Annotated in this window: 37 protein-coding genes; 8 read left to right on the forward strand and 29 right to left on the reverse strand. The window is 47.4% G+C overall.

From position 1 onward, the window contains the following. Positions 1-1,406: Cache 3/Cache 2 fusion domain-containing protein (locus AC4MRN_RS03235; RefSeq protein ID WP_491202506.1), on the reverse strand; the 1,406-nt coding region annotated here is incomplete at its 3' end. A gap of 295 nt (positions 1,407-1,701) precedes the next feature. Continuing rightward, positions 1,702-2,433, reverse strand: coding sequence for a FadR/GntR family transcriptional regulator (locus AC4MRN_RS03240; protein WP_491202507.1), 732 nt, complete (start codon positions 2,431-2,433; stop codon positions 1,702-1,704). A 333-nt stretch (positions 2,434-2,766) separates the two neighbouring features. Here AC4MRN_RS03240 and AC4MRN_RS03245 point away from each other — a divergent pair, with 333 nt between their 5' ends. Beyond that, positions 2,767-3,498 (forward strand): FadR/GntR family transcriptional regulator, encoded by a 732-nt coding sequence (locus AC4MRN_RS03245; protein WP_073323256.1) that lies wholly within the window; start codon positions 2,767-2,769, stop codon positions 3,496-3,498. 125 nt (positions 3,499-3,623) lie between these two features. Here AC4MRN_RS03245 and AC4MRN_RS03250 read toward each other — a convergent pair whose 3' ends face one another. After that, complete coding sequence (locus AC4MRN_RS03250) at positions 3,624-6,635, reverse strand: TonB-dependent receptor (RefSeq protein ID WP_491202508.1); 3,012 nt, start codon at positions 6,633-6,635, stop codon at positions 3,624-3,626. A 423-nt stretch (positions 6,636-7,058) separates the two neighbouring features. Here AC4MRN_RS03250 and AC4MRN_RS03255 point away from each other — a divergent pair, with 423 nt between their 5' ends. The 3 genes from AC4MRN_RS03255 (at position 7,059) to AC4MRN_RS03265 (ending at position 10,904) form a co-directional block, all read left to right on the forward strand. Next, on the forward strand, positions 7,059-8,123 hold the full coding sequence (locus AC4MRN_RS03255; RefSeq protein WP_370240118.1) for a class I mannose-6-phosphate isomerase: 1,065 nt from the start codon (positions 7,059-7,061) through the stop codon (positions 8,121-8,123). Positions 8,124-8,153: 30 nt separating this feature from the next. Continuing rightward, positions 8,154-9,425, forward strand: coding sequence for an Nramp family divalent metal transporter (locus AC4MRN_RS03260; RefSeq protein WP_491202509.1), 1,272 nt, complete (start codon positions 8,154-8,156; stop codon positions 9,423-9,425). Between the two features lie 129 nt (positions 9,426-9,554). Further along, a complete protein-coding gene (locus AC4MRN_RS03265; protein ID WP_491202510.1) occupies positions 9,555-10,904 on the forward strand; it encodes a polysaccharide lyase family 7 protein in 1,350 nt (449 codons plus the stop codon). A gap of 94 nt (positions 10,905-10,998) precedes the next feature. Here AC4MRN_RS03265 and AC4MRN_RS03270 read toward each other — a convergent pair whose 3' ends face one another. The 10 genes from AC4MRN_RS03270 to AC4MRN_RS03315 all read right to left on the reverse strand — a co-directional run bounded on the left by AC4MRN_RS03270 (position 10,999) and on the right by AC4MRN_RS03315 (position 22,993). Beyond that, positions 10,999-11,979, reverse strand: a complete 981-nt coding sequence (locus AC4MRN_RS03270; RefSeq protein ID WP_139241576.1) for a polysaccharide lyase family 7 protein — start codon at positions 11,977-11,979, stop codon at positions 10,999-11,001. Between the two features lie 20 nt (positions 11,980-11,999). Beyond that, complete coding sequence (locus AC4MRN_RS03275) at positions 12,000-12,998, reverse strand: class 1 fructose-bisphosphatase (protein ID WP_491202511.1); 999 nt, start codon at positions 12,996-12,998, stop codon at positions 12,000-12,002. Next, entirely contained in the window at positions 12,995-14,077 is a 1,083-nt protein-coding gene (fbaA, locus tag AC4MRN_RS03280) for a class II fructose-bisphosphate aldolase (protein ID WP_487964774.1), read from the reverse strand. The genes AC4MRN_RS03275 and fbaA overlap by 4 nt, the downstream gene beginning before the upstream one ends. Before the next feature lie 9 nt (positions 14,078-14,086). After that, positions 14,087-14,707, reverse strand: coding sequence for a bifunctional 4-hydroxy-2-oxoglutarate aldolase/2-dehydro-3-deoxy-phosphogluconate aldolase (gene eda, locus AC4MRN_RS03285; protein ID WP_073323241.1), 621 nt, complete (start codon positions 14,705-14,707; stop codon positions 14,087-14,089). Positions 14,708-14,854: 147 nt separating this feature from the next. Continuing rightward, a complete protein-coding gene (locus AC4MRN_RS03290) occupies positions 14,855-15,787 on the reverse strand; it encodes a sugar kinase (RefSeq protein ID WP_491202512.1) in 933 nt (310 codons plus the stop codon). 78 nt (positions 15,788-15,865) lie between these two features. Continuing rightward, positions 15,866-17,170 carry an MFS transporter gene (locus AC4MRN_RS03295; protein WP_487964773.1) on the reverse strand — a complete coding sequence of 435 codons (1,305 nt, stop codon included), beginning with the start codon at positions 17,168-17,170 and terminating at the stop codon, positions 15,866-15,868. A gap of 3 nt (positions 17,171-17,173) precedes the next feature. Next, the gene (locus tag AC4MRN_RS03300) at positions 17,174-17,518 is read right to left on the reverse strand and encodes a cupin domain-containing protein (protein WP_073323235.1); all 345 of its coding nucleotides are present in this window, start codon (positions 17,516-17,518) and stop codon (positions 17,174-17,176) included. A 10-nt stretch (positions 17,519-17,528) separates the two neighbouring features. Next, entirely contained in the window at positions 17,529-19,727 is a 2,199-nt protein-coding gene (locus tag AC4MRN_RS03305; RefSeq protein ID WP_491202513.1) for a heparinase II/III domain-containing protein, read from the reverse strand. A 5-nt stretch (positions 19,728-19,732) separates the two neighbouring features. After that, positions 19,733-22,000, reverse strand: a complete 2,268-nt coding sequence (locus AC4MRN_RS03310; protein ID WP_491202514.1) for a polysaccharide lyase 6 family protein — start codon at positions 21,998-22,000, stop codon at positions 19,733-19,735. 114 nt (positions 22,001-22,114) lie between these two features. Further along, on the reverse strand, positions 22,115-22,993 hold the full coding sequence (locus tag AC4MRN_RS03315; protein WP_155014048.1) for an NAD(P)-dependent oxidoreductase: 879 nt from the start codon (positions 22,991-22,993) through the stop codon (positions 22,115-22,117). A gap of 466 nt (positions 22,994-23,459) precedes the next feature. Here AC4MRN_RS03315 and AC4MRN_RS03320 point away from each other — a divergent pair, with 466 nt between their 5' ends. After that, a complete protein-coding gene (locus tag AC4MRN_RS03320; RefSeq protein WP_487964770.1) occupies positions 23,460-24,215 on the forward strand; it encodes an SDR family NAD(P)-dependent oxidoreductase in 756 nt (251 codons plus the stop codon). Between the two features lie 140 nt (positions 24,216-24,355). Here AC4MRN_RS03320 and AC4MRN_RS03325 read toward each other — a convergent pair whose 3' ends face one another. The 7 genes from AC4MRN_RS03325 to AC4MRN_RS03355 form a co-directional block, all read right to left on the reverse strand. Beyond that, complete coding sequence (locus tag AC4MRN_RS03325; protein ID WP_491202515.1) at positions 24,356-25,132, reverse strand: class I SAM-dependent methyltransferase; 777 nt, start codon at positions 25,130-25,132, stop codon at positions 24,356-24,358. 35 nt (positions 25,133-25,167) lie between these two features. Beyond that, entirely contained in the window at positions 25,168-25,995 is an 828-nt protein-coding gene (locus AC4MRN_RS03330; RefSeq protein WP_491202516.1) for an inositol monophosphatase family protein, read from the reverse strand. Between the two features lie 83 nt (positions 25,996-26,078). Next, positions 26,079-27,170: a nucleotidyltransferase family protein gene (locus AC4MRN_RS03335; protein WP_491202517.1), complete on the reverse strand. Its 1,092-nt coding sequence runs from the start codon at positions 27,168-27,170 to the stop codon at positions 26,079-26,081. Next, complete coding sequence (locus AC4MRN_RS03340) at positions 27,167-28,021, reverse strand: HprK-related kinase A (RefSeq protein ID WP_084526512.1); 855 nt, start codon at positions 28,019-28,021, stop codon at positions 27,167-27,169. Before AC4MRN_RS03340 ends, AC4MRN_RS03335 begins: the two co-directional genes overlap by 4 nt. Beyond that, positions 28,011-28,253: a hypothetical protein gene (locus tag AC4MRN_RS03345; protein ID WP_139241575.1), complete on the reverse strand. Its 243-nt coding sequence runs from the start codon at positions 28,251-28,253 to the stop codon at positions 28,011-28,013. The genes AC4MRN_RS03340 and AC4MRN_RS03345 overlap by 11 nt, the downstream gene beginning before the upstream one ends. A 7-nt stretch (positions 28,254-28,260) precedes the next feature. Continuing rightward, positions 28,261-28,947 (reverse strand): twin-arginine translocation signal domain-containing protein, encoded by a 687-nt coding sequence (locus tag AC4MRN_RS03350; protein WP_073323217.1) that lies wholly within the window; start codon positions 28,945-28,947, stop codon positions 28,261-28,263. Positions 28,948-29,204: 257 nt separating this feature from the next. Further along, positions 29,205-30,071: a LysR substrate-binding domain-containing protein gene (locus AC4MRN_RS03355; RefSeq protein ID WP_491202518.1), complete on the reverse strand. Its 867-nt coding sequence runs from the start codon at positions 30,069-30,071 to the stop codon at positions 29,205-29,207. Between the two features lie 109 nt (positions 30,072-30,180). Between AC4MRN_RS03355 and AC4MRN_RS03360 the strand changes: the two genes are divergently transcribed. After that, on the forward strand, positions 30,181-31,122 hold the full coding sequence (locus tag AC4MRN_RS03360; RefSeq protein ID WP_491202519.1) for a DMT family transporter: 942 nt from the start codon (positions 30,181-30,183) through the stop codon (positions 31,120-31,122). A 17-nt stretch (positions 31,123-31,139) separates the two neighbouring features. Here the strand turns inward: AC4MRN_RS03360 and hemW are convergent, their stop codons facing one another. Genes hemW through AC4MRN_RS03380 form a run of 4 tightly spaced genes read right to left on the reverse strand, consistent with a single transcriptional unit; the run spans position 31,140 to position 35,286 of the window. Continuing rightward, positions 31,140-32,279, reverse strand: coding sequence for a radical SAM family heme chaperone HemW (gene hemW / locus AC4MRN_RS03365; RefSeq protein WP_491202520.1), 1,140 nt, complete (start codon positions 32,277-32,279; stop codon positions 31,140-31,142). Further along, positions 32,272-32,874 carry an RdgB/HAM1 family non-canonical purine NTP pyrophosphatase gene (rdgB, locus tag AC4MRN_RS03370; protein ID WP_155014058.1) on the reverse strand — a complete coding sequence of 201 codons (603 nt, stop codon included), beginning with the start codon at positions 32,872-32,874 and terminating at the stop codon, positions 32,272-32,274. Before rdgB ends, hemW begins: the two co-directional genes overlap by 8 nt. Further along, positions 32,871-34,115 carry an ATP-dependent RNA helicase SrmB gene (gene srmB, locus AC4MRN_RS03375; protein ID WP_491202521.1) on the reverse strand — a complete coding sequence of 415 codons (1,245 nt, stop codon included), beginning with the start codon at positions 34,113-34,115 and terminating at the stop codon, positions 32,871-32,873. Before srmB ends, rdgB begins: the two co-directional genes overlap by 4 nt. A 43-nt stretch (positions 34,116-34,158) precedes the next feature. Next, positions 34,159-35,286: a tRNA nucleotidyltransferase/poly(A) polymerase-related protein gene (locus tag AC4MRN_RS03380; RefSeq protein WP_370240134.1), complete on the reverse strand. Its 1,128-nt coding sequence runs from the start codon at positions 35,284-35,286 to the stop codon at positions 34,159-34,161. Between the two features lie 125 nt (positions 35,287-35,411). On the opposite strand from AC4MRN_RS03380, the gene AC4MRN_RS03385 reads away from it, so the two are divergent. Both AC4MRN_RS03385 and AC4MRN_RS03390 read left to right on the forward strand, forming a co-directional pair. Further along, the gene (locus tag AC4MRN_RS03385) at positions 35,412-36,317 is read left to right on the forward strand and encodes an ExeA family protein (RefSeq protein ID WP_073323203.1); all 906 of its coding nucleotides are present in this window, start codon (positions 35,412-35,414) and stop codon (positions 36,315-36,317) included. Continuing rightward, positions 36,317-37,366 carry a general secretion pathway protein GspB gene (locus tag AC4MRN_RS03390; protein ID WP_491202522.1) on the forward strand — a complete coding sequence of 350 codons (1,050 nt, stop codon included), beginning with the start codon at positions 36,317-36,319 and terminating at the stop codon, positions 37,364-37,366. The genes AC4MRN_RS03385 and AC4MRN_RS03390 overlap by 1 nt, the downstream gene beginning before the upstream one ends. A gap of 37 nt (positions 37,367-37,403) precedes the next feature. On the opposite strand, the gene AC4MRN_RS03395 is transcribed toward AC4MRN_RS03390, so the two are convergent. From AC4MRN_RS03395 to AC4MRN_RS03415, 5 genes are all read right to left on the reverse strand, one after another. Beyond that, entirely contained in the window at positions 37,404-38,624 is a 1,221-nt protein-coding gene (locus AC4MRN_RS03395; RefSeq protein ID WP_491202523.1) for a cyclic di-GMP phosphodiesterase, read from the reverse strand. A gap of 249 nt (positions 38,625-38,873) precedes the next feature. Continuing rightward, positions 38,874-39,485 carry a 3-isopropylmalate dehydratase small subunit gene (gene leuD / locus AC4MRN_RS03400; RefSeq protein ID WP_491202524.1) on the reverse strand — a complete coding sequence of 204 codons (612 nt, stop codon included), beginning with the start codon at positions 39,483-39,485 and terminating at the stop codon, positions 38,874-38,876. 3 nt (positions 39,486-39,488) lie between these two features. Next, entirely contained in the window at positions 39,489-40,889 is a 1,401-nt protein-coding gene (gene leuC, locus AC4MRN_RS03405; RefSeq protein WP_255054126.1) for a 3-isopropylmalate dehydratase large subunit, read from the reverse strand. Between the two features lie 14 nt (positions 40,890-40,903). Then, a complete protein-coding gene (gene leuB / locus AC4MRN_RS03410; RefSeq protein WP_073323194.1) occupies positions 40,904-41,995 on the reverse strand; it encodes a 3-isopropylmalate dehydrogenase in 1,092 nt (363 codons plus the stop codon). Then, positions 41,996-43,086 (reverse strand): 2-isopropylmalate synthase (locus AC4MRN_RS03415; RefSeq protein WP_491202525.1); only part of this gene is annotated, 1,091 nt, incomplete at its 5' end.

The following is a 43,086-nucleotide window of genomic DNA, read 5'->3' on the forward strand; positions in this document are numbered from 1 at the left end:
ATTTCTTCGCTGGCTTTAGCCAGCTCATTTATTACCTGGACGGACGCATCAACATCCTGAGCCTGCGCCTCGATGTCTTTGATGGTTGCAGACAATACACTGACACTGGTGCGCGTATCAGCATCTGCGGCCGACGCTGCTTCTGACGCGCGTTCTATATTTTCACACACCGCCGCGGCGTTTTGCTGAAGCTGAGTAATGGCACTGTCGATGGCCTTCGATTCGTTCGACAAGGCCGATACGCTGTTACTGGAACGCTGTGCCGTGTCGTTAAGTTGTTGAGACTGGCTCAGCATTGCATCTGTAGCGGATGAGACGGATTGCAATGTGTGCTGCAATTGTTCAAGTAGCTTATTGAACCCCCGTGACATCTGGCCAAATTCATCACTTCTGGCAGCATTAAAACGAAACGTGAGGTTACCCTCACCAGATGCAAGATCGTTAACGACGGTGATGAATTCATCCAAAGGCTTGCCAACGATATGGTTAATCAGCACAAATATAGTGGCTAACACAGCGGCACTGGCGAGGATTATCTTAATCAGGACAGTGAATACCGCTGCGCTGACCATGCCGGATTTCTCACTCTCCGAAGCAACCAGAACCAGGTCATAGCCCCATTTTTCAAAGGGGACAACTACAGAAGACCATGCATCCTTGTCTTGCAGCGCTCGCTCAACGTCGGCATCGTTAATATGGCTGGAGTGCATGCGAATATTACCTTTGCCGTCGCGCAAAGCTACAAAGCCTTCTTCCAGCAGGCGGCTTTGGCTAATGGCTTGTTCGAGGACCTTCAGATCAGCAGAATAACCCACATACCAGATGCCGATGACTTGTCCTGCGGCGTTTTTCATTGGTTCATAGCCGGTCAGATAAGGGCTGCCGAGGATATCGACGGCACCATAGTAGGCTGTGCCCTTAACGATGTTTGCCATCGCTTTGCCTTGTGGTGCTAACTTAGTGCCTATTGCGCGCTGTCCGTCTTTGATAACGTTGGTGCTAACCCGTATGTAATCTTCACCCGTTTTACTGAAAAGTGTTGCAGTACCGCCCATGACGGCGGTCAGGTTGTCAACCAGCGTAAAGTCATTGGCCTGGGGCTGATTACCAAGGTATAACTGTCTGGCTGAGGTCGTTTTTACCATCACATTGTCGCCCTGTGATGGCATGCCAATGTCAAGGCCGCGTTGCTTCAACAAGGTCATACTGCTCTTAACCCGTTCCTGTATAAGGCTATCAGTAACAGTAAGAATGTTGAGTAAACGATCGGCAACCTGCTGTTTCTGTTTTGCAACCTGTTCGTCGACAGATGACGCTGTGGTAAACACCGTAATGCCCGCAATGACAAGAGCAAATACGGCAATCACGATGGAAATAGCAGCTAAAAACTTACGCTGAATAGACATAGGGGCTCCCACTAAAACTTCCTGAGGCAACGCATCCCTGTGCCAATGGTTAGATTGTTATTCAGCAATAAATGTAGTTTATCTTGCGTAAAAGGGGAATTGGAATCAGGGAAAAACGATAAAACCAGAACAAGTATTAAAATCAGCAGTATGTACAACGCTTATACAAACGTAATTAAAGTGATGGGGTAGTTGATTTTGGTCAACAAATTGGTAATAATTAAAGGGCTGAAAAATAAACTCATTAGAGTACCCTAAGTATGAAAGTAAAGGGCGTTACGCCCTTTTTTCGTATCTATTGCCGTAAGTGAGATAGTGAATATAAATCCCGCGTTTTATCTGTCTTACGCTTAATTTCCTCAAGTGCCTTCGCCTCGCTGGCATCGAATAACGCATTGATTAATCTGTTGAAATGGTCATGCATGGCGCGGCGTGCAGCACATGCATCGCGGTTAGATATGGCATTGTAAATTTTGGTGTGTTCCTGAAGGCGCTGTTCGCAGCTTTGCGAGCAAACATCACTGTAAGCATCTATTATCCGTGGTGACGTCCGTCGAATGTGCCAAAGGTTCTCCACGCAATTTACGACAGCCGTGTTTCTGGTGGCCTCAGCAATAATGGCATGGAATCGTTGATCAGCCTGATCGGCATTGTCTGCCGTTTTCATATCAGACAGAGTTTGCTGAATAGCCTGCAGTTCAGCATCAGTGATTGAGTGTGCAGCGAGCGCGGCCGCTTCACCTTCTACCAGGGCTCTGGCTTGAGTCAATTCAAAAGCACTAATGATTCTTTCCGCTAAAGCAGTGGTATGTTGAGCCGTTACATAGACGCCTGAACCGGTCTTAACTTCTACCCGCTCGCGAACTTCTAACGCAATAATGGCTTCGCGAATAGTAGGTCTACTGACGTCGTACATCTCTGCCAATTCTCGCTCCGGGGGAAGCCGACTACCGGCAGAGTAGACCCCACTGTCGATTAATGCTTCGACATTATTCACTATATTCCAAAATAAACGCCGTGTTTTCATCGCGATTTCTCTTTTAGTCACATTTGTTGGTCATACCATTTTGTAATCTGCTATAAAAATGTCATACAATTACGGTGTGTCACGATATATATGGGTCATGTTAAGTGTTACAAAACCACTATGTACTCATAAATGGGTGTGTATTCGTTAGTAACGTATTGGTTTTGATTAAAATGGTTGACCAATAGTATTTTATTGGTTTGAATTTGTTTTATCAACTGATTAACGAGTGTTTAACAATTTAGTCTGTGCTTTGCATGAGATAAATAATTCAGGCTACAATCGCACAGAGCACTTCTTATAATAAGTACAGAGTTTTAGGGGATCGGTACCATGAAAAAGCGTCGTCGCTTTTGGACAGTTGTAGAAAAACTAGAAGATTTGATTGACCAAGGTGTCTATCCGCCCGGCAGCCGGCTTCCCCCGGAGCGAGAATTGGCAGAGATGTACGACGTCAGTAGACCTACTATTCGCGAAGCCATTATTGCGTTAGAAGTTCGCGAGCGGGTAGAAGTTAAGACCAGTTCAGGGGTATATGTCACGCAATCTACACGGGAAGAAAAACAGTCCAAACCGATTAGCGCTTTTGAATTGACTCAAGCCAGAGCCCTGGTAGAAGGTGAAGCGGCCGCGCTTGCTGCTGCTACGATTCAGCCAGATGAACTCGAGGCGCTAAAGCAGACTCTCATCGATATGAAAAACCCAAAGTTGGCTGAAGAGGCTGATTTACATTTTCATGAGATCATTGCCAAAGCGACGCGTAACAATGCCATTGAAATGTCGATTAATAACTTGTGGGATATTCGCAGAACCGACCCGGAAATCATTGCTGCTTACCAGGATGTTTGTTCGCAGAGTATAAACGACAGGTTACAGGAACACACCGCTATCTATGAAGCGATAGCAAAAAAGGATTCATCGACAGCCAGAAAAGCCATGCATAGTCACTTCAACCGTTTGATTAATGCGTTGTTTGCTGCCAGTGAGGCACGTGCGCTGGAAGAGATTAAACGCAAAACTGATGAAACCAGAGGCTTGTATTCTATTTCTCATCTCACGCAGTAATCCGTGAGTTGATTCAACGTTGAAAAGCCAGCATTTGTTGCTGGCTTTTTTGTTTGCACATTCTGGATGGCAAAAAAAGTAAGTCCGAAGACTTACTTTTTTACGTTAACTCAATTGGAAGGGAGTTAAAAACGGTAGCTGGCGCCTACTGTAAGACGTCGGTCAGTTAACCCTTGGAAGCACAACAGCGCGCCCTCGTTAACACAAGACTGGGTGACGTCAGACTTGGTCAGGTTAATGGCCTCAACACCCACATTGAGCTTTTCATTTACATCGTAGTTTACACTGGCGTTCAACTGGCCACGGTCATGGGTGACAACCGGGAAGCCCAGCGTACTGTTGCGTGTTGCCCCGCCGGCGGTATCGTCTGTACGGAACGCTTCACGCCAGGTATATCTTACCCGCGCAGAAAGTCCGAACTTCTCATAGAAAACAGTAACGTTGTAAGCGTTCTCTGAGAAATCGAGTAATCCCTGGACTGCCTCGACAGTCACAAACTGACTATCGTCGTATATACCATTAATCGCATTGAAAATGTCGGTACCACGAGTCGCTGACGAATCGGTTGCGTCACCGCCATCAAAATCCTGAATGGTATAATTGGCCAGAATACCAAATCCTGACGCCCAACCGAGCTCGCTTTCAAATTCAGACAGATCGTACTGTACAGCAAATTCCAAACCTTGCTGAGTAGTGCTGCCTGAATCATTGATAGTGGTCTCAATGGGGACACACAAACCATTACCGTCTACGTCTGATAGTACATTACGGTCTGGCAGTGGGTTGAAAATACCGCCGCCCTCACAGGGGGCTGTGATATCCCGGTAGCCATTTTCATCCACTTCTACATCTTCTAACTGAGTAACAAACAGGTTGGTCCGTTTTTTGTGGAAGTAACCCATGCTAACAACGGCCGCAGGTGCAAAGTACCATTCCGCGGCGATATCAAAGGAGACAACCTCTTCAGGTTCTAAGTCTGGGTTACCGATTTGAACAGCATTGTTCGGGCCGGTACCGAACTCTACCGAGGTAGAGAGTGCGTCAAAGTTCGGGCGGCGAATATCTTTGCCCCAGCCTAAACGTACCAATACGTCATCAGCAGGATTTGCCACAATGTTCAGTCTTGGTAAAAAGAAACTGTAGTCACCGCTGGTCGTGACTTGTGTTACCACGTCACTACCTTCTGCAACAGTGTTGCCCAAAGAGTCGATATCGGTTTGCACATATCGCGCACCGAAGTTACCACGGAAAATACCGTATTCGAAATTTGCCTGAGCATACAGAGCATGTGTTTTTTCTTCGATGTCAAAGAAAGCCGTAGTACTGGAAGATGGATCTGACAGGGTGCGGGCTCCGGGTTGAGAGGCAAGTGCATCCTGTAAGCTGCTCAGTACGCGCTCCGGATCATTGAACGACAGATTGGGATCAATAAGCAGAAAGTTTCGAAACGCCAGCTCTCTTCCATCAGCGGAACCGAAATTACTCGGGCCAGGCACAAGTAAGTCTGCAAACAGAGAACCATTAGGACTGTCAGACATGCGGCTTAAACCAATACTTGAACCAACGTCATCGAAAGTACTTGCTGATTTGTTGAATCGGTAACCAAAGTCTACTGACATCAGATAGTCATTATCGAAGAAATACGTAAAGTCTGCGCGAAATGCATCTTCTGAATTTTCAGTGGTATCACGTCCTACAGTAACTGCATCCAAAACAACGTTATTGGGGTTTAGCAGATCATCTACGGTAGGTGCGTATGGTGAGTCGAAGTTTATCCCAAATGTAAGAGCACCGCCGGTAAGGTCATAAATAAAAGGAACGCTGTTATCGTTACTGGTGCCGTCTAATGGCGCATTCGGGTTAATGAAATTAAGCGTAGTGCTTAAATTCGGATTTACCGTGTCAGACGTTGAGCTTGATAATTCGACACTTGCGAATAAGTGATCGCCTTGCCATTCACCACCAATACGGAAAATCTCGCTTTTGGTGACACGGGCACCGGTATCGCTGGAAAAACGTAAATTTGGATCGTCATCATCGACATCCAGGTTAGGCTCGATGACGCCACGAACGGCGACTGGAATGCTGCCGAGGACAACGCCATCAAGTGTACCAAAGTTTACGGTTTCGAATTCACTGGGCACATTGTAGTCCAATACACTGCTAACACCCGAGCCCTGAACCCTTGAGCTATCCTGACGACGTTCCTGATCATTGATGACTGCATCGAAGAAAAATTTGGTGTTGTCATTGGGAGCCCATTCAAATGATGCAGCCAGATTTTTGGTTTCATATTCGTAGTTTTCAAGTTCCTGGTTCAGGAATTGAATACCAACAAAATCAAAGCTTTGAGCTGCAGGGCGTGCAGATGGATCCTGTTCATTGCCGCCGCGAACTACCGTTGCATTAACATTTTCTACCAGGCCACCATCGCGGTCGACACGAGGACGAAATGACGTTGCTTCCTGTTCGGTATAGCTACCACTTAACACGAAACCAAATTTACCTGAGCTGGTTTCCCAGTTCTTACCAAATGCACCCGATATCCGTGGTTGCATACCGTCAGTGGTTAGACTGCTATCCTCACCCTGAACGCGAATATTGCCAAGCGTTTCAGTGAGCTCCAGAGGTCGAATTGTTCTCAGGTTCACTGTGCCACCCACGGAACCTTCAATGGTTTTTGCCTCTGGTGATTTGGTCACTTCTACCGCGGAAATAATAGATGCGTTAACGTCTTCAAAATCAATACCGCCACGACCTGAGCCAGAGCCCACTGTCGATACCCCATTGATTTCGGTGCGGTTCGCATTAGTACCACGGATTTGAACACCTGTACCAATCCCCGCAGTACGAGTAATCTGAATACCCGTGACGTTTTCTAATACTTCAGCCAGGTTCTGATCAGGTAATTTTCCGATATCCACTGCTTGAATAACTTCAATCAGGTTATCTGATGAGCGCTTTTCTGCTAGCGCATTAGTAAGTGATTGTCGAATTCCCGAGACCTGAATGACTTCGACCAGATCTGCATCTGGTGAAGATTCGGTTGCCGATTCCTGAGCGAGCGCAGCCGATGAGACCTGCAGTGCAGTGGCTGAGAGTACCGCCAGGGAAATTTTAGATAGTTTGTGCCCCATAGTGTTTTCCTGTGTCTTTCAGTTTCATAGCGTATTACCAATTTGCTTTGCATGGCCAGTAAAAGTTTCACAAAGCGTTTACGTTATATTTACAGGTAAATGTCAATAGGTCAACCTTTTGGTAATATAATTTGGCTTAATTTGTTTTTGTTTGTTTATTACCAATATAGTTTGTGGTGATAGTGGTGATGTTGTTTCTCTTACGTGTAGGTCAAAATGGTTATAGATATCAGTTGCTTAGTATTTTGTCCGTAATTGTTGATTTGAGTTTTTACGTGACGATGTGCAGCGCGTTCATGCCGCCACTAGTTAGCTGGTTGTTTCTTTTTTCTATTGTTTACTGTGAATCTGATTGAAATATTGGTTGACCAATAATTGTCATTTGGTTAATTTGTTGTGAATGTTAAGCGATAAGGAATGACCATGTCTGGCATTATTAAATTTGCAGCAAACCGAGTCTGGCGCACATACCAGGGAGGTAAGTTGTTGGACGAAATGCAGAAAAAGGCATGTCCAGCAGACAGCAGTTTTCCTGAAGATTGGATCGGCTCGATGGTTCAGGCGACAAATGCGGGCAGAGAAGCCCTATCGGAAGGTCTGAGTATGATTACAAGTGAAAGCGGCGAGTTAACGCCGTTTAAATCACTGGTTTTGAGTGAACCTGATTTTTATCTTGGCCAGGATTGTGAAGTAGAGGATGTGCCACTGGTTAAGTATCTGGACAGTGCGACTCGTTTGCATTTTCAGGTTCACCCCAGCCGAGAATTTGCTAAGCAGCGATTAGGCTCTTCTCGCGGTAAAACAGAAGCTTATGTCATATTAGCCATAAGAGATGACATACAACAACCTTATATTTACGCGGGGTTCCAACGCCCTCCTTCCCGCAAACAGTTAAAGAGCTGGATTGAACAACAGAATATCGACGAGATAGAAGGTTGCTTTGACAAAATCCCGGTAAAACCCGGGGACGTCTTTCTTATTCCAGGGGGAAGGCCCCATGCTTTAGGAGAAGGGATTTTGATGCTGGAAATAATGGAGCCGTCAGATCTAGCCGTGCGATTTGAGTTCGAGCGATGCGGATACGTTATTCCGGAAGCCGCACGTTTTATGAATCGCGATATTGAAACCGCGCTTGACGTGTTTGACTTTTCACCTGTAACAGGCGAAAGCATTGATTCGACATTTCGTTGTTCGCCTGAATTAATACTAGATGAAAACGGCGGAAATAGGCTGGAAAGTCTAATAGATTCCCATCACACGCCATGTTTTCGTGTAAGGCGCGCGACAACAAAAGGCATCTTCTCTCGCCGTGAGACTTCTTGCTTTTACGGTATTGTCGCAGAAGGCTGCGGGATGATTAAAACGGAAAACCAGTCATTAATGCTGAATCAATGGGATCGTTTTTTTTGCCCGGCCGGCGTAGAGGCATTTAGCTACCACAGTGATCAAAACATGACGGTACTGGAATGTTATCCAGGCGGACTGTAGACGTTATTAACAGCATCACCCGGAGACCTTATGGCCAGCCGTCCTTTTAGTTCAAGCAAACGCGCCCGACAACTACTTTCCATGGTACTGCCGGGAATATTTCTTCTAGGCTTTAATATTGGCACTGGCAGCGTTACGACTATGGCCAAAGCCGGTGCCGACTATGGTATGTCATTGCTGTGGGCATTGTTATTATCGTGCTGTTGTACTTTCTTTATGATTAACCTGTACGGCCGTTTTACCCTCGTCACCGGCCAAACGGCATTACAGGCATTTAAACAACATATTCATCCCTGGGTCAGTCTATTTTTTATTTTTGCTTTAGGGGTAGGTGTATGCGGGAGTGTTATGGGGGTAATGGGCATTGTGGCCGATATTTGTTACCGCTGGTCTCTGGTGTGGACCGATAAAGGCATTCACCCTGTTTGGTTTGCTCTGTTTTTTATCACTCTCGTGTATGTCATTTTCTGGCGCGGTAATACCCGTTTTTTTGAGCGATTTCTGGCGATAGTAGTGGCCATCATGTCGGCATGTTTTCTATTGAATGCTTTTTTGCTCTTGCCTACACCTGAGTCAATAGTGTCAGGGCTTATTCCAAGATTGCCCTCAATATCTGCATACAGTGCTGAATCGCCGTTTCTAGTCACTGCGTCGCTGATTGGCACGACAGTATTTTCTGGCCTATTTATTATACGCACCACTTTGGTTAAGGAGGCAGGCTGGACACTTGCTCATTACGCTAACCAGCGCAATGACGCTGCGTTCTCAGTAGTACTCATGTTTGTTATCAGCGCATCTATTATGGCGGCGTCAGCTGGCACTCTGCACATAGCAGGCACACCTTTGATAAATGTAGCACAAATGATCGAGTTATTAGAGCCGTTAGCGGGGCAGTTTGCCGTGTCGCTATTTGCTACAGGCCTGGTTGCTGCCGGTGTATCGTCACAATTCCCGAATATCCTTATGTTGCCTTGGCTCATTTGCGATTACTCAGGTATACCTCGCGATATGACGTTGATGAAATTCAGGTTGTTGGTTTTTGGCGTGTCACTTTTGGGCTTAGTCGTCCCCATCTTTAATGCCAGACCCGTCCTTGTCATGATCGTATATCAGGCGCTAAACGCCGTGATCCTGCCGTTAACCGTTGTTTGCATATTGTATCTGTCTAATTGTAAATCACTCATGGGACAGTATCGCCTGAATACTCTGCAGAATCTTATTCTTATCGCCATATTACTTTTTTCAATATTTACGGCATACCTGGGCTTGTCTGGGGTCTGGCAAATGCTAATGCCAACCTGATTCAATTTAGTAGAAAAACTGAGGGTTATTGTTATGTGTGCAGCTACCTATTTTGCGCGAGGGGTACGTTGGTTTTGTTTCTGTGCGGTGGGCGTCTTGCTTGGCTGCGGAGGAGGAGGTGGGAGCACTGTGTTGCCAACATCACCGCCGTTAGTCGCGGAGGAGGAGCCCAAACAATCTGACTGCGATAATGAGCTATATGCTTTTGTCAGTGCTTCTGACGATGAGTCCAGCACCAGTGTATACGACGCAAGCAAAGCCATCGACGGTGATTTCTCGTCAGTTTCCCGCTGGCAAAGTTCTGCAACAAACAATGAAATTACGCTAGATATGGGCCGTGAAGTACAAATAAGTGCGCTTACGGTTAAATGGTTTCGGGGCAGTGAGCTACGTGTTTATTTCGATGTAGAGGTATCGGGCAACGCACAAGAATGGACGCCCGTTATCACAGGGGGAGAGTCCAGTGGCAAACATAGTGGCTTTGAATTGCACTCCTTTGATACCGTCAATGCTAGGTATATTAAAGTACGGCTCAATGGCAGTTCTACCATGGCGGAGTCTGGCATAGTAGAAATCCGCGCTCACCGTTGTGCTGAGGCGACAGGGGAGTTTGCTGATATTTTCCCAAATGAAGTAGGCATTGATTTATTAGACTGGTATTTGAGCATTCCCACTGATGAAGATGGTAATGGCAGATCAGATACGATCTCAGAATCTGAGCTGGCGAATGGTTATACCCATTCTGAATTTTTTTATGCGTCTGAGGATAATGGGATAGTGATGCGCTCGCCTAGCTATGGATATAAAACCTCAACCAATACGAATTATGTGCGGGTTGAATTAAGAGAAATGCTGCGCCGTGGCGATCCTGATATTCGAACGCAGGGAGTGAATAAAAATAATTGGGTATTTGGTAGTGCATCGGCACAACAACAGCAAGACGCAGGGGGCGTTGACGGAGATTTACACGTAAAAATGGCGGTCAATAAGGTCACGACAACGGGTGAAAATTACCAGATAGGCCGGCTGGTTATAGGGCAAATTCATGCCAATGACGACGAGCCTATACGGCTGTATTACCGAAAACTGCCGGAAAATGAGCGAGGCGCAATCTATTTCGCCCACGAGAGCAGGCAGACAGATACGAATGGAGACAATATTGAGACCTATGTCGAGATGCTTGGCACACGAAGCAACAGCGCAGCAGATCCTACTGACGGGATAGCACTCAATGAGGTATTTACTTATCGTATCAGCGTAGAAATGAATCTGCTCACGGTGACTTTGTCACGCGAGGGTAAAGCAGACGTCGTGGCCAACTATGACATGAGTAACAGCCTTTATGATGCAGATGGGCAATACATGTATTTTAAAGTTGGTGTTTATCACCTGAACAATTCCAGCCTCCCGTCTGAGTATGCGCAGGCGACCTTCTATGAAATTCGAAATGCCCACAAAGGCTACGCAGCCAGTGAATGAAGCGATAACGAACAGTTGGGTAGTTGTAGGACTATGAGGTAGTCAGTTTGCAGCACTATACCATCTGCAGGAAACTGCAGATGGTATAAGAGAATCAGTGAATATTGGCCAGGTAATAAAACGTTGCCTGTACGAAATCGCGGGGCTCACCGCTATTGTTCTGGTTGTAAACACCCGCTTTAAAATACATATACTGGTTATTTTTATGATAACCGCTTTCGCTCATGTCTATAGAACGGCTGATATTGGGTTTATTTTGCCGAATTAGCGTGACGTGAAGAATGCTGTTTTCTACCGTAATTTTGTAGCTAAACTTTTCATTAAGTTCGATGCCTTCTTCCGGGTCACTCAACGTGTGAGAGCGTGAACCCACCAGGTTAACCCAGATATCGTCACCGCCATTTATTTCGTGGGCAAAATACACTGAGCCTTTTTTATTGTTGGGGAGTTTTCGGTAATAGAGACGAATGGGTTCATCATCGGTTGCATGTATTTGACCAATGATTACCCTGCCTACCTTTTTTTCGTCACCGCTAACTGAGACTCGATTAACTGCCAATGTTGCTTCCAGGCTCCCTTCTATGGCACCCGCCTCGCGTTTTGCTGAGCCATGTGCGCCACTGAACACCCAGTTGTTTCCTGTAATACCTTGGGTTTTCATGCCGGTATTTCCGCGTCTCAGCATTTCCCGTAATTCGGTGCGAGCATATTTGGTATTGCTGGATGTTTTTGCACCTTCATTGGGGCAGGCGAACACCATCCCGCCATCAGCAGCAGTGTAAAACAAGGGTTTAAGTTCAAAACCGTCAGATAGAGGTTGTTCATATATCATATCGGCTTTGTTGTCCTGATTGAGGTCAGTGGGTAATGTCAGACTCCAGTCCAGAAGATCAAAGTTACCACTGGGAGGAAGGGTTGGGTCTAGCTTATGGGTGCTCCCCAATAGGACTCCCTCTTCGAGTTGCTGGTGTGAAAGTGGTAATGAGATAGTCTGAGCGCGACTGTTATTTGCAGCCATCATGAGAAGTGCAAACAACAAAAACGGGCCGATGATTTTTATTATTGTTGATTTCATTGTATATACCTCAGACGTCCTTAATTCGTTGAATGAGTGATTGATTCATCAAAAGCCCGATCGTGTAGATACTGGTTTAGGACAGCAACTTGCGAAGCTGAACCCATCGCTACAGGTACTCGCTGATGCAGTGAGTCGGGGTGGATTGACAGGATACGCTGACCAGACGCGGTCGCTATTCCGCCTGCGCCTTCTACCAACATGGCTAACGGGTTAGCTTCGTAAAGTAGCCGAATTTTGCCGTTTTCGTTCCCAACACGGCTGTCCTCGGGGTACACAAACATACCTCCGCGGCTTAATACTCTATGGATATCTCCTACCATGGCGGCATTCCATCGCAGGGTACTATTGGCGAAATTCGGATGAGACAGCAGTTGATTGAAGTATCCCCTGACCGGGTCAGCCCAATAACGATAATTCGCCATATTGACGGCAAACTCTTTGCTGTCGGTAGGGATTTGCATTTCGGAACGCGTTAACAGGTAGCCCCCATGTGTTAAATCGAGGGTATAACATCGGGTTGGCCCCCCGGTTGACATGACTAACAAGGAGGATGGGCCATAAAGGACATAGCCCGCACATACCTGCTGATGGCCAGGCTGAGCAAATTGACGCTCACAGTTGAAAGGGACATCCGGTCGAACCGGGTATATCGTGAATATGGTGCCAATCTGCCCATTAACATCAATGTTTGAAGAGCCGTCTAGCGGATCAAAGGCAACAATATATTTACCGTGCTGGTGGCCTGGAACGACGTCGGGTTCTTCTTCTGATGCAATTGCCGCAACATTGTCGTCGTCTAACAGCATATCTTTCAATAGCTGGTTTGCTACTACATCGAGTTTTTTCTGAATTTCCCCCTGTATATTTTCATCAAGCGTTGACCCAAGAATGCCTGCCAATTCGCCCTGGCTGACTCGAAACGCAATTTCCTTACTGGCGGCCAGAATCGTTCTGATTAGCAGGATAAGGTCAGTATCGACCTTATCCTGTTTGAGTATGGGAATTAAACGCTTCATTGCTGATACCGGTTTACGCAGTTTAAATCGGTGAAACACTGGATCAGGCGAGAGACCATATGACGCTCAGCATGTCGCAGCCAAACACGAGGGTCATAGTATTTTTTATTGGGCTTGTCGTCGCCTTCGGGGTTGCCGATCTGTGTCGCTAAATAGGCATGTTTTTGCTGGTAATAGGTGTGCACACCCTGCCAGCTCGCCCACTGTGTATCGGTATCAATGTTCATCTTTACGACACCATATCCTAGTGATTCGGCGATTTTTTCTGGCTCTGAACCACTGCCACCGTGAAACACGAAATTCAGGCTGTTCTCGGGGAGCCCGAATGTATCTGAAACATAAGCCTGAGAGTCTCTGAGTATGGTAGGCGTAAGCACGACATTCCCTGGTTTGTAAACGCCGTGCACGTTGCCAAATGAAGCCGCGATAATAAAGTTTGGACTAATTTTACTCAGGCGATCATAAGCGTATGCGACATCTTCTGGCCGGGTGTAAAGAGCAGCATTATCAAGGTGGGTATTATCTACGCCATCCTCTTCTCCGCCCGTGCAGCCAAGCTCAATTTCCAACGTCATGCCCATCTTGGCCATTCTGGTAAGATACTGCTCACAAAGGGCAATGTTTTCTTCCAAAGGTTCTTCAGACAAATCGATCATGTGTGAGCTGAATAAAGGGCTTCCTGTTGCAGCAAAATGCGCTTCTCCAGCGTCTAATAGCCCATCAATCCAGGGAAGCAGCGACTTAGCTGCATGATCAGTATGTAACATGACTGGCACGCCGTAATGTTCAGCAACAGTATGCACATAACGGGCAGCGGCAACCGCGCCCAGTACCGCGGACTCCTGGCCGGGTAAGGTCAGCCCTTTACCAGCAAAAAACTGCGCACCACCATTAGATAGTTGAATGATAACCGGTGATTGTACGGATTTTGCAGCTTCGAGTGTTGCGTTGACAGATTGTGTACCGACAACATTGACAGCGGGCAGGGCATACTGGTGAGTCCGTGCATGCTTATAAATAGTGCTAACGCTTTCTCCTACTGCTACGCCGGGTGAAACTGAATGTGATAAGAAGGTCATAGCATGCTCCTACGCTTCCAGTGCATCGACACAGGCAGCCGTAATCGCCTCCCAGTTTTCACTGGTTACCCATTCTTTTTTGGCCACCCAGGTACCGCCAACAGCAAAGACATTGTTCAATGAAAGATAGTCCATCTTGTTTTGTGGATTGACTCCACCAGTTGGGCAGAACCGGGCTGTTTGAAATACAGAAGATACGGCTGATAGAAATGGCGCACCACCAGAAAGGGAGGCTGGGAATAGTTTTTGCTCTTCAAAGCCAAACTCAAGAGCCATTAGTATGTCGCCCGTATTCGACACGCCGGGTAAAACCGGTACCTTGCAACGTGTGAGTTCACTCAATAGCGAGGGCGAGACAGCGGGAGTAACAATAAAATCAGAACCGGCATTGATTGCCTCTTGTAAAATATCGACGTTGGTAACGGTACCCGCACCAACGCGTAAACTTGGAACAGCTGCTTTTATTGCCTTCAGCGCTTCAAGTGAGGCGTCAGTTCGAAGCACAACTTCAACCAGTCCTAGTCCTGCATCAGCCATTGCCTGAGCAATACTAACGCCTTGTTGTGGGGTCTCAGCCTGGATAATAGGTAGTAGGGTTTGCCCGGACATTAATTCGGAAAAGCGGTTCATGATGTTCTCTCTCTCAAGTAATTGTAGGAGCCCGGGGGCTGCCTGTATAACGAAATGAAAGCGGCGCGAAGGCTTCGTTTATTGGCGCCGCGTTTGAAAATAGGAGGCTCACATTTATCTGGCCAGTTATGACCTCCGGTTCGTAAACTAAATGCCAGCTGTAGCCATTGCTGCTCGAAAAGCGGCTGCCGGTGTAATGGCTCCGGGGTGCTGGATAACTGTTCCGGCAGCGGTCGCAGCCAGTTGTACAGCATCGCTGATCGAACGGTTCTGAATACGTGCCCCCAGATAGACACCGTTAAATGCATCACCGGCAGAGGTGGTATCCACTACCTTTGTTACTGGTGTTATTGGGTGTTTTTGTAACTGCCCATTGGCATAAGTCAGTACTGATTCGGGTCCGTTTTTAACAACGATCTCTCGTATGCCAAATGACTGACAGTATTCAATAGCAGCTTCTGCGTTTGAAATACCAAAGAGCACTTCGAGGTCTTCCACGCCAGGTAAAGCTATGTCAGCTAGTTGGAATGCGCGTTGAAATGCGGTAATGGCTTCATCAGTGGAAGACCACAGTCTCGCCCGATAATTGGGATCGAAAATGAGAGTAACACCGCGAGACTTGAGCTGTTCAAGTAAACTCCACAATGCTGAACGTGCTGCGGGAGTTATCACGGCCAGAGAAATGCCCGATATAAACAGTGCATCTCCAGTCTTAAATAATCCGGCTACATCGTCGTTCAGGAAGTCCATCAGGTATCTGGCAGCAGCGTCACTTCGCCAGTAGGTGAAACTGCGTTCTCCGACGGCATCTGTTTTTATTAAATATAAGCCTGGGACCTTATCCTTGTGCTGGAATACAAATGTCGTATCGAGTGATTCATGGTGAAACTTCTGAATCATCTTCTCGCTCAATGCGTCGGTACCTACGGCTGTAACCATGCCGGCTTTAATGCCCGGGAAGCAGCGTTGTAAATACACTGCAGAATTGTATACATCACCGGCGAACGACTGTTCCATCGTGTTATCGTCTATGGCGCGCAACTCAACCATACATTCGCCTAAGAAAAATATTTTGTTCATAACGCGTGCGAATTCTCAATAAAAGTGCTGGTAAGTGACGTCCGCAAAAACAGCCAGGACGTCACCGTGGACAACCCGTTACTCAGGTTTTTTTAGTGGCTCGATTTTGGGAATAAGCACCCATATTGCAGCCATAGCAATAATGGCCAGAGAGGCACCGATAACAAAGGCTGGGGTGTAGTTACCATCAGCGGTTAAGTAGGGCACCAGCGAGGTGAGTCCTACCGCTCCAAGCTTAGCTGCCATACCGGAGAATCCCGATAGCGTACCCACAGCTTTCTTACCCAGTAAATCACTGGGCAGGGTTTGCACATTGCCAATGGCGGTCTGAAATCCGAACAGAATAACAGCCATGATCAGAACCGCAATAACCGGTGCGCCAGGATTAGCCATGGCGAGTAGAGCGGGTAGCATAATCAGGCAACCCAGTGTGATCGTCAGCTTACGGGTTTTATCAGTGCTCCAGCCGGCCTTGAGTCTGTTTTGTGCCAGCAGGCCGCCAAACCAGGCTCCAAACATCGCGCCAACATAGGGCACCCACCCATAAATGCCAATCGATTTAACATCCATGGCATAGACCTCATTGAGGTATATCGGGATCCAAAACACGAACAGCCACCAGATAGGATCGATAGCTGCTGAGGCAATAATGACCCCCCAGCTTTGTTTTCGACCCAGTAGTTCTGCTGTAGAAGGGTTGTATTCATCGTCACCGCCATTGGCGTCAGTCTGTTGTGACGAAGCACGTTGACCGGTTAGGATGTATTCGCGTTCTTCTGCAGTGATCCAAGGGTGGCTGCCTGGTGGCGCTTTAACCAGAATTAACCAGGGTACCAACCAGAGAAAACCTGCGAGACCGACCACAACAAATACCATTTGCCAGCTAAAATAAATGGTAAGTAGTGCGATAAGTGGTATTGCTACAATGCCGCCAATTGCTGCGCCTGAGTTGAATATACCTTGGGCGAGAGCACGCTCTTTTGTAGGAAACCATTCTGCGTTCCCTTTTGCCGCACCCGGCCAGTTTCCCGCTTCTGCTATTCCCAGAATGGCACGGAAAAAACTGAAACTGAGTACACCTTGAGCAAAGGCGTGAGCGACGGTAGCCAGCGACCATACACCAATCGACAAGACGAAGCCGATACGTGTACCTACCCAATCGAAAATCTTTCCAAATATGGCCTGGCCAAACGCATAGGCAAATACGAAAACAATAGAGATATTGGCATAAATTTGTTTGCGTTCGAGTGCATCTTTATCAGGGAAAAGATCTTCAACAATATCAGGCCATAAGACGCTTAGTGCCTGGCGATCTATGTAATTGATGATGGTAGCCAATGCAATGAGCGCAATAACCCACCAGCGCAATCCATTTATTTTCATTGTTTACTCCTCAATAAAATCTTCGCGGGGCGGACTAAAGGTATCTATGAGAACGCCGCCTGTTGGACAGATCGCGCCATGTTCTGCGTACGGCGGTATTAAGCAGCTGTCACCAGGCTTAAGAATGTGTACTTCACCATTAATGCTGAAGTGAAATTCACCTTCGACGACGTACGTGACCTGCGAGTGACGGTGTTTGTGAACGTAGCCTTCTGCGCCTTTATCGAACCAGACTTTCACAGCCATAAGTTCTTCGTTGAAACCGAGCATTTGACGTTTCAAGCCACCACCTAGGTCTTCGATTTTGGTGTCGTTGCCAAATGAAAAGAGAGGGCTTTGTTTTTGCATGATGTAACTCCTAGTGGTTCGAAAGTACGTAAACGCCAAGACGGTCGTCTAAGTTGTACTGATGATTCTTGTATGAAAATTCGGTGCTATTAGCCTGTGCGTCCTCTGTACCATTGATAGCCACCAAAAATTGACGACCTTCAACAGTAACTTCAATCAGACTCAGTGAACCTTGTTCTGAATACTCGAGAGATGTGACCTGGCTCACCGCGTTCAGGGTGAACTCTTTAGAGGGGTTGTATTCACCGTGTGGTTCCAGGACTGAAATAAAACGGTGTTGAGAAACGCCCCTTACCCGACGTATGAAGCCGTGTTCATTACGCAGGTTAAAGTTAGGATCATTTGCACCAATTTGAGTAAAAATAAAGGACTCAGTCCCGTCGGTCAGGGTTGTCTGAGTATAAAAACGTCCGTTTTCATTTAGCCATGTGACGCGGGCCAGACCGGCTTCTGGCGTTGCCTGACCTTTTTGCCATAAATGCTGATACCCCTGATTTTTACCGACGGGTTTTAGTAAATCAGTATTAGCCTCGATGGCAAAGTTGGTATCGATTAACTGCCCCTGATAATGCAGCGGTAAGTCCAACTGGTGGGCTTGATCGGCAATGACATTGAAGATATCGATAGCGATGGTTCGTGATAAATCTGGCAGGTTAACCAGTGCCAGTGTGCGAGACAGTTGTACGCCTGCATACGCAGTATCAATACTGCCTGCTGACACAGTACCTTTATCAGTTGTTTCGAAAAAGTCCAGAGTGGGGGCGTTGGCATTACCTTCCGATACATCACCGTTGAAGTGGCTGGTTTCATCTACAACAACGGTGTTGTGCGCTACGGTTTGTTTGGCGTAGGATTCGTTTTCCGGAAGGTAACGTCCACCGTATTTTGCTTCGACATTAAGAAATCGTGCTGCACCATAGTCAGAGACTATTTCGTTTCCACGATCATAAAATTGCCAGGTCAGTTTATCAAAATGACCGTGTCCCAAACCCTGTGATGCAGGCTTGAATAAAAGCGCTTGCTCTCCATCTATGTCACTGCGCATAACCACAAGCGCGCCTTCGTCTCCGTTACTGCCATCCCCGAATGCGGTAGATTGGTATTGGTAAGGCTGCGCAAGATTATTGTCCAGTGCGCGAGCGACTTTTAGTCCATCACCGGTTAACACTATCTGGTTTTGTTGCTTTGCAATGTCCAACAGGCGATTATCGTTGGTAAGAGCATAAGCAGCAGCGACACCGTGAACCAGTTCTATGGTGTCAGTGCCTTTGCTTTTTATCGCATCATTAATAGGAAAGAATAACCCGTTGTAACTGAGGTCAATTGCGGCATAGATTGCCTTTAACAACACGCCATTACGATGTTGAAAAATAGCTCTGTCTGGTTCGTTATTTTCGATAGCGCGAGCAAAAGTGACAAATGGCAATAGCGCGAATCGATGGTAATAGGGACCTTCGTTGTAATAACCTTGTGGGGAAAACAATATATCCAGTTGTTTGAGGAAGCCGCCTTTGCCTGATTTGTCCAGGTCATAAAGCGACTTTTCAACCCATTCAGGTTCATTCATGACATAGCCAGCCATTCCCACGCCGGCAGTTGCCCACGTTCCGTGGTTGTGCACCTTATTGAATGTCGATGGTTGTCCTTCAGATAAAAACAAAGCCACTGGTTTCAGTAAGTTGTCTTCGATAGTCTTGATTTGCGAGCTGTTTAATGCGTCGTAAATAAGATCATAGGCCTGGATGGTATACACCAGCCACATTGCCTCATTCAGGCTTTGCCAGAACAATTTGCCTGGGTTTTGCGCTTTTACTTTGCGTTTGGGGTGCACATCCAGTGTTGGGTACAAATCGGCATAAGCCAGCAGCATATCACGCACATAATCTGCATAACGTTTGTCCTGGGTTAGCTGATACATAACGCCCGTATTGTACATAAGCTGATAGTTTTTCTTGTGTTGCTCATGTGTGTAACCGCCGCCACCGTCTTTTGGTACGGGAACGACGATCGGGTGTTTGATCAGTTCGTCGACCATATGGCGTTGTTTATCAAATGCGTTCTTGAAACGGCCAGGCTCATCGATAGCAGCGCGCATTTGTTCTATGTTATCGGAGGTAATTACCAGGTTCGGGTGTGCCGCCTCTGCGCAGGCTGATAGCATTAACGCCATGAGCAGTATGAAAAAGGGTTTGATTCGGGTTACTTGCATGACAATTACCTCTTGTCGCCGGTCTCGATGGTATTATTTTCAACAATGGCAGTATGTGGGCCGTTAACGCGAAGCTCTTTGATCACAGGGGCCGAAGTTGCTTTGAATACATTGTTTGTAATGGATGAATTGGGTTCACCTACCGTATGCTCCAGTACGATCGGAGCGCTGTCGGAAAACGAATTATTACTGATATCTGTGACCTGCACGCCGTGCAGATAGATACTGGCAGCCTGTTTATTCCGTTTGCCTTTGCCTGTCCCATCTAGCGTATTGTTTGTCATTGAGAAGTGTGGTCCGAACGTACTTTCATCAGTTCCACCCCGATAAAGTTTCACGATGGCACCTTGCACGCGGGAAAAGGTGTTATCAGCCAGCGTGACATATTCAGCGTTGTAGATACCCAAATCTTCAATTTCACTATTGAGTTGCAGGATATCCCCGGTTACATCACGAAAGGTATTGCCGGATAATTCGATACTGTCAGCAAAGGCACCTTTGCCAGTACTAAAGAAATGAAAAGAGTGATTGACGTCAAGCTGCTCAACGATGCAGTTCTGCATTACAAATCGGTAATTGTTAAGCATACCCCATTTTTGGGTTCTTATTACGCTGTTACCAGCGGCATCCGGGCTGTACTGACCTGATAGTGTTAAACCTTCGAGCATCAGATTGCCACCGTCTGTAATTTCGAACAGGGCGGTGCGTTCAAAAGCCAGGGTCACGGTACCTGTCTGTTTCGCTTTTATTGTTAACGTTTTATCAAGCGAAATGAGCTTGGGAACAATAAACGTTCCTGCATCAAGCACCAGAATGTCGCCTGATTTGGCTTTTTCTATTGTTGAAAGCAGCGTTTTTACATCTGCTTGAACCATATGTTCTGCACCCGTGTTAAACGGCGTTTCAGCTAACGTTTTCGGATACCAGTTAACACCTGTTTGAGCTTTGTTTAAAACAGGAGCAGTTCGTTTTGCGCCGGCGGTGACCGGGTCAGGTGTCGAGTAGAGTATGTCCAAATCCGGCTTTCTTAACTCAACATCCTTGATACTGAACCCAGATTTAATGGCTTCCGGAACTGATTGATTACTCACATTGCCCGAAAAGGCGATACCGCTTATGTCGTCGAAAATACTGAAAGGATGAGAGCTTTGCTCGTTAACAATCAGATTATTGCGAAACACGCTGTTGATTGGAACTGCGCTACGCTCTTTGTCACTGCCTGCGGCTAAATGAATATGTTTAACATTGATAAAAGTATTGTGCTCAATAGTTGCATTATCTACCTGATGATAGCGGTTAATGGGCGAGTTTGGCACACCGTTCATAACGGTAAAACCACTGCCAAATCGATATCCTGTCAAGCCTTCAAGGTAATTGTTACGAATAATTTGATCGCGATTGATGACGCGTATACCGCCGGTATGCGGTACGTTATTGCCAATGAATACATTGTCTTCTATGAGGTTGCCATTGCCATGTCGCATAGTGAGTGTGCCTCTGGCCTCGAAGAACACATTGTTTCTGAGTATATTTTTACCCGATTTGATAGAAATGATTTCTACTTCTCCATTGGTATGTTCGAAGTAGTTGTTTTCCACCAAGGTGTGCGAATCAGTCAGAGAGTAATGGCTTGTGCCAATGCGCAGCGTTTCCCCGCCATTGGAGCCAAAGGTAGGTCGATAACCAAAATAATTATGGTCGATACGGTGGTAATTTTGCTGACTGTTCTCACTGTTTAATCTTACTGCAACGGTGACGCCTTTATTGCGTTTACCAACGATATGGTTATGGTCTATTCGATTATGACGGCCGTAAAGTGCGATCCAATAGTCGGATTCCTGCTTGTCCGGGTTGTTGTAGTTATCGATCACGACTTCCGTAACCCTTGAGTGGTAAGCTAATTCATCTTTGTTTCGACGGAATTCGATTACAGCTGAGCTAGGCGTATAACCGTTTTTAAATACTAAACCGGAAACCTCCAGATATTCACCGGCTAATCGAAGATTACTTTTACCACTTAAAATAACCTTACCTTTGGTTTCTGCAGTAAGGGTAATTACTGACTTCTCTGTTCCTTTGGCCTGCAGTAGTATTTCGAAATCCTGCCAGACACCATTTTTTAATTTAACAATGTCGCCAGGTTTTAGTTGATCTGCTATGTCCTGGTAGGCTTGTGGGGTGTCTACCAAATATTCTTTGGCAGCGAGGTTTGATGACATGTGTACCATCAGTAATATGGCAGTGGTCACTAGCAGTAGGTTTAGTATTCGCATTATACACTCGTGTTTTTATGGGCTGGCTTTAGGCATAACCGGCGATTCTGTTAAGTGTCGTTGAAGCCCGCTGCCCAGAATCAAGCGCGGGCTTATTTTGTTTACCTTAGTCGGTTACTTCGATAATTTCAGATAATAGTCAAAGATTTCAGGCACATTACCTTGTCCCATACCTGCGTCGAATGCGGCCTGCAGATTTGCCGAAGAACCTTCAGCAATTTTAGAAGAGGTGCCCAGGTCATCGACCATTTGCAGGAAGTAGCCCAGATCTTTATTTGCGTTTGCAATGGAAAAGCCCAAATCGCTTACATTGTCTACGGCGTAGTTCTTACAAAATTGCATGAAAGGCGAACTGGATGGTCCTGTTGACATGATATCGAACAGTTGCTGACGGTCTACGCCGGCCTTTTCGGCTACGGCAAAGGCTTGCGACATGGCACAGACGGTAGTCATCCCCATAAAATTATTGATCAGTTTTGTTGTATGTCCGGCACCTAATTCACCAAGATAAAAGACATTTTCACCCTGGTCTTCCAGTACAGGTCTGACTTTTTCAAAGGTGTCTTTGTTGCCTGCGGCCATGATATTCAGCAAACCGTCTTTTGCGTGAGCTGGTGTTCTGCCTAAAGGCGCATCCACCATGCCAACACCAATCTTTGCCAGCGCTTCACCAATTTTCCGGGTTGACGCTGGTACAGATGTACCAAAATCAATCAGCGTCGAGCCTTGCTTCATTCCTTCAGCCAGACCGTTTTCCCCAAAAATCACCTTCTCTACAACAGCCGATGTAGTTAAGCACAACATGACGATATCAGCTTGTTCTGCTAGTTCTTTTGGAGTGTTTGCGGCCTTTGCGCCTCTTTCTACACAGACATTTACCGCTTCAGGGTTCAGATCCATAACAACTAATGGGTAACCTTTTTTCTGTAGGTTTTCCACCATATTCCCGCCCATTAGGCCAAGCCCAATAAAACCAATAACCGGTTTAGACATACGTCACTCCTAAAATGTTAATCCACCTGCTTTTTAAGCTAGTGGCACAAAATGTGTAAGATGAATAGTCAACGACATTACTTGTAACCTGTTTTTATCGCTGACCAAAAAATATGTTAAAACAGTATTAATATATGGCCAATTTGTCAACCAATATGTAATTCTGGTTAAGTGCATGACTTGTAATGATTTGCCTATATTTGGGTGTAATTTGGCCTGTAATTATTGTTTCATATATGAAACTTTTTTGTTGTTTTTCCTAACTGTCTATTTTTATATAGAAAAATTTTTCCCTAACGCTGGTCCAGTCATCAAAATTCCTAGCTCTTACACACACACTGTTTGTCTCTATTGCTAATTAATGGTCTTGTTTCATAGTTAATAAAGTGTTATTTCCAAATTTTGGTTGACCAAATTGGGAGTGGTTACTAGTATTGGTAATAATGTTGGTGGGTAAGGAAATAGAATGTCAAAGAAAATAGCGTTGATCACTGGTGCTACAGGTGGTATTGGTTTTGAAGTTGCCAAAAGGTTGGGGAACGATGGTTACCTTGTGGTATTAAATGGTATAGAAGCAGAGAAAGGACAAGCCAGAGTAACAGAGCTAGTTGCTATGGGGATCGAAGCTGAGTATGTCGGATTTGATGTAACAGATGAAGAGGCGGTTACCCGACATGTTCGTAGCATTGGTGAAAAATACGGTAAGATTGATTGTGTTATTAATAATGCGGGTGGCCTCGGCGGCAGAAGTCCCATTGAGGGTATGACCACTGAGTTTTATCGCTCGGTGATGGCGCTGAACCTGGACAGCACGTTTTTTGTATCGAGAGCGGCTATCCCCTTCCTGAAAAACGCGGTGGGCAGCTCTATCGTGAATTATACCTCGAATGCAGCTTGGAACGCAGGTGGCCCGGGAGCAGGTATTTATGGCGTCTCGAAGGCTGCTGTCAATACACTGACCCGTGCCTTGGCTAAGGAACTGGCGCCAGCCGGTATCCGAGTTAATGCTGTTTCGCCTGGTACGATTGATACGCCGTTTCACGCGCAGATTAAAGCGACAAAACCGGATGTATTTGCGTCCTGGAAAAACAGTATTTTACTCGGGCGATTAGGGCAACCAGAAGAAGTCGCGTCAGTCATATCGTTTCTGGTCAGTGAGGACGCATCATTTGTGACAGCGGAAACTGTCCAGATAGGCGGTGGGCAAGCATTGGGAATTTAATGTTTAATTTTAACTGACCATAGCCAGGCTGTGTCATCAGTTGATTACTGATAAGACCCTCAGTAAATCAAGCACATCAATGCTATTTTCAGTTAGACGGCGACATAGGTCGCCGTTTTTTACTGGCCTAAGTTTCAGACTTAATCCGACTTATTTTCTGCATTAATCTTTTCTTTGACGGCAACAATTAACATTTGTGAAGCCAGTCTTTTAGCACCAAACTTCCATACTACCCAGTCATATATCGCAGATAGGAAAAAAACAGGGAAGAAAGCAACGTAGTATGCCGATTGATAGTAACGAAGCCGCTCGTATTCAATGGTGAATCCGTTACGCTCAAATAATCGCTGCAGGGCAGGGGGCGAACAGTGATGATAATAAGCCACAAACCCTAGCTCGCCTTTTCGTTCTGGAAACGCCCACTCCACCAGCTTTTTGGTTACTTTATTGGGTAGTAATCTGTTTAAGATTGAAAACGGCGCATGTTTACCCGGTAGCACGTGAATACAAATTCCTCCTGGCTTGAGTGTTCTGTGCATTTCACTGACAAAGGTATCGTTGTCATAAAGATGCTCCATAACGGAACGACTAAAGACGACGTCGAAAGTGTTATCTTCGAACGGCCAGGGTTTGCAGGCATCGGCAATAACGGCTGCGTCAATATCGGTGTTTTGTTCCAGTGATGAGGGCAGAATATCCATCCCTATCAAGGTAATATTCGGGTTACGTTGATACTTTAATGAGTCAGGTAGCAGATACCCCGCACCAACATCCAGTACCGTGCCAGCGTCGAGCTTTGACACGTATTGTAATATCAACCGTTCGTAGTCCGGGAAAAGTGGTTCGGTTAACGCATTGGGCAAGCGCCAGTGAATACGACGACTGAGTGCCAGGTTAATGCGTTTAAATAGCCCCATTTTCTTGCTGTTTCCCAATGTGTCTAAGTTGGTACTTAATTGGAGTTAAAGAGTGTGGCTAACTCTTGCCAGCGCGCTTCACTTTCTGCAACGATCAGTTTTCCTGCCACCTGAGGCTGGTAATCTTCTCCGTTGAGCATTCGCGTAGCCGCGCCGGCTTCTTTCGCTATCAATTGCCCGGCACCGTGGTCCCATAGGTTCAGCGTGTTTTGAAAGACGACAAAGGAAATCGCCCCCGTCACCAGCAGACGATATTCGGCAGCTGCACAGCGGTAGTCCATTAAACGGCCCAGCTTGCTTGCGACCTGAAGTGCTTGTTCGCGCTCATCTCCCTTAGCAACACCGAATGAATAACAGCCCATGGTGTCAGACAACTTGCGACTCGCGTGGCGGCCCACTCGCAAGGGTTGATCTGTGCCGTTTATTCGGTCGAACGCTCCTTTACCCTCGAGGGCCCAAAGGTAGTGGCCCGTTACCGGTTCAAAAATAATTCCGCCAATCATTTTTCCATAGCTTGCGACGCCAAGCATAACGCCAAAATACACAGAGCCATTGGCGTAATGCCAGGTTCCATCTATTGGGTCCAGAACAAAGCTCAGTTCGGCATCCTGATATTGGTCGAGTGCTGTAGCATCCGCATAAACGCTTTCCTCACCGATTAGCAGGGCATCTGGGTATAGCGTATGCAGTCTCTCCATAATGAATTTCTCTGCTGCCTGGTCGGCAATAGTGACTAAATCATTGTGATTGAGCTTCTGTTTGATGTGCGTGTCTTCAAGCTGCCTGAAACGAGGCATTATTTCAATGTCGGAAGCCTGACGACATAGCTCTGCCAATTGATGTAGCTGTGATTCGGTGATCATACAGTGTCCTTTTAGGCTTGTTCCACGCGCATTATAAGCGGAAAGAGGTTGTCCCTGAGGTTCATGCCCGTTTACGCCAACCGCTACTCTTTGTCAGCTTCGCCAACCAACGCTTTCCGTGCAGCTTTATAGAGTTTAACCGTACTGTGTTTCAATAGCGTTGCCAATGGCATTTTTTGACTGTGCCCCCTGCAATACACAGCGGCTCTTGCAACACCAGCATAACGATTGCAGAGATGAGGGTGATCAGGCATAACCGCTTTACGGTAACACCATAACCAAAATCGGGTTTTCGTATCCGCTGTTATTTGTTGGGCGAGTATTTGCTGCTTAACCGTCTCCCGGCCAAACAGAATGTCTAGCAATAGCAGCAGCAATTGATATTCATAGGTGAAGTCGTTATCTACCACCAGAGTACTTACTTCCAGCCAAAACGAATCACTATTGTGCGTGTCGATAATAGATTGCATGTCCAGACAGTCGCGGAGGCCATAGGTCACCTCCTCGTTCATCAGCAGGTGAATCATACTGTGGACCAACGCAGCAGCAGGTTTCAACGTCGATAAACCGTTGTCGTTAGTCGTTGTCGTTGCCCAAAACTGCTCTATTTTAGGTGCGCGGCCACTAACAGGTAAAAACAAGTTATGGTGTAAATCAAGAACTGTCCCGCGTTCGGCTTGCATCATTGGCGGGATTTCATGGGCATATTCGCGATAATATTTGTCATCGTAATCATCGACGTCCTGAGACAGCCACATATTCATTTTTAGCTGCCGTTCGGCAACATCAAGCTCATCTTGTTTAACCAGGGCATCGATATCAGAACAGATTCTACCTGCACTATTGAATTCTGCGCTGATCACATAGGCAGCGCCTTTTAAAAAAAGCGGGGTTATGCGCTTCTCTGACAGCAGCGAGCTGATGATCTCGCATTCGTATCGTACTTGTTTTTGCTGACGCTCAGCATAAATCATTGCACTGTCGAGTCGTGTTTGTACAGTTGCAGGAAGGCTATCCTTCAGACCGATAGGTTCTAGTTGCGCATTTAGCCATGCTTCAAGGCGAGCAGTATCCAAAACCCACAACAGCATTTCCCAATCCGAAGCACTGAGTTGTTGTACTTGCTTTGGAGCAGCGATGATTGCAATAAACCGTTCCAGTTCCAGTTGTTTCACGACAACAATTCATCCGTTAAAAAGTCACTCATGAAGTCAAGTGAGGCGTAATGCACTTCAAACCCTTGAATTTGGTTTACTACCCTGGCCAGGATATCGAAAGAAGCTTGTCCGAGCACATGGTAATTAAATGCATTGGTATAGAAGTTCTCAAAAGTTTGTAATTTATCGACAGAATAGAGTTGTGGTTCTGTCGCTGAGGCATCGTATTTCGGAAATACCACACCGACAATTCGCGCCGGTGAGAATGTCGAAAATTCCTGCCAGTTGTGTGCTTTTAAATGTGCAACACTGCCCTTGGCTGTATCGTGGCAAACCGGTGTTAAGATCGCATCAGGTGACCATTTTTGAATTAAATCGATAGACAGATTTTTTAAACAGATAGGGCGGTACATTGGCTGTACTGTACCAGTGTGTAAGTCGATAACCGCCATTTCATCAGAGTACACGCTCCAGCCGTTCAGGCCTAACCAGGCAGTTAACGTGCTTTTGCCCGAACCTGGCATGGCCGGAAAAAGAACAGCCTGGCCTTCTTTTACCAGCACCGCGGCGTGAAGTAAAAGGTGGTTGAAATGTCCGGTAGCCAGACACCAGTTTAGCCCCCACTCTAGCAAAGCGTAGCTTTGGCTAGCGGGCAGAGGTTTAAAAGGGATCCGGAAATTACTCTCAAACTCTACTATGGGTTTAATAAAGCGGCGTAATAATGACGCAGGTTTTACTGCCACGCAGAAGCTTGATATGTCCTGTCTCGGCGCGTCACCATAAATAAGTTGTGCACTTTGAGCTGCTGCCGTTGGCAGTGTCAGGCAGTTTGATTGCAACAGTCCAAGGTTTAAGTAATTAATGCTCAAAAGGGATAACCAGCTTTCTGCTCACCAATACATCAAGTGTGCCTGATTCAGCACCAAAAAAAACAGAAAATTCGTCAGATGTAAAAGGGGGAGAGAATGTTGAAGCGTGATTGGCGTCGGAAGTAAAACGCAGTAAATGAGTTTGATTTAAACAACTATCAAACAACACAATACCGGAATTATCAGCAAGCGGCCGCATCTCAACAGATGCGGCAAACATCCACTTTTTCACACTGGCTTTACGACGAACAATTCATACCAGAGAATAAGAAGCTTGAAGACGGCGCTTTTGAATATCCGTTGGTATATCCTAGGTCAGAATCCGTTCCCCAACCGCTATCCAAATACATTCTATTCATAACCATATTGGCAACTTCTTCTGCTGCCATTCTAGACTGCGCAGCACTCCCACTCGAGATTATGCCATTATAAAGTTCGAAATAAGTATTGAGATATGCAGTAGCACCCTGCCTCAATATTCCACTTCCGTTACCGTGATGCTGAAAGGCCTGAGTTAAGGTTATATTGGTACTTACATTTAGTTCCAATGCCAGTGAGCTATTAATACCCAATTTGGTAGTGTCTCTGACAGTAGCGACCATTGTTCTCCAACAATCCTTTGTGGTATTACTTGGGTTGCTTCCCATTTGGGGGAATACATTTTTGATACTATTACCATTACTGCCCGGAAGTGTCTGACCGCCCTGATACCAGAAGCCATGAGAGCGACCTCCAGATAAAATAGGGGTATCGCAAAGTGGCTGTGTATTACCCGATGTTTGAGAAAGGTTGCCAGACAACTGGCCTGACATACTGCAGGAGTTTGTGGCCCAAACTGACTTTACCGGTAATGAAGTAAGCGCTGCACCGACGGCTGCTTTTTTTATAAAACCACGGCGTGATTGTTTTGACTGGTTTGACTCCATTTACCTCTCCTGATCCCTTATAACAGACTTAACGCAACTTATGGAAAAAGTATGCCAAAAATTCAAGCCTCTGATTATATTGTTTTTTATTTTTTTATATTAGTCAATAGTTGAATGTGCTGTAAAGAAAGTTGACAATTTTTTATACAATTCAATAGGAGGTTACCCCTATATTTCGTTGTGCGCAATAGCTTTAGTGCAGGTCTGATCACGAAAAAGCATTAACCAGAATTAACCAGAAAATGATAAAGCGTGCATTATTTTCCTACGGCATCAGGCGAGCTTAACGTGCAGGTAATGAAGGCACTTATCGCACTGGATGGATTGTCTTTCCTGGAGACAAGATAGGTGGGGGCGTTGGCGATGTCATCATCGATAGATTGTACGAAGAGGCCATCCGTTTTATGCAAGCCCAGCAGTGAGCGCGGCACCATACCCAGGCCCATGCCAGCAATAACACAGCCAATCATGGTGAAATGGCTTGGAATCTCGATGACTTTATCGCAAGTATGCCCATGGCGGGTTAACCAGGTTTCGAGTCGGTGGCGATAGGAGCATCCTTTGTTATAACCGACCATTGTTAGTGAGCCCGGTAGTTCAGGTAGTTGTTGCCAATCAGCAGGCATGATCAACACAAGTTCTTCATCGAAGCAGTGCGTTGTGTTGAGCCTTGGATCGCTGGGTGGGTCTGAGGCCATCACCAGATCTAATTCACCTTCCAGTACCTTATCGATTAAAGGCATAGACGCCATCGTCATTAATTCAAGTTGCACCGCGCTGTATTGATGATGGAATTGCGACAGGATGAAAGGAAGCCTGGATGCGGCGCTGCTCTCCATGGAACCGAGTCTGAGCAAGCCCGAAGGTTCAGTTTCAGTTAGCTCGGCTATTGCACTTTTTTGCAACTGAAGAATCTTGTCGGCGTACTCCAGTAATCTGAGCCCAGCGGAGGTGACCGTCAGGCGATTATTCTCGCGAAGAAATAAATTAATACCCAGCTCACTCTCTAATTTTTTGATACGAGCGGTGATGTTTGACGGCACGCGATGCAGTGCTTCTGCTGCACGACTGACGCCGTTATGCTCAACCACGGCTTTTAATACGAGTAAATCTGAAATATCCATAGGGCTTTATTTTTCATATTTAGTGAATAGTTTTTTCTTTATTATTCATTATTAATGAATATGTGGGCATTTTATAATGTGTATCAATGAAAGCAAGCAGGAAATATAAATGCGTAATACGCTGAATACCGGTCAGACTTTTGACAATCAAACTATGCCACTTAAAGGCGTCATGTATGCCCTGGGGGCCGTGATGATCTGGACTGGATTTATTCTGGTTTCCAAAGCTGGCGCGTTAGCCGCACTGGCTATACCGGACATGATTATGGTGCGGTTTGGTACGGCATTTACGTTATTTTCGCCTTTCATCTGGCGCTATAGAAAAACGATTTTTCAGTGGAGAATGGGCGTGCTGGGCGCGATTGGCGGATTGGCTTACGCGTTGTCTGTGTTTAATGGCTTTGCTCATGCCCCCGCCACGCATGCCGCACTGCTGCTACCGGGATTGATGCCTATTATGATTGCAGTATTCGCCTATTTTGTAGCTGGTGAAAGACACACCAAGTCTTCCTGGATAGGCATTATTATTAGTAGTCTGGGCATTGCGGCATTATTAATTGAAACGCTGACATCTGATAACCGCTATTTGCAGGGAGACATAAGTTTTGTGGTTGCGTGCGTATTCTGGGGAGTCTTTACTGTGCTGTTGCGCAGATGGCAGTTTGCCCCCTGGCACGCCACACTGGGCATTATTGCTGTTACCACTGTACTGTTTACTCCAATATACATATTGTTTATGCCGCATCGTCTATTAGATGTGCCGTTGGAGATGGTGGGTTTACAGGCTTTCTATCAGGGGGTAATGGCAACTACGATCCAAATGGTATTATACGGCCGGGCGGTCCATTTGATTGGTGCGACTAAAATGGGCGGTCTGATGGCATTGGTGCCGGTATTCGCCAGTGTCATCGCCGTGCCCTTGTTTGGCGAACAATGGACGCTTGGGCTTACTATCGCATTAACACTAATACTGACTGGTACGTGTGTAAGTAATGTGCCCCTGAAGAATTGGCGGCTACTGGCACGCCGGAAGACCGTTTGTTCGGCCTGAAACCAGCAATCCTAAAATTAAACAAACGCACTTAGCAGGCTGTTCAGATAACGCCTGCCTTGTGCGGTTACCTGCCAATGACGTTCTGATTCCAATAGCAGGCCTTGCTCTACCGCTTTATTTAACTCCATCTGTTGAGCGATGGTGAGCGTTGTGCCGGTAAATGCTTCGAAGTCAGCTTTTGGGCACGGCTCGACGAGACGAAAGCGATTCATAAAAAATTCAAAGGCCACATCATCCGATTCGACGAGTTGGGCTGAATCCAGATATTCCCGTCCCAATGTCATATAACCGCGCGGGTGTTTGACCTTGACTGTGCGAGTGATAGTACCCGAATCTGCATCGGTAATTTTACCGTGTGCGCCGCAGCCAATGCCCAGATAGTCACCAAAGCGCCAGTAATTCAAATTGTGCCGACATTGATAGCCCGGTTTGCTGTAGCCGGATATTTCATATTGTTCATACCCAGCTGCTTGTAAACGGGCATGACCGGCGTTCTGAATATCCCACAGAACGTCGTCGTTCGGTAATTCGGGCGGGCGTGAGTAAAACGGGGTGTTGGGCTCAATAGTCAGCTGATACCAGGACAGGTGCTCAGGTTGTTGGTCAATGGCGTCATTGAGATCCTGTAGAGCGTTGTCCAGAGATTGTTCAGGTAAACCGTGCATTAAATCTATGTTCATGCTGCGAGCACCGCTGTGCTTTGCCTGGCCTAGCGCGAAACGCGCCTGTTTATCATCGTGAATTCGCCCAAGCACTTTCAGGTGATCAGGTTGGAAGCTCTGCACACCAACAGAAAAGCGATTCACGCCAGCTTGTACAAAGCCGTCAAAACGCGCCGCTTCGATGGTTCCCGGATTAGCTTCCATGGTAATTTCAGCATCGTCAGCCAGCGCTACGCGTTCGGCAACGCCATTGAGTAAATGGGCAATGCTGTCAGGTTCAAACAAGCTCGGTGTACCGCCACCAATAAAAATGGTGGTGACCTCCCGATTACCAATGGATTTTGCATCGGTTACCAGATCATCCAACAGGTGCGCGACATACTCCTTTTCAGGAATAACGCCTTTTTGCGCGTGGGAGTTAAAGTCACAATAAGGACACTTTTGTACACACCACGGAATATGGATGTACAGGCTTAACGGTGGATTACGCAAAGGTCTGCTTCATGCTGTTGAGTAACTGTTGCATTGCCTGACCGCGATGACTCGCGGTATTTTTCTGGGCTTTTGTCAGCTCTGCAGCAGTACATTTAAAACTGTTGGCGTAAAACACAGGATCATAACCAAAACCCCCTTCGCCATGTCGCTGGCGGGTAATACTGCCATGCCACTGGCCTTCACTGATTAAGGGGATGGGGTCATCAGCATGACGCATAAACACCAGTACACACTGGAAGTGTGCGTTGCGTTGATTGTCGTCACCCAGCGCTTCGAGCAATTTGGTAATGTTGTCATCATCCGATGCGGATTCACCTGCGAAACGCGATGAGTAAATGCCCGGGGCGCCACCTAACAAATCCACAACCAAGCCGGAATCATCGGCAATGGCGGGTAATCCGGTTTCTTTGGCGGCATGGCGGGCTTTAATAATGGCGTTTTCCACGAAGGTGGTACCGGTTTCAGGCACACTACTCACATTCAGCGAACTTTGCGGGATCACTTCGATAGACAGTGCTTCAAACAGGCTGGCAAACTCTTTCACTTTGCCCGCGTTGCCCGTAGCAAGGACGATTTTTTCAGGGAAGCTCATGATGTTGATTTTCCTTTACCGGTGTTTGCTTTTTTCTTCGCTTTGGCCTTTGCCTGGGCCTTGGTTTTTGCAGGCTTTTTCTTGCCTTTGGTCGACGGCGCTTTGTTTTTGGGACGCAGTTCGCTAATGACGCGAGCTTTAACCGGCTCATTCATATAGCGGCCAACCCGGCCAATCATCTCATAATCATGCGCTTCAACCAGAGCAATGGCGGTGCCTTTAGCTCCAGCTCGACCGGTGCGACCTATACGGTGCACATACACGTCGGCCTTGCGAGGCATGTCGAAGTTAATGACATGGCTCACATTGGGCACGTCAATACCGCGGGCAGCAACATCGGTAGCCGACAAAATGGGAACCGTACCACTTTTAAAACGGCCTAGGGCGGCTATTCGCTTATCCTGAGGCATTTCACCTTGCAGATAGCACACTTCAATGCCTTGTTTTTGTAATTGCTCACGTAACCATTGCAGACGCTCACGTGTTTTTACAAAGACCACGGCGCTGCTAATTTGGGTTTTCAGAATATGGATTAACAGGGCAACTTTGTGATCCAGGTCATCGGCCAGGTGATACCACTGATGGATTTTGGCTTTTTCTCGACGAGGCGGATCGGCTTCTACCACCGCGGGTTCATTGAGCAGGTCATTGGAGAAGTGCTTAACACCAGCCCCTTCAAGCGTCGCTGAGAACAACATGTTTTGTTTACGCCAGCGCGCTTCAGAGGCAATCTGATTCACAATGGCCGAAAAGCCCATGTCCAGCATGCGGTCGGCTTCGTCGAGAATTAAACATTCGATATCGCGGCAGTCGGCACTTTCCTGTTGAATGTGCTCGAACAAGCGGCCCGGTGTAGCGACCAGAATATCCAGATTCTGACTTAATGTTTCTTTGTCTGTGCCATAGTTGATGCCACCGGTGATCACGCCGCACACCAAATTGGTAAATTGCGTCACCGCTTTCGCTTGTTCAAACACCTGCAGCGCGAGTTCCCGGGTAGGTGTGAGTATCAGAATGCGGGTGGCGCCGGGATGCTGGCGTGGGAAGTCCAGCAAAAACTGACAGGCTGGTAACAAAAACGCCAGGGTTTTGCCTGTGCCTGTGGGGGCCGACGCCAGGACGTCTTTACCTTCCATTGCAACAGGAACCACCATCGTCTGAATGGTAGTAGGGCGGGTCAAACCCATTTCTGTCAGGGCACGGCAAAGCTTGTCGTCGAGTTCTAATTCTTCAAATGTCATTAATAGTCAGATATGCACTTCGTTCAATGGCGCTATTGTAGCACTATTTGGGTTGAACACTGCCACATTCAGACAGATATTCAGTGATTGCGTGTAATCGCTGGGCGGTTAATTGCTTTTTGATTTCCGGCCCTTTTGCGCCGCTGGCAATAATGCGCTGCACGTCGATGCGTTTAGCGACATCAAGAGAGCCCGTAAAGCATTCTGCCTGTATGGATGTCGGCTGTTCTGCTGGCCAGTATTTCGCTACCTGCAGTAATTGCGAAAGCCGTTCCGGTCTGCGCCAGGCATCTACCTTGTTTAACACGCTTAGCAGCGCTTCTGCGTTTTGTTGTGCTGCGGCCAAATGATTTAGCAACTGGCAGGCATTCAGTGCAGCATCCTGCTCCAGATTGGGCGCTTTCAGGTGTGTGCCCAAGTTACGAACCTGGCTTTCTGTTAATGCAGAGCACAGTAACGCCCAGCGTGTGGGCAAGTCCGCGTCGTCTGCCGCTGATTTGTTCAATTGAGACAACAGGCAAGGCAACTCGGCCAGATTATCTAGCTCGGGCATCCATATATTGAGGGCTCCCACCTTCTTCAATATCTCGAAATAGACCGCAGGCGTGCCTTCCATCAGGCTTCGACTGGTTTCTTTCCATACCCGCTCCTGACTTAACGCTTTGATGTCCGGCGTACTGCACATTGCTGTCATCAGCGCGACAGTCTCAGGCGCTACTTTAAAACCGAGATAATCGTAACGGGCGGCAAACCGCGCGACCCGAAATACACGTAAAGGGTCTTCACTGAAAGCGTCACTGACATGACGCAGAACTTTGTTGATTAAATCCTGCTGACCGTTAAATGGGTCTATAATGTTGCCATCATCGCTCATGGCCATGGCATTTACGGTTAAATCGCGGCGGCGCAGATCTTCTTCAAGAGTGACATCCGGGCTCGCATGGCATACAAAGCCGGTATAGCCTTCACCTGATTTACGTTCAGTGCGCGCCAGGGCATATTCTTCCCCGGTTTTGGGGTGTAAGAATACCGGGAAGTCTTTGCCTACTTGCTGAAAGCCTTTGTTCAGCAGTTGATCCGGGGTTGCGCCCACAACCACCCAGTCGCGTTCTGTGACAGGGCGGTGTAACAGTGTATCGCGCACGGCGCCACCAACTAAGTAGGTTTGCATAGATGTGTATCTTCCTTCAGTTAAGCCGATATTATGCCTGACTAAGCGCATGAAAACACGGGGTTGTTGACTTAACCCCCGAGTCTGATAGTTTACCGGCAACAAGGAATATCCAACCGGCTGACATGTTTTTACACTATTTCGGACTAACCGATAACCCGTTCTCGATTGCGCCTAATCCGGACTACCTCTACATGAGTCCGCGTCACAAGGAAGCGCTTGCCCACCTCACCTTTGGTTTACGGGAGAGTGGCGGGTTTGTGATGCTTACCGGAGAGGTAGGTACGGGTAAAACAACGGTATCGAGAAAGCTGCTGCAGCAATTGCCTGATTCTACCCAGGTAGCGATGATCCTGAATCCGACGCTGTCAGCCATTGAACTGCTGGCGACAGTGTGTGATGAGCTGGGTATTGAATACGAACATCAGCAGGCCAGCCTGAAGTATTTTACTGACAAGATCCTGAATAAGTTAGCCGCCAACCATGCAGCAGGTAAAAATACCGTGCTGATGATTGATGAAGCACAGCACTTGCTTCCTGAAGTACTGGAACAACTGCGCTTGCTGACAAACCTGGAAACCAACCGCGAAAAGTTACTCAAGGTCGTGTTAATTGGTCAGCCAGAATTGCAACAGCTGCTTAAGCGCAATGAACTGCGTCAGCTCGCACAGCGGATCACAGCGCGCTATCACTTACTGCCACTTAACAGCGATGAAGTAAAAGCGTATGTCGGTCACCGCCTGAGTGTTGCGGGGGGGGATGTCAGTATCTTTAGTCCGGCAACGTTACGTGCAATGTATCGGGTAACGGCGGGTATTCCCCGGGTAATTAATTTGCTGTGTGATCGCGCGATGACACTGGCCTTTACCCAACAGCAACCCACCGTGAAAAAGCACTTGTTAATGGCGGCAGCCAGCCAAATTCTCGGCGATGACGTGGTAGAGCAGCGCTTAAAAGGCCAGAAAACACTGACCATGGCCGCGGTATTCTGCGTCACTGTGGTCATCGGTTACTGGTGGGGGAGTCTGTAATGAAGACTATCGTTATTCAGGATGCTCAGCCGGGCATGATGATCACGCGGGTGACCCAGCAGAACGGTCCGGTAAAAATTCAGAAATCCGGCCTGATTACCAGTCAGACAATGATCCAGGGATTGATTGAGATGGGCGTTCAGGAAATCGAATACGATCCTGATCAAACCGTTGAGATATGTCTGGATGACGAACAACAAGCAGTGAGTACGCCAACACAGGCGTTGCTGCGAGGACAGTTTGATTCTCAGGCACGAAAAGCCGATGCGGCGATTAACGAGCAGTTTAACCGCAGCTTATTTTTACCTACGGTAAATGGGTTGCCTGCCTGGTGGCAGCGTGCACTTAAGCCTGTTGCTCTTTACGGGTTACTTGGCTTTGGTGGTTTAGCCTGTGGGTTTGTACTGGCAAAGTTGCCCTCCTGGTACGAAACCATAGTTTCGCCAGCGCCGATTGCACAGCAACCAGTCGCAACGCCTGTGCCTCAGACCGCAGCTGGTCAGCAGACGCCAACGCCTCAGAAAACGAGTTTGAATGACTCACCAGTAGCTCAAACTGAACCTGCACAGACTGAAAAGTCAGATACTGTTGCACAGGAAGAGAATACAGCCGGAACACCAGACCCGACTGCTGACAGTGTTGAGTCCGAAGGCGTTGTCGAAGAGAACATTATTAACGCAGAGCCAGACGACAATGTGTCTGTATCGCCTGAGCTTATGGCTCGATTTAATAAAGTGCTGTCTGATCTGGAAAAAGAAGACAGTGGCGAAGAGCCTGTGCCCACTCAGCCCAAAGTCACGGTGCATGATGACATCAAACGCATTGACCAACTGCCGGCACGCTTGTTAACGCGCTTACCAACAATGGATTTCAGTGCGCACATGTATGCGACTGTGCCGCGCGATCGTTGGGTTAGGGTAAACGGTCAGGATAAAACCGAAGGCGACTGGATTGATGATCGCGTACAAATTGTCAATATTGAAGCACAGCGGGTGGTGTTGCGATTTGAAGGGGAAGTGTTTGCCATGACGGCGCTAACTGACTGGTAACAGGCAGACGGGTCATCTTCCCAATCCCGGTGGTCAGCTAGCCGGGCATTTGGTGAATAAACACCTCTGAGAAGAACTTTGGCAAGTTGAGAGCAAACTCTTCCGGACCGATACTCGCCACAATCTCATCACTGGACTTTGCCAGATCCAGCCGTTTGATTTCAGAATAGTGACCGCTGTTAATGCTGTAAAACGTCATTACCACTGGTGTCAGTAAGTTAGACGGGTTTTTCTGGCTGACAATCCCTAGTTTACCACTACTTAGTTTTACCAAAGAGCCCACCGGATAAATACCCAGCACGCCAATTAAGCGATTGACCAATGACTGGTCCAGCCCACTATTTTGTGACAGTGATTTAAGCACCTTATTGTTTGGCAGCGACTGCCCAAAGGGCGCTGCCATGCCAAGACGTGAAAATTCATCGATGACGGCGGCGACTTTCGCCAGTGGGTGAATAAGTTCGTCAGTTAATTTATTGGGGTAGCCTGAGCCGTCAATCCGTTCCTGGTGCTGGCTAATAATGTCAATGACGGTGTCGGAAATTCCCTCAGCCTGGGAAAGCAGCGCTAAAGATTCCGAGACATGCTGTCGATATGCCTGTCGCTGTGTATCGTTTAACTGGTGTTCAGGTACGCACAACTCATTGGGAACATTGATCATGCCCGTATCCATAAGTAAACCGGCAAGACTGGCTTGTTCTACATCATCCTGTTCATACCCCAACTCATTGGTGAGGATGGCCATGTAGATGCTGCAGTTGATGGAGTGCTCTAACAGGAAATCTTTACCACGCTGAATCATGCTAAGGCACATTAACGCGTCTTTATTGTCCAACACGCTTTCCAGAATATTTTGTGTCAGGGCACTGAGTTTGGTGACGTCCGCACCTTTTCCTGCTTCTAATTGCGAGAGAAAACGCTGCTGAATGGTTACCGCCTTTTGATACAGGGCTTCTGCTGCTTGCAGACTGTCAGAGGTGAAGCCATTCTGCTTTTCCGGTGTAGGCTTGTCAGCTTGTTTTACGGGCTCAGCTGATTCGGTAGGTGGCTCAATGGGGGCGTCATTGTTTTCTTCTGGTGCCAGACCTTTAGTGCAATCAATTTCGACGCGCTCTACACCCTTTGCCCGCAACACCTCAATGACTTTTTCCGAGCGAACCACGCCTTTTGAACGGATTTTGACTTTACCCGTGTCATCAAGTACCTGATTGACGTACATCCCTGGTAATAATTCATCGATGGTGATACACCGAAGCATGCGCACTCCCACTTATTGAGGCAACCGTTCATACAATACATCCAATTATAGTGCAGTTTGTAGAGAAGTAATTAAACTTTTGTTTAATATGAGATTAAGTGAAGATTATTTATGCGCAATGGCGGTGGGATGGAAAATAGACTGACACAGGTCTTTTTGTCTGTTTACAAGAAAAGGGCCGTTTAAAAGAAAGGTGTCCGTTAAAAAGAAAAGTGGCCGCAAAAAAGCGACCACCATAATAGCAAATTACTATAGCCAGGCCGGTTGGTTGGCTTCGTAGGATTCGATTTTCTCGCCCAGTTCGAGCGTTTGACCAATGGCATCCAGGCCTTTAACCAGGTTGTTCTTGTGATGTTCTGCAATATCAAACGTCCAGCTTTGCTCACCGACTGTTACGGTTTGAGCCGGTAAATCGATAGCTAGTTCGGCGGTGGCGTCAGCAGCAACAGCGGCAAACAGGCTGTCCATTTGATCGCTGGTCAGTGCAATAGGCAGCAATTGGTTGTTCATGCAGTTGCCGTAAAAGATGTCGGCGAAGCTGGTGGCAATTACCGCTTTAAAACCGAAATCTGTCAGCGCCCATGGTGCGTGTTCACGACTTGACCCACAACCAAAGTTTTCGCGAGACAACAATATCGTTGCGCCGGCGTGTTCCGGTTTGTTCAGCACAAACTCCGGGTTCGGCTCTTTTTCTTCCAGATCCAGATAGCGCCAGTCGTGGAACAGGTGCTTACCGAAACCTGCACGGCTTACGCTGGTCAGAAATTGCTTTGGAATGATTTGGTCTGTATCAACGTTGGCCTGATCCAGAGGGCATGCGGTGCCGGTTAATACGTTAATTCCGGTAGTTGATTCGCTCATGGTTTACTCCTGAAAATCTCTGACGTCGGCAAACTTACCACGTAATGCAGCGGCGGCGGCCATTGCCGGACTTACCAGGTGAGTGCGCGCACCACGTCCCTGACGGCCTTCAAAGTTACGGTTGCTGGTAGACGCACAACGGTCACCCGCTTGCAGCAGGTCATCGTTCATCCCCAGACACATTGAACAGCCCGGTAAGCGCCATTCAAAGCCGGCGTCGGTAAAGATTTTATCCAGACCTTCCGCTTCCGCCTGACGCTTAACTGCGCCTGAGCCAGGTACAATGATAGCTGTTACATTCTCGGATACTTTACCTTGTTTGGCGATTGACGCTACGGCACGTAAATCTTCAATACGACCATTGGTACAGGAACCAATAAACACATGTGAAACAGGAATATCAGCCAGCTTATCACCGGCATTAATGCCCATGTAAGCCAGCGCTTTTCTTGCCGATTCTTTTTCTACCGGATCGCTGAAATCTTCCGGGCCAGGTACGGGTGTTGTTACACCGATAACCTGACCAGGGTTGGTACCCCAGGTAACCTGAGGCGCGATATCCGCTGCTTCAAGTTCAACAACGGTATCAAACTGTGCGCCTTCATCGGTAAACAGCGTTTTCCAATAAGCGACGGCTGCGTCCCAGTCTGCGCCTTTGGGGGCAAATTCGCGACCCTGCAGGTAGTCAAAGGTGGTCTGGTCTGGTGCAATCATACCCGCCTTGGCACCGGCTTCGATGCTCATGTTACAAATGGTCATGCGCTCTTCCATCGATAAGGCTTCGATGGCTTCGCCGCAATATTCGATTACATGCGCGGTGGCACCTGCGTGACCAATCTTGCCAATGATGGCCAGAATGATGTCTTTGGCGGTAATCCCTGTCGCCAGCTTGCCATTGACCTTAATTTGCATGGTCTTTGCGCGGCTTTGCTTCAGTGTTTGCGTTGCCAGTACGTGCTCGACCTGAGACGTACCAATACCGAACGCCAGTGCACCAAAGGCACCGTGCGTGGCAGTGTGAGAATCACCGCATACCACAGTCATGCCGGGTAAAATTAAACCCAGCTCGGGACCCATGACGTGCACAATACCTTGTTTTTGGTGGCCAACCGGGAACAGTTTTACATTGTGTTCCTCGCAGTTTTTCGCCAGCGTTTGCAACTGCAATTGGTTTTGTGGGCCACAGGCATCCAGTGCCAGACTGCGGGTAGAGATGCTGTGATCCATGGTTGCGAAAGTGCGGTCCGGACGGCGCACTTTGCGGCCTTTTTCGTTCAGCCCGGCAAAAGCCTGGGGTGACGTGACTTCGTGAATCAAATGACGGTCAATGTAAATCAGGCTGTCTTCGCCTATCTGGTCAATCACATGCGCTTGCCAGACTTTATCGTATAAGGTTTTAGCCATGAGTCTGAACGCTCCTAAGCCAGTATGTGTTTAACAATGGCGTCACCTACCTGTACGGTGTTTGCCGCGTTGTGACGCTGATCTGCTGGCAGTAACTCGCCTGTTAAAATGCCAGCTTCCAATACATTTACCACTGCACTGTCGATGGCATCGGCTGCGTCAGTCAGGTTAAGACTGTAACGCAACATCATTGATGCCGACAGTATTTGCGCGATAGGGTTGGCAATGCCTTTACCCGCGATATCAGGTGCTGAACCACCAGCTGGCTCATACATACCAAAGCCGTCTTCGTTGAGACTGGCTGAAGGTAATAAACCCATGGAGCCCGTGATCATGGCGCATTCGTCGGAAATGATGTCACCAAACAGATTTGAACACAGCATCACGTCGAAGTGTGCAGGGTCTTTAATTAGCTGCATGGTCGCGTTGTCGATATAGATGTGCTCCAGCTCGACTTCCGGGTAATCCTTGGCGACTTCTTCGGTTACTTCGCGCCACAAGCGGCTGCAGACCAGTACATTCGCTTTGTCTACCGAGGTAACTCGTTTACCGCGTTTCATGGCTGCTTCGAACGCACTAACGGCAATACGACGAATTTCACGTTTGCTGTAGCGCATGGTATCGAAAGCATATTCTTCTTCACCTTCGCCCTCACGGCCTTTTGGCTTACCGAAGTAAATACCGCTGGTTAGCTCGCGCACAACCAATACGTCGACACCGCTGGCAGCGATGTCTTTGCGCAGGGGAGATAAATCTTCCAGGCCCGCATAAATCTTTGCCGGACGCAAGTTACTGAACAGATCGAAATGACTGCGCAGGGTTAACAGCGCTGCGCGTTCCGGGCGTTGTTCCAGTGGCAGCGTATCCCACTTGGGGCCGCCGATAGAGCCGAATAAAATGGCATCGGCTTGCTCACAGCCCAGCAGGGTTTTGGCTGGCAGGGCTTCGCCTTCCGTGTCGATAGCAAATCCACCAACCGGGTAGGCAGTGCGGTTAAATGAGACAGCAAATTTCTGTTCGATGGCATCCAGAACCTTATTGGCTTCCTGCATGACTTCCGGGCCGATGCCATCTCCGGCAAGTACGGCAATGTTATACTGACTCATTTATACTCCTGCTACGCGGTCTTGTTGATGCTTTTGCTGATCAATCTGATCAGCCAGATACGTGTTGTTTAATACGAAGATGAGGGCTTTTACACCGGCTTCGACGATGTCGGTTGCCAGGCCGATACCGTGGAAACGACGGCCTTTGTATTCAGTGATCACACTCACTGAGGCCAGTGCATCTGCACCTTCGCCTTTTGAATCCAGTTTGAAGTCGACAACTTCTAAATCATTATGACCCAACATGGCCATAATGGCTTTGTATGAGGCGTCTACCGGACCATTACCGGTTTCGCTGCGGGTGACAATGTCGTCACCAATTTTTAACTGCACAGTGGCGCTTGGAATAATTTCCTTGCCCGATGTCGCGTGCAGATACGTTAACTGATAATAAGCCTGATCGTGTTTCTGCTGATCGAAGAACAACAGTGCCTCCAGATCGTAGTCATACACCTGTCCTTTCTTGTCGGCCAGTTTCAGGAACGCCGCATAAATGGCTTCCAGATCGTAATCAGACTCTTTATAACCCAGCTCGTGTAGACGGTGTTTGATAACATGGCGGCCTGAACGTGATGTCAGGTTCAGGTGGTTCTTATTAATGCCGACACTTTCGGGAGTCATAATTTCATAGGTATTTTGCGCTTTTAAGACACCGTCCTGGTGGATACCTGATGAGTGGCTGAATGCGTTACTACCGACAATCGCCTTATTTGACTGAACCGGCATGTTACACAACTGACTAACCAGCTTGGACGTACGGCTGATTTCCTTCGAGTTGATATTGGTATTCAGGTCATACATGGCCTGACGGGTCTGCAGGATCATGGCGATTTCTTCCAGTGAACAGTTACCCGCGCGCTCACCGATACCGTTAATTGTACATTCTACCTGACGAGCGCCGTTTTCTACCGCAGCCAGGGAATTGGCCACTGCCAATCCTAAATCGTTGTGACAGTGCACAGAAATTGTGGCTTTGTCGATATTAGGGACGCGATTGAACAACTGCTTGATGATACCGCCAAATTCGGTTGGCGTTGTGTAACCCACGGTGTCCGGGATATTGACCGTGGTGGCGCCTGCATTGATGACCA

The sequence above is a fragment of the Marisediminitalea sp. genome, from assembly GCF_984433645.1.

What these genes read in the sequence shown, in the direction of transcription:
- AC4MRN_RS03240 (WP_491202507.1), bottom strand. Translation starts at nt 2,433, where the DNA reads ATGAAAACACGGCGTTTATTTTGGAATATAGTGAATAATGTCGAAGCA.
- AC4MRN_RS03245 (WP_073323256.1), top strand. Translation starts at nt 2,767, where the DNA reads ATGAAAAAGCGTCGTCGCTTTTGGACAGTTGTAGAAAAACTAGAAGAT.
- AC4MRN_RS03250 (WP_491202508.1), bottom strand. Translation starts at nt 6,635, where the DNA reads ATGGGGCACAAACTATCTAAAATTTCCCTGGCGGTACTCTCAGCCACT.
- AC4MRN_RS03255 (WP_370240118.1), top strand. Translation starts at nt 7,059, where the DNA reads ATGTCTGGCATTATTAAATTTGCAGCAAACCGAGTCTGGCGCACATAC.
- AC4MRN_RS03260 (WP_491202509.1), top strand. Translation starts at nt 8,154, where the DNA reads ATGGCCAGCCGTCCTTTTAGTTCAAGCAAACGCGCCCGACAACTACTT.
- AC4MRN_RS03270 (WP_139241576.1), bottom strand. Translation starts at nt 11,979, where the DNA reads ATGAAATCAACAATAATAAAAATCATCGGCCCGTTTTTGTTGTTTGCA.
- AC4MRN_RS03275 (WP_491202511.1), bottom strand. Translation starts at nt 12,998, where the DNA reads ATGAAGCGTTTAATTCCCATACTCAAACAGGATAAGGTCGATACTGAC.
- fbaA (WP_487964774.1), bottom strand. Translation starts at nt 14,077, where the DNA reads ATGACCTTCTTATCACATTCAGTTTCACCCGGCGTAGCAGTAGGAGAA.
- eda (WP_073323241.1), bottom strand. Translation starts at nt 14,707, where the DNA reads ATGAACCGCTTTTCCGAATTAATGTCCGGGCAAACCCTACTACCTATT.
- AC4MRN_RS03290 (WP_491202512.1), bottom strand. Translation starts at nt 15,787, where the DNA reads ATGAACAAAATATTTTTCTTAGGCGAATGTATGGTTGAGTTGCGCGCC.
- AC4MRN_RS03295 (WP_487964773.1), bottom strand. Translation starts at nt 17,170, where the DNA reads ATGAAAATAAATGGATTGCGCTGGTGGGTTATTGCGCTCATTGCATTG.
- AC4MRN_RS03300 (WP_073323235.1), bottom strand. Translation starts at nt 17,518, where the DNA reads ATGCAAAAACAAAGCCCTCTCTTTTCATTTGGCAACGACACCAAAATC.
- AC4MRN_RS03305 (WP_491202513.1), bottom strand. Translation starts at nt 19,727, where the DNA reads ATGCAAGTAACCCGAATCAAACCCTTTTTCATACTGCTCATGGCGTTA.
- AC4MRN_RS03310 (WP_491202514.1), bottom strand. Translation starts at nt 22,000, where the DNA reads ATGCGAATACTAAACCTACTGCTAGTGACCACTGCCATATTACTGATG.
- AC4MRN_RS03315 (WP_155014048.1), bottom strand. Translation starts at nt 22,993, where the DNA reads ATGTCTAAACCGGTTATTGGTTTTATTGGGCTTGGCCTAATGGGCGGG.
- AC4MRN_RS03320 (WP_487964770.1), top strand. Translation starts at nt 23,460, where the DNA reads ATGTCAAAGAAAATAGCGTTGATCACTGGTGCTACAGGTGGTATTGGT.
- AC4MRN_RS03325 (WP_491202515.1), bottom strand. Translation starts at nt 25,132, where the DNA reads ATGGGGCTATTTAAACGCATTAACCTGGCACTCAGTCGTCGTATTCAC.
- AC4MRN_RS03330 (WP_491202516.1), bottom strand. Translation starts at nt 25,995, where the DNA reads ATGATCACCGAATCACAGCTACATCAATTGGCAGAGCTATGTCGTCAG.
- AC4MRN_RS03350 (WP_073323217.1), bottom strand. Translation starts at nt 28,947, where the DNA reads ATGGAGTCAAACCAGTCAAAACAATCACGCCGTGGTTTTATAAAAAAA.
- AC4MRN_RS03355 (WP_491202518.1), bottom strand. Translation starts at nt 30,071, where the DNA reads ATGGATATTTCAGATTTACTCGTATTAAAAGCCGTGGTTGAGCATAAC.
- AC4MRN_RS03360 (WP_491202519.1), top strand. Translation starts at nt 30,181, where the DNA reads ATGCGTAATACGCTGAATACCGGTCAGACTTTTGACAATCAAACTATG.
- rdgB (WP_155014058.1), bottom strand. Translation starts at nt 32,874, where the DNA reads ATGAGCTTCCCTGAAAAAATCGTCCTTGCTACGGGCAACGCGGGCAAA.
- srmB (WP_491202521.1), bottom strand. Translation starts at nt 34,115, where the DNA reads ATGACATTTGAAGAATTAGAACTCGACGACAAGCTTTGCCGTGCCCTG.
- AC4MRN_RS03380 (WP_370240134.1), bottom strand. Translation starts at nt 35,286, where the DNA reads ATGCAAACCTACTTAGTTGGTGGCGCCGTGCGCGATACACTGTTACAC.
- AC4MRN_RS03385 (WP_073323203.1), top strand. Translation starts at nt 35,412, where the DNA reads ATGTTTTTACACTATTTCGGACTAACCGATAACCCGTTCTCGATTGCG.
- AC4MRN_RS03390 (WP_491202522.1), top strand. Translation starts at nt 36,317, where the DNA reads ATGAAGACTATCGTTATTCAGGATGCTCAGCCGGGCATGATGATCACG.
- AC4MRN_RS03395 (WP_491202523.1), bottom strand. Translation starts at nt 38,624, where the DNA reads ATGCTTCGGTGTATCACCATCGATGAATTATTACCAGGGATGTACGTC.
- leuD (WP_491202524.1), bottom strand. Translation starts at nt 39,485, where the DNA reads ATGAGCGAATCAACTACCGGAATTAACGTATTAACCGGCACCGCATGC.
- leuC (WP_255054126.1), bottom strand. Translation starts at nt 40,889, where the DNA reads ATGGCTAAAACCTTATACGATAAAGTCTGGCAAGCGCATGTGATTGAC.
- leuB (WP_073323194.1), bottom strand. Translation starts at nt 41,995, where the DNA reads ATGAGTCAGTATAACATTGCCGTACTTGCCGGAGATGGCATCGGCCCG.